The following is a 54,914-nucleotide window of genomic DNA, read 5'->3' as shown; positions in this document are numbered from 1 at the left end:
CACGTTCAGTACAATTCTCGCGGATCCGCCTTGGCGCTTTCAGAACAGGACCGGGAAGGTGGCTCCCGAACACAGGCGCCTTTCGCGCTACGGGACCATGACGCTTGATGACATCTGTGCTCTGCCGGTTTCAGATGTGGCCGAGCACACGGCCCACCTTTATCTCTGGGTGCCAAACGCATTGCTGCCCGAAGGACTGCAGGTCATGCAAGCTTGGGGTTTCCAGTACAAGTCCAACATCGTCTGGCATAAGGTGCGCAAGGATGGGGGCTCCGACGGTCGTGGAGTCGGCTTCTATTTCCGCAACGTGACCGAGATCATTCTGTTCGGTGTTCGCGGAAAGAATGCTCGCACGCTGCCGCCTGCCCGCAGTCAGGTCAACATGATCCAAACCCGCAAGCGGGAGCATTCCCGCAAGCCGGACGAGCAATATGACGTGATCGAGGACTGCTCACCCGGCCCCTATCTGGAACTGTTTGCACGCGGAACGCGTCCTGGATGGACTTACTGGGGTGATCAGGCCGACGACGATTACAAGCCGACCTGGAAAACCTATGCCTACAACTCGTCGGTCGAGGCGGCCGAATAGTCAAAACTGACCACCGAGTCCGGGATACCGATAAGAACCAGAGGACATGGGTTGCCGACACCGCGCAGCACACGGTCCTGCAGTTTTCGCCAATGGGTCGTCGCCTCGCCAAATTTGTCGGCGACGAACCAATCCACCCAGGCATTGCGAAAGCTGCCGGACCTCTCGGCGCGGGCCGTTATGTTCTCGCGCTGTCGCCGCGTTGGCGAATAGCCGAATGCATCCAAAGTGGCAAAATCTGTGATTTGGTTTTCGTCAGCGAAACGGCCAATGATACCCCGCATATTTGCATGGAGCGACGCCCCCCGCGTTATCAGGCCCGCTATTGAAATCGCGCCTTCAGCATGCAGCCGCTTGAAGTTTTCCAGATCGCGGTCGAAGAAGGGGTCCTTGTTGTTCCATTCTATCTCTAGAGCGAACGTGCGACCGTCTGAGCCGAACGACTTCACATGATCAATCTCATGAGAAAGCGAGGCGACCTCTCGGCCTTCGTCGCCCTCGTCCCAGCGGACGATCTTCTTGATCTCAATGTTGCGCTTTAGCCACCCTTTGCCAGCCAAGTCGCGTCGAAGACGTTGAGTCAGTTTTGTTTCACCACCGCCGCTGCCAACTATCTCAAGAACCGGAAGCGACAGCGCCAGCAATGCCTCTTCCAACTCGTCAACAGCCTCGGGGAAATCTCCCATCATGATGGCCTCAGCGTGGTGAAGCGTCAGCACGTCGAAGCCGGCATCTTTCAATCGCTCAAACACGGCCCAATCGCCTTTACCGCGTCAGGCGCTTATACGTCACCCGCTTCGGATTGACGCTTTCGGGGCCGAGCCGCCTGATCTTGTCCTGCTCATAATCCTCGAAATTGCCCTCGAACCATTCGACATGGCTGTCGCCTTCGAACGACAATATGTGCGTGGCGAGGCGGTCGAGGAACATGCGGTCGTGGCTGATGACGACGGCGCAGCCGGCGAAGTTTTCCAGCGCCTCTTCGAGCGCTGCCAGCGTTTCGGTATCGAGGTCGTTGGTCGGCTCGTCGAGCAGCAGCACATTGCCGCCCTCTTTCAGCATCTTGGCCAGATGGACACGGTTGCGCTGGCCGCCCGACAGCGTGCCGACCTTCTGCTGCTGGTCGCCGCCCTTGAAGTTGAAGGCGCCGCAATAGGCGCGCGAATTCATCTCGTGCGGACCAAGCTTGATGATGTCGTTGCCGCCGGAGATCTCCTCCCAGACTGTCTTGTCGGGATCGAGCGCATCTCGGCTCTGGTCGACATAGGACAGGTTCACCGTGTCACCGACGGTGATCCGGCCACTGTCGGGCTTTTCCTGCCCGGTGATCATGCGGAAGAGCGTCGACTTGCCGGCGCCGTTCGGCCCGATCACGCCGACAATGCCGCCCGGCGGCAGCTTGAAGTCCAGATCGTCGATCAGCAGGCGGTCGTCATAGCCCTTGGTCAGACCCTCGGCCTCGATCACCGTGTTGCCGAGACGCTCGCCGGCCGGGATGATGATCTGCGCGTCTCCGGGACGGCGGTCATTGGCCGATTTGACCAGTTCGTCATAGGCCTTGATGCGGGCCTTGGACTTGGCCTGCCGGGCCTTGGGCGAGGCGGAAATCCACTCGGCCTCGCGGGCCAGCGCCTTCTGGCGCGAGGCCTCCTCGCGGCCCTCCTGCGCCATGCGCTTGGCCTTGGCCTCCAGATAGGCGGTGTAGTTGCCCTCATAGGGAATGCCGCGGCCGCGATCGAGTTCGAGGATCCAGCCGGTCACATTGTCGAGGAAGTAGCGGTCGTGGGTGATCATCAGGACCGAGCCGGGATATTCGCGCAGATGCTTTTCGAGCCAGGCGATGGTCTCGGCATCCAGATGGTTGGTCGGCTCGTCCAGCAGCAGCAGATCGGGCTGGCGCAGCAGCAATTGGCACAGCGCGACGCGGCGCTTTTCGCCGCCGGACAAATGGACCACCTCGCTGTCGCCGGGCGGGCAGCGCAGCGCGTCCATCGCCATTTCGACCTGGCTGTCGAGATCCCAAAGGTTCTGGCTGTCGATGACGTCCTGGAGTTTGGCGCCTTCCTCGGCGGTCTCGTCGGAATAGTTCATCATCAGTTCGTTGTAGCGGTCGAGGATCGCCTTCTTGTCGGCGACGCCCTCCATGACGTTCTCCATCACGGTCTTGGTTTCGTCGAGCTGCGGCTCCTGCGGCAGGTAGCCGCGCGTTGCGCCCTCGGCCAGCCAGGCTTCGCCGGTGAACTCGGTGTCGAGCCCCGCCATGATGCGCAGAACCGTGGATTTACCGGCGCCGTTCGGACCCAGTATGCCGATCTTGGCGTCCGGGTAGAAGGACAGGTGGATGTTCTCGAGAACCTTCTTGGAGCCATAGGCCTTGTTGAGGCCGGACATGTGATAGATGAACTGGCGTGCCACGCGCGCGCTCCCGTCTGATGATGGGTGGAATTTGCGGTTCCTTAGGCGAAACGGCCATCAAGGGCAATCGGCGCGCGGGCCGGTCTTATTGCCCCTGGTTTCGGACAATGCGGAACGCCTGCCGCCCGGCATGGGCCACTTCCGGCAGATAGACGGTCATCGCGTCGTAGCGCGGATGTTCCGCCAGTTCTGCGGCAGACAAAGGCTCAAGCGACCAGCGCTCGGCAACGAAGGTGCCCGGCGCGGCGGCCTGCGCCAGCGCCTGCACGAAGCCCAGGTCGAAAACGATCGCGCCTTCCAGATCGACCGAGCGCAGTTCGGCACCGTCGAAGACGCTGTCCATGATGATGGCATCGCGGAACTCGGCCGCGTTCAGGCCGGCGCCGGTGAAATCGACCGCCGCCACAACGGAACCGGAAAAGGACGGCGCGATTGCCTGAATGCGCCGGAATGCCGTATCGATGATCACCGCATCGGTGAACATGGCGCCGGTCAGGAAGGTCGGCACCAGATCGACGCCCTCGCCCGAGAAGGGAAGCTCCACGTCGGAGGCGGCGATGCTGGAGAAGTCCGAGCCGCGCACCACCGCCTTTTCGAACACCGCATGTTCGAGCTTTGCGGCTCCGAACCGGCAGCCGACAAGGCGCACCAGGGTGAAGTCGGCAAATGAAAGCCGCGCATGGCGCATCGACACGCCGGGCAGCACTTCGCGTCTCACTTCGGCAAAACTGAAATCGGCGCCGACGAAGCTGAGCAGTTCGGTGTCGAGGATCGAATTGTCGACCAGCATCGAGAGGAGATCGCCGCGCTCGGGGCTGAGCGGGGAATCGATCAGTTCGGTGGTCTCATTGTCCGCATCGAAGTCGGCCAGCATGTCCGGCGCGATCAGCGCGTCCTGCCGCCGGCTGAGCGCCTTCATGGTGAGCGAATTGTCGTCGAGCGGATTGGCCTGGCGCGGCCGCAGGTAAAGATAGGGCCGGGCGACGAGCGTCGCGGCGACGATGCGGCTGCGCACGGACGTGGACAGATCGGCCAGGCCGAAATCGTCAATGTCGTTGCCGGCCTCCAGATAGGCCTGCCGCTCGCCGCCGATCAGCGCGCCGATCTCGATCACTTCGGGGCCGACCTGGGCGCTGCGCTCGGCCTCTGCGAGCTGGGTTTGCGTGTCGGACAGGCGCGCCTGCGCGCGCAACAATTCGGTCTGGTCGTCGATACGGGTGTTCTGCTCGGCCAGAAGCATCGACTGCGCGCGCAAGAGCCGGTTCTGCTCGAACAACAAGGCCGAGCCGGCAAGCGCCGCGATCGATGCAATCAGCCCGGTGATCGAACCGATCAGCCAGCGCCGCGTCGACACCCAGGCATAGCGCGCCAGCGCGATCTCGGCGAAGGTGCGCGCCGCGTCGGTGGCCGCATCGACCTTGCCTTCGGCAGCGCTCTTGGCGACATCGCTCAGTGGGCCGGCAAAGCGGCTCAGTTCGATCTCGCTGCGCCGGAACAGCCAGCGCCAGATGCGGTCGCGCAGCGCGAACACGACCGACAGGATCAGCGCCAGCGCGAACAGCACCGACAAAATCACCGTGATGACGAGCTGGCCGTAGTCGGCGACCATGGAAGGCGCGAACATGGCGATGGGAATGCCGCAGACAAAGCCGAGCACGAAGACGACGAGGCCGAAAGGGAAGCTCCGCCTTGGAAGATAGCGATACTCCGGTTCGCCGTCCGGCCGGCCTCCCGGCAATTCCTCGCTGATGTCCGGCTCGGTCACCGCTTCTCCCCCTTCCCGCCGGCGCAAATTGGCCGAACGGCCGGGAGCTTGCAACCGTCTTGCCGGCGCCAGCCCGGCTGCGGTGCGGCATCACATTCGCGTGTTCATTGCGCGAAGGGCTCGACGTTCCGACCCGAAGTCCGACATTGTCGGCAACCGAAGGGAGTCCGTCATGCACCGCAAGCTCTTTGCCGCCATCTTCCTGTCCGCGTTCGTGCTGACGGCGCCGGCCCTTGCCGTCGGCGGCGGCGACGACGACGCTTCGAACGACGCGGTGCGCCAATGCAACAACGGCGAAGTCTGGGATCGCGGCAAGAACGAGTGCGTGCCCGCGGACCAGCAAAGCCTCGACGATGACGCGCTCTTCGAAAACGGCCGTGCGCTGGCCTATCTGGGCCGGTTCAAGGAAGCGGTCACGGTTCTGGGCATGATCAAGGACCAGAACCGGCCTGACGTGCTCAACTATCTGGGCTATGCGACACGCAATGCCGGCGACCTACAGGCCGGCATAACTCACTATCGCCGCGCCATCGCGCTCGACCCGAACTACACGCTGGCCCGCTCCTATATGGGTCAGGCGCTGCTGCTTGATGGCGACCGCGCCGGCGCCATCGCCCAACTCGATGCCATCGAGACGCGCTGCGGGCGCGACTGCCGCGGCTACGCCGAACTGGCCGAGGCGATCGTGGCGGCGACCGAAGACCGGGCCTGGCGCTACTGAGGCGCATGGTTCCTTTCACTTGACGCAGCCGGCCGCGCCCGTCCATGTGCGCGCCATGACAACCGACTTCGCCGATCAGTTCGAGCTGGCTTCGCCAACAGGGTCCAGTCTGCACGTCTACCATCAGCCGGCGACGGACGATGTCCGCGCGGTCGTGCAGATCAACCACGGCCTTGCCGAACATGCCGCGCGCTACGCGCGTTTCGCACACGCGCTGTCAGCGAAAGGCATCGCTGTCTACGCCCACGACCATCGCGGCCATGGCGCGACGACGGCGCCAAACGCGCCGCCCGGCAGTTTTTCCACTCAAGGCGACGGAGTCGCCAAGGTGCTCGGCGATGTGGGCGCCGTGCACGCGCGCATTCGCGATCGTCATGGATCGATCCCGATCTTCATCTTCGGCCATTCGATGGGCGGACTGATCACGATGAACTACGCGTTGCGCCATCCGGAGGGGCTGTCCGGCGCAGCCGTCTGGAACGCCAATTTTTCGGGCGGTCTCGCCGGCCGTGCAGCGCAACTGATCCTCAAATGGGAGCGTCTGCGGCTGGGCAACGATGTGCCCTCGCGATTGCTGCCGAAGCTCACCTTCGCGCAATGGGCCAGGGCGGTGCCGAACCGGCGAACCGATTTCGACTGGCTGAGCGACATCGATGCCGAAGTGGACGCATATATCGCCGATCCCTTGTGCGGCTGGAACGCATCGGTCGGCATGTGGCAGGACGTGTTCTCGATGATCTTTGCCGGTGGCGAGGTTGGCGATGCATCGCCGTCGGCGCGCGCGCTTCCGTTTCATCTCGTCGGCGGCGACAGGGATCCCGCAACCGATCGCGGCAAGGCCGTGACCGCGCAGGCCGAACGCCTGCGCAAGGCCGGCTTCGCCGATGTCACCACGACGGTCCATCCCGACACGCCCCACGAGACACTGAACAGCAGCATCGCGGATGAAGCGATTTCCCAGCTCGTGATGTGGCTCGATGAGCGCATCGCCTGATCCGGACACGACCGGGGGGATGGCGGCGCGGATTCCCGCACTCGTCATCCTCTTGCTGTGCGCGACGCTCACCGTCATGGCCGGCGCGACGATCGCGCCCTCCCTGCCGGGCATCGCCGCCCATTTCGAAACGCAACCGGGCGGAGCGGCGCTGGTGCCTCTGATCCTGACCGTACCGGGGCTGGCGATCGCCATCGCCGCGCCGCTCGCCGGCCTTCTCGCCGACCGGACACACAAGCGCCGGGTGTTGCTGACCGGCATCGTTGTCTACGTGGTCGCCGGTTCGTCCGGTCTCTATCTCGACACGATCGGCCTGATCACATTCGGCCGCCTGTTCCTGGGCGTCGCCGTCGGCGCGATCATGACCTCGGCGATGGCCTTGATTGCCGACCTGTTCGACGATGCCGAACGCGGGCGCATTCTGGGCTATCAGGCCGCGGCGATGAGCTTTGGCGGCATGAGCTTCATCATGGCCGGCGGATTTCTGGCCGATCTGCACTGGCGTGGGCCGTTCGCCGTCTATCTTGCGCCGCTGCTCCTGATTCCGTTCATCCTCGCATGGGTGCCTTGTGGGCCGCCAGCGGACAAGATGCCCGAGACGCGGGCGCCAAAAGGGCGTTTCCCCTGGGCGTTCACGGCGATGATCTGCGTTGCCGCCTTCGCCAATTTCTTCACATATTTCACCATACCGCTGAAACTGCCATTCATGCTGCGCGACATGGGCCTCGACAGCGCCGCACTCGCCGGCAGCGCGATCGCGCTCCTGACCTTTTCAAGCGGCATCGTAGCGCTTGTCTTCGGACGTATCCGGGCGATGGCACCGCCACCGCTTCTGGCCTCGCTTGCATTTCTGTTGGCGTCGGCAGGTTTCGCCACGCTGTCGCTGCAGCCGCCCTTGCCGGTGGTGTTCGGGCTGATGGTGCTGGTCGGCTGCGCGTCGGGCATCGTGCTGCCGAACGCGACCACTTGGCTTTATTCCCGCGTGCCGCCGGCCATGCGCGGTCAGGCAGCAGGCCTGATGACGATGTCGGTATTCATGGCGCAGTTTCTGGCCGCGCCGTTCGTGCTGCTGATCGATCCGCTGGGCGGCATTGGCGGCGTCTATATGAGCGCGGCCTTCATTGCGCTGCTGACCGCGCTGTTCTACATCATCGTGGACCGGCGACTGCGGGCAGGGTGACGCACCCCGAAAGCTCTGGTAGGGCAGACCCACTTCCATCGGAAAGGGGTGCGCCATGGAACTGCTGCAAGGGCTTTTCACGATCGAGAACCTGACGACCCTCCTTGTGCTGACGGCGCTGGAGACAGTTCTGGGTTTCGACAATCTTCTCTACATCTCGCTGGAGGCGAAAAAGGCGGGAGAGGAGCATGAGGAGCGCATTCGCAGGCTGGGCATCATCCTTGCCATCGTGCTGCGCATCGTCCTGCTGTTCGTGGTCCTGCAACTGATCCAGGCGTTCCAGGAACCGTTCGCGACCATCTCCATCCCGCCCTTCATCGAGGGTGAGATTTCCGGCCATGCGCTGATCGTCCTGGCCGGTGGCGTGTTCCTCATCTACACGGCGATGCGCGAGATCTTCCACCTTCTGGCGATCGACGATATCGGGCACGCGGCCGAACGGGCGGCAAACGCCTCGCCGATGCGCGCGCTGTTCTGGATCACCGCGATGAACGTCGTCTTCTCCTTCGACACGGTTTTGTCCGCCGTCGCGCTGACCGACAATTTCGCCGTCATGACAACTGCCATCATCGTGTCAGGCGCGCTGATGGTGCTGATGGCCGAAACCGTCGCCGACTTCCTCAACCGCAACCGGATGTACGAAGTGGTCGGCCTTTTCGTTCTGCTGCTGGTGGGCATTCTTCTGACCACGGAAGGCGGCCATCTGGCGCATCTGTCCTTCTTCGGCTTCACCGTCGAGGCGATGAGCAAGACGACCTTCTACTTCGTTCTCGTCACCATGGTGCTTGTCGAAATCGTGCAGGGCCGTTACCAGCGCAAGCTGTTGGCGGAAAAGCGTCTTCAATCGCGCAAGCTCCGTCAGAGGGTCTGAAATCAACGGCAGGACATGACAAAATCAATTGCCGCCGAACGGCCGCTCGCGGGCATCCGCGTGATCGAACTGGCCCGCGTGCTGGCCGGCCCGTGGGCAGGCCAGATGCTGTCCGATCTGGGTGCCGATGTCATCAAGATCGAACACCCGGACGGCGGCGACGAGACGCGCGGATGGGGACCGCCCTTCATCACCGGCGCGGACGGCAAGCCGTTGTCGGCCGCCTATTTTCATGCCACCAACCGCGGCAAGCGCTCGGTCGCCGTCGACTTCAAGACCGATGACGGGCAAGCCGTCATTCGCCGCCTTGCGGCGACGGCCGATGTCGTGATCGAGAATTTCAAGGTTGGCGGTCTGGCCAAGTACGGGCTCGATCATGCCAGCCTTGCGGCGATCAACCCAAAACTTGTGACCTGCTCGATCACCGGTTTCGGACAGACCGGCCCCTACAAGGACCGGCCCGGCTACGATTTCATCATCCAGGGAATGGCCGGCTTCATGTCGGTCACCGGAGAGCCGGCCGGCCAGCCGATGAAGGCGGGCGTTGCCATCGCCGACGTGTTCACCGGCATCTATGCGGTTGCGGCGATCGAGGCGGCGCTGATCCGGGCGCTGAAGACCGGCAGGGGCTGCCATATCGACATGGCGCTGATGGATGTGATGCTGGCCGCCATGGCCAACCAGAACATGAACTTCCTGGCCACCGGAAAAGCGCCGCGCCGGCTCGGCAATGCGCATCCCAACATCGCTCCCTACCAGGTGATCGAAACCGCCGACGGGCACATCATCATCGCGGTGGGCAATGACGGCCAGTTCGCCCGCATCTGCGCTCTGCTGGAGCTTGAGGCGTTGCCGGCCGATCCGCGCTTTGCGACCAATGCGGCCCGGGTGGAGAACCGCGCGGCGCTGACAGGGCTGCTTTCGGAGAAGACCCGCCGATGGCAGCGTGACGATCTGGTTGCCGCCTGCGAAACCGCCAACGTGCCGACCGGACCGATCAATTCGATTGCCGACGCATTCGCCGACCCGCAGATCGTCGCCCGCGCGATGCGAGTCGATCTGCCCGATGCGTCAGGCAATGCGATCCCGTCGGTGCGCATGCCTGTGATGCTTGATGGTATCGCGGCCTGCGCCGACCGCCCATCGCCGGGGCTGGGCGAGCATACCGAGGAGGTTCTGGCGGAGTTGGAGGCCGGCTGACGCCTTGCGCCCCTACGCCACGGCGCGTGCCAGCGCGCACTGGCTCCACAGGTCGCACAGGGCGCTCGACAGGTGTGCGATGTCGGCATCGGTGTGGAACGGCGTCGGCGTGATGCGCAGCCGCTCGGTGCCCACCGGCACCGTCGGATAGTTGATCGGCTGCACATAGATGCCGTAATCGTCCAGAAGGATGTCCGAGATCCATTTGCACTTGGCCGCATCGCCCACCATCACCGGCACGATGTGGCTCGGATTGGCCATGTGCGGAATGCCCTGACGGTCGAGCGCGGCGCGCACCTTCCTCACAGCCTCCTGATGCGCAAGGCGCTTGTCGTCATGGGCCTTCAGATGCCGGATCGAGGCGACCGCGCCCGCCGCCAGCGCCGGCGGCAAGGCCGTCGTGAAGATGAAGCCCGAGGCAAAACTGCGCACGAAATCGACAAGGTTCTTCGAGCCGGTGATGTAGCCGCCCATCACGCCGAACGCCTTGCCCAGCGTCCCCTCGATGACGTCGATCCGGTCCATCAGCCCTTCGCGTTCGGCAACGCCGCCGCCGCGCGGGCCGTACATGCCCACCGCATGCACTTCGTCGATATATTTCAGCGCGCCATGCCTGTCGGCCACATCGCAGATCTTCTCGATCGGCGCGATGTCGCCATCCATCGAATAGACGCTCTCGAAGGCGACCAGCTTGGGCGCGGCCGGATCGTCCTGGGACATCAGACGATCAAGATCCTTCCAGTCATTGTGCCTGAAGATGCGCTTCTCGCAGCGCGAGTGCCGTATCCCCTCGATCATCGAGGCATGGTTGAGCGCGTCGGTGTAGCAGATGATGCCGGGGATCTTCGCCAGAAGCGTGCCGAGCGCGGCCCAGTTGGAGACATAGCCCGAGGTGAAGATCAGCGCGGCCTGTTTGCCGTGCAGGTCCGCCAGTTCCTCTTCGAGCTTCACATGGCCATGATTGGTGCCCGAAATGTTGCGCGTGCCGCCGGCGCCCGTGCCGCATTTGTCGATCGCCTCGTGCATTGCCGAAACCACGTCCGGATGCTGGCCCATGCCCAGATAGTCGTTCGAGCACCATACCGTCACATCGTGGGTCGAGCCGTCCCCGCGGTGCCGCGTCGCACGCGGAAAACACCCGCGCTGGCGCTCAAGCTCCGCAAAAACACGGTAGTTGCCTCCATCGTGCAAACCGGAGAGCTTGTCGGCAAAAAACCGGTCAAAATCCAGCTGGCCCTGAATTGGTTCCTGGCTTGGCGCGGTGATCGGCGTGATGGTCATCTTCGTCCTCGCATGGCACCTTCGCATTCGCGTTCGTGCCCGTGTTTCCTGCCCATATAAACCAGCGCGCCACTGATTGGAACGCTTCCAAAGTGGTGTGATTGTCGCAACCGGAACCGCGCCGGTCCTTGACACGGATCAATCCGGCCGGACCCGGGACGCGGCCCACCGGCCAGAACAAATTTTTCTCCGTAAGGGTTGGAGTTGGGAATGGCGTTCTTCTGACGGGATTCAATCGCACCTAAAATGGCATCTCGTTCCAAGAGGTGGGTACATGCGCCATTTTCCGGTTTTTGTGAATGTCGACGGCCGCCGCGTGGTCGTGTCCGGCGCGGGTGAAACCGCCATTGCCAAGCTGCGTCTTCTGTTGAAGACCCGGGCACGAATTTCGGTTTTCGGTGCCGATCCCGAACCGCTCGTCCGGCAATGGGCCGAAGAAGGCCGTATCACGCTGACAGAGCGCCCCGTCGAGACCGGCGACGCGCTCTGCGCCCGCCTCTTCTATGCGGCCAACGACGATGCCGCCGAGGACGCGCGCGCGGCAGCCATCGGCCACGCCGCCGGAGCGCTGGTCAACATCGTCGACAATCTCGACGATTCGCAGTTCATCACCCCGGCCATCGTCGACCGCGATCCGGTAACCGTGGCAATCGGCACCGAGGGCGCGGCGCCGGTGCTGGCGCGCAAGATCAAGGCCGATCTCGAAGAACGCCTGCCCGCTTCGCTCGGCGTCCTGGCCCGGATCGGCCAGGCCTTTCGAGCGCGCGCCGACATGCTGGGAGACGCCAGGAAACGCCGCGCTTTCTGGACGAAGTTCTATTCCGGCGCCGGCGACCGCGCCCTCAAGGCGGGCGGCGAACAGGCCGTGCGCAAGACGCTGGAAACGCTTCTGACCGACGGGATCGAAACGCGGCACCGGCCGGGCTTTGTCACTTTCGTCGGCGCCGGTCCCGGCGATCCCGAGCTCTTGACGCTGAAGGCCCGCAACGCGCTGCACGAGGCCGATGTCGTCCTGCACGACAAGCTTGTGCCGCAGCCGGTCATCGAACTGGCGCGGCGTGAGGCGATCGTCGTCGAGACCGGCAAGAAGGGCTTCGGAGACGCCTGGAAGCAGGACGACATCAACGCGCTGATGATCGATCATGCAAACAGGGGCGCCCATGTCGTGCGGCTCAAGTCCGGCGATCCGGCCGTGTTCGGACGCCTCGAGGAGGAACTGGACGCGCTCGATCGAGCGGGCGTCGGCTTCCAGATCGTGCCGGGCATTACTTCCGCATCGGCGGCGGCGGCATCGATCGGCCGGTCGCTGACGCGGCGCGGTCGCAACGCGTCGCTGCGCATCATCACCGGCCATGACGCGGAAGGCTTTGCCGATCACGACTGGCGCGCGCTGGCCCGGCCCGGCGAGGCGGCGGCGATCTATATGGGCATCAAGGCTGCATCGTTCTTGCGCGGGCGGCTGCTGATGCATGGTGCGGATGCGGAAACGCCGGTGACAGTGGTCGAGAACGCCTCGCGCGCCGACCAACGCGTCGTCGCCGCAACCCTTGGCACGCTGCCCGAGCGTCTCAGGCAGGCCGGTATCACCGGCCCGGCCATTCTGCTCTACGGAATCGCGCCACGCGGCGCGGCCTCCGCAGTCGCTGACATTGCCGACATGCACCATGAAGCGGAGGCCGTCTGATGGGGCGCCGGAAACACAAGCAGATCGTCACCGCGAACGATTTGTTCGAGGGCGACGTGATCTATCTGACCGGCGAAGGCGGCTGGACGCGTCTGCATGGCGACGCCGCCGTGGCGCACGATCCGGACGAGGCGCAGCGGCTGCTCGCCGTAGCCCAGGCGCAATCCGGCCAGATCGTCGGCGCTTATCTTGCCGATGCGGTAATCGGGCCCGACGGACGGCCGCAGCCCGTACATTTCCGCGAGGCGTTCCGCACGCGCGGCCCCTCCAACCATTTCCACGGCAAACAGGCGGAGGTCTGACATGTACCGCTATGACGATTTCGACGCCGATTTCGTGCGGGCACGCGTGGCCGATTTTCGCGAACAGGTCGAGCGCCGCATCGACGGTTCGCTCACCGAGGACGAGTTCAAGCCGCTGCGGCTAATGAACGGTCTGTATCTGCAACTGCACGCCTACATGCTGCGCGTCGCAATCCCCTACGGCACGCTCAATTCCCGGCAGATGCGTCAGCTGGCCATGATCGCCGAGCGCTGGGACAAGGGCTATGGTCACTTCACCACGCGCCAGAACATCCAGTTCAACTGGCCCAAGCTGAAAGATGTACCCGATATTCTGGACGCGCTCGCCGATGTCGAAATGCACGCCATCCAGACCTCGGGCAATTGCATAAGGAACGTCACCGCCGACCATTTCGCCGGCGCCGCGGCGGACGAGATCGAAGACCCGCGCCCGACGGCGGAACTGCTGCGGCAATGGTCGACCGACCATCCCGAATTCCAGTTCCTGCCGCGCAAGTTCAAGATCGCCATCACCGGCAGCCCCAACGACCGGGCGGTGACGAAGGCGCACGACATCGGCCTGCGCATGGTGCGCAACGACGCGGGCGAGCCCGGCTATGAGGTGATCGTCGGTGGCGGGCTTGGCCGGACGCCGATGATCGGCAAGACCGTCCGCGATTTCGTGCCGAAGGCGGACCTGCTGCCCTATCTGGAAGCGATCCTCAGGGTCTACAATCTCGCCGGCCGGCGGGACAACAAGTACAAGGCGCGCATCAAGATCCTCGTCCACGAAACCGGAACCGAGGAGATCAAGGCGCTGATCGAGGAAGCGTTCGCCGAGCAAAAGGCGCTGTTCCAGGCCCCGCCGGCGGACCTTGTCGCACGCATCGAGGCGGCGTTCGCGCCGCCGGACTTCGACAACACCCAGTCGCTCGTCTTCGACAGCGCACAGGCGGACGATCCGGTGTTCCGCTCCTTCGTCGAGACCAATGTGAGCGAGCACAGGAACCCGGCCTACGGCATCGTTTCGGTGTCGCTGAAGCCGGTCGGCGGCACGCCGGGCGATGCCTCAGCCGAACAGATGCGCGTTCTGGCCGACATCGCCGAGCGCTACGGCCACGACGAACTGCGCGTTTCCCACGAGCAGAACATCATCCTGCCGCACGTGCGAAAGGCCGACATTCCGGCCGTCCACGCCGAACTGAACAAGGCTGGGCTGGCGACCGCCAATATCGGGCTCTTGTCGGACATCATCGCCTGCCCCGGCATGGACTATTGCGCGCTGGCGACGGCCCGGTCGATCCCGGTCGCCCAGGAGATCGCGACCCATTTCGACGCGCTCAAGCTCGAACGCGACATCGGCCCGCTGAAGATCAAGATTTCCGGCTGCATCAATGCCTGTGGCCATCACCATGTCGGCCATATCGGCATTCTGGGCCTCGACAAGGCAGGCGTGGAAAACTACCAGATCACGCTTGGCGGCGACGGCACCGAGACGGCGACGATCGGCGAGCGGACGGGCCCCGGCTTTGCCGCCGAAGACCTGATCCCGGCGATCGAAGCGATCATCGACACCTATCTGGACTTGCGCCACACCGGTGAAGAAACGTTCCTGGACGCCTATCGGCGTCTTGGCGCACAACCCTTCAAGGACGCCATCTATGACCACCGACGCGACAGCGCCCGCGCCGCCTGACACGCAGGGCGCAACGCTCGACCTGTTGCGCGAAGCGCTCATCGACCGAAGGTTCGGCGACGTTGCCGCCGTTTCCTCGTTCGGCGCCGAGTCGGCCGTGCTCTTGCACCTGATCGCGAGCGTCGACCGGACGGCGCCGGTGCTGTTCATCGACACGGGCATGCTGTTCGCCGAAACGCTGGCCTACCGCGACGAGCTGGCGTCTCGGCTCGGCCTGACCGATGTGCGGACGATCCGCCCGGCGCGGGAGGCTGTGCGCGTTACCGACATTTGGGGCCGGCTTCACCTGACCGATCCGGACGCCTGCTGCGATCTGCGCAAGACGCAGGTGCTCGATGCGGCGCTCGAAGGGTTCGATGGCTGGATCACCGGCCGAAAGCGGCATCAGGCGCTGACCCGGTCGGACATCGAACCGGTCGAACAAGCGGCCAACGGCAAGACCAAGCTCAACCCGCTGGCCCTGTGGTCGCCGGACGATCTGGCCGCCTATGCTGAAGCCTTCGACCTGCCGCCGCATCCGCTTGTCGGTCAAGGGTATCCGTCGATCGGCTGCGCGGTGTGCACCTCGCCCGTCAAGCCGGGCGAGGATGCGCGTGCCGGCCGCTGGCGCGGCCGCGACAAGACCGAATGCGGCATTCACATCGTCGACGGCGCGATCGTGCGCGGACCATCGCCCAATGCCTGAAGAGAGGAACGCCATGATCATCGTCACCGACGCCGGGTTTGCGCCCGACGACCGCGCCGAACGGCTGATGGCCGGCACCTATGGCGAGGTGTCGCTGGCTGACCTTCAAGCGGGCCTTCCCGCCAACCGCCCGGCATCGATCGGTCTTGTCGCCGACAATGACATCGATGCGCATGCGGTCGCGCCGCACTTCAAGGTGCTCGATGCGATCATCATCGGCTTTCCGTCGTTCGCCGACGGGCGCGGATTTTCGCTGGCCATGCAATTGCGCCGGCTGGGCTTTACCGGACGGCTGGTCGCGCAGGGTCATGTCATCGCCGACCAGTATGTCCACGCACGCCGATGCGGCTTCGATGCGGTGGCGATCGGCGAGGGTCTGGCCGCACGGCAGCCCGAAGCGCAGTGGCTCGCCCGGTTGACGCGGATCAATGCGACCTATCAACGACGGTTGCATCAAGCGGCCCAGGTCGCCTAACTGGAGCCCATGACAATGAACGAGATGACGCCCATCGCCGGCGGTGCGCAGCCGGTCGCCCTCAAGGACGGGCAGACCGTGACGTGGGTGCGCCATTACACCGACCGGCTGTTCGCCTTCCGGCTCACGCGGCCGCAATCGCTGCGCTTCCGATCGGGCGAGTTCGTGATGATCGGATTGCCCGGCGACAATGGCAAACCGATCCTGCGCGCCTATTCGATCGCCTCGCCCTCCTGGGACGAGGAACTCGAATTCTATTCGATCAAGGTGCCGGACGGCCCGCTGACATCGCGCCTTCAGAAGATCCAAGTGGGCGATCAGGTCATATTGAAGACCAAGCCGGTGGGCACGCTCGTCATCGATGCGCTACTGCCGGGCAAACGTCTCTACATGCTGGCGACCGGCACGGGCATCGCCCCGTTTGCCTCGCTGATCCGCGATCCGGAAGTCTATGAAAAATTCGACCAGGTGATCCTGACCCATACCTGCCGTACCCGCGACGAACTGGTCTACGGCGCCGAACTGGTCGACAACCTCGTCAACGATCCGCTGATCGGCGAGATGGTCGACGGCAAGCTCGTCTACTATCCGACGACGACACGCGAGGAGAGCCCCAAGACCGGCCGCGTGACCGACAAGATCCGTTCGGGCGAACTGTTTGACGATCTCGGCGTGCCGGCATGGAGCATCGAAGACGACCGCGTGATGATTTGCGGCTCGATGGGCCTCAACCTCGAGATCAAGGAATTGTGCGAAGCCGCCGGCATGGAAGAAGGCGCCAACAACAAGCCCGGCCACTATGTGCTGGAAAAGGCGTTCGTCGGCGAGGCCGAGGCGGGTTGACGCAGCGCGTCTGAAAAACCCATCGCCATTCGACCATCATTGCGGTTAGACAGGCGGCATCATTGGTGCCGCTTTTCGTTTCGGGGGACAGTCTTTGGTCGAGCGTGTTGTCATCGTGGGCGGCAGCCATGCCGCGGTCGCGGTTGCCGACGATCTGCGCAAGCACGGGTTCGGCGGCTCGATCACGCTTTTGAGCGAAGAGACGACCCTTCCCTATCAGCGGCCGCCCCTTTCCAAGGCCTACATGTCCGGCGAGATGAGCCTTGAGCGGCTGAAGCTTCGCCCCGAAGACTGGTACCGCGATCAGAAGATCGACGCGCATCTTTCGACGCGCGTCATCGGCATCGACCGCCAGGCAAAAGAGGTGGTCACCGAAGACGATGCGCGGTTCGGCTATGATGCGCTGGTTCTTGCGACGGGGGCGCGCGCGCGGCGACTGCCCGCCGAGATCGGCGGTCGACTCGGCAATGTGCACACGATGCGCGATCTGCCCGACGCCGACGCGCTGATGGCCAAGATGGCCGACGGCAAGCGGCTCATCGTCATCGGCGGCGGCTATATCGGGCTGGAGGCGGCCGCAGAAGCATCGAAGAAGGGCATGGCGGTGACGGTGGTCGAGGCCGCACCGCGCATCCTGCAGCGCGTGGCCTGCCGCGAAACCGCCGACGCGTTCCGAGCGCTTCACGAAGGCCATGGCGTGAGCGTCCTGGAGAACACGCAGATCGCGCGCATCGCCGGGAACGCCGACGGCGCGGCGGCAGCAGTCGAACTGGATGACGGCACGTCCCTGCCCTGCGATCTGGTGGTGGTCGGCATCGGCATCGTTCCCAATGCCGAGCTTGCCCAGAGCGCCGGCCTCGACGTGGCGGTCGGGGTCACGGTCGACGACCGGGCCCGCACGTCCGATCCGGCCATCTATGCCTGCGGAGACTGCACCGTTTTTCCATTCGGACACATGCCGACGCGGCTCGAATCGGTGCAGAACGCGCACGATCAGGCCGGCATCGTCGCGGCCAACATCATGGGTCAGGATCTCGCCTATGAGCCGCACCCCTGGTTCTGGTCGGACCAGTACGACATGAAGCTGCAGATCGCCGGCTTCAACCGGGGCTATGACCGTGTGGTCGTCCGGCCCGGCAAGCGCGAAGGCAGCGTCTCGCACTTCTATTTCGCCGGCGAGACGTTCCTCGCCGTCGATTGCCTGAACGATGCAGCGACCTATGCGATGAGCCGCAAGATCCTCGCTGACGGCAAGGCGCTGACGCCGGACATGGTCGCCGACGAGACGTTCGATCTGCGGGCGTTCGCGAAGTAACCCCCGCGAACTATCCGGCAAACGGAGAAGTATGATGAGCCAACCCGAATTCGCCGTCATCGGCCTCGGCACGATGGGCGCCGCCCTGGCGCTCAACATCGCCGAAAACGGGTTTGGTGTCGCGGTCCACAACCGTTCGCCGGAACGTATCGACACGCTTGTCGCCAATGGGGGCGATCTTTCCGGGCGGCTGACGCCGGCCAAGACGCTGGACGATCTGGTTGCCGCGATGAAGGCGCCGCGCGCGATCCTGCTGATGGTGCCTGCAGGCCAGCCGGTCGATGACCAGATCGCCGCGCTGCTGCCCTTGCTGGACGAGGGCGACCTGATCATCGATGGCGGCAATTCGAGCTTTCACGACAGCGAACGGCGCGCCGCTGCGGTCGAAGCGCTCGGCAGGCGTTTCATCGGGCTTGGCGTGTCGGGCGGCGAGGATGGTGCGCGGCATGGCCCGTCGCTGATGGCCGGCGGCTCAGAGGAGGCGTGGGAACGCGCAGCGCCGGTGCTGACGGCGATCGCGGCGACCTACGAGGACGAGCCCTGTGCGGCGCTGCTCGGCGCGGCCGGCGCCGGGCACTTCGTCAAGATGGTCCATAACGGCATCGAATATGCCGACATGCAGATGATCGCCGAAGCCCATGGCATCATGCGCGACGGCATGGGCCGGACGCCGGCCGCGATGTCCGAGACCTTCGCCCGGTGGAACGACGGACCGCTGCGCTCCTATCTCATCGAGATCAGCGCCGCCGTTCTCAAGGCCACCGACCCCAAGACCGGAAATCCGATGATCGACATGATCGTCGACCGGGCCGGACAGAAGGGAACGGGCCGCTGGACGGCGATCGAAGCGCAGGAACTGGGCACGCCGGTGCCGGTGATCGATGCGGCGGTGACCGCGCGCAACGTCTCGGCGCGGCTCGAGGAACGGCAGCGCGGCGCAGACCGTTTCGGCGAGCCGGCGCGGCCCCTGCCGGACGGTGCGGTGACCGACACCGACCTTGAAAGCGCGCTGATCGCCGGCAAGATCGTCTGCTATGCGCAGGGCTTTGCGATGCTGGCCGATGGCGCCCGGGACAATGGCTGGGACCTGCGCCTCGCTGACGTCGCGCGTGTCTGGCGGGCGGGTTGCATCATCCGCTCGGCGATGCTGGACGACATGGCGACCGCGCTCGAACAGGCGCCCGATACGAGCCTTTTGATGGCACCGTTCTTCGCCGATCTGATGGAGCGCCACGTGCCGGGCTTGCGCAAGACCGTCACGGCCGCAAATGGTCACGGGCTGCCGGTGCCGTCGCTTTCGGCGGCGCTCAACTGGTTCGACATGATGGCGACATCGCGCTCGACGGCCAACATGATCCAGGGCCAGCGGGACTATTTCGGCGCGCACGGCTTTGAGCGCACCGACGAGGACGGCACCCATCACGGGCCGTGGTAAGACCGGGCGCCCCCTCTGGAAATCTTCGGAGGAATGGTGGAGGGTGAGAGACATTCTTCGAACCCGGAACCAAACCGGCCTGATCGTTCGAGGCGCAGCCGAGAGCGTGAATCAGTCCGGCAGATAGTGGTGGGCCTGGAGGGACTCGAACCCCCAACCAAGCGGTTATGAGCCGCCGGCTCTAACCAATTGAGCTACAGGCCCCACCCGGACCGTGCGTATCCGAAAGGTCCCAGCCGGGCAAGCGGTGTCGGAGAAACGGGCGCACACCATATTGTCTGCCCATTTGTCGGCCATTGCCCGGGATGACGGGACCTCTGCTCAAGGATGATCGCTTTGAAACCCATTCGCACCTCACCCATTGCCGCCGCGTTCGCGGCAACCGCGCTGACCGCCGCCGCCGGGCACGCAATCGCGGCCGACACCGACATCACGCCGCAAATCACCGTATCGGCCACCGGAACAGCGGATATTGCGCCGGACATGGCGGTGATCGGGCTGACGCTTCTGCGCGAAGCGGACACGGCGCGCGAAGCGCTCGATGCCAACACCGAAGCGATGGCCGAGGTGCTGGCGGCCATGCAGGCCGAAGGCATCGCCGAGCGTGACCTGCAGACATCGAACTTCAACATCCAGCCGCGCTACGTCTATCCCGAGCCGAAGGACGGCATCCGCCCGGCGCCGCGGATCGTCGGCTATCAGGTCTCGAACTCGCTCACCGTGCGCGTGCGCGATCTCGACAGGCTCGGCGCCATTCTGGACCAGTCGGTGACGCTGGGCGTTAATCAGGGCGGCGGCATCAGCTTCACCAATGACGACCCGTCCGCAGCCATCACCGAGGCGCGGACCAAGGCGATGAAAGCGGCGATGGGCAAGGCCGAGACGCTGACCGAAGCGGCCGGCATCGGGCTCGGCCGCATCCTGTCGATCTCCGAGCAGTCGTCCGAGCCAAGGCCGATGCCGGTTGCCCGCGCCGCGATGATGGAGATGGCGGCCGACGCAGCGCCCGTGCCGGTCGCGGCAGGCGAAAACACCTACCGCGTCAGCGTCAATGTGACGTTCGAACTGGCCCAATAGGCCGCGTCGAGAACGTCAGCCGGCCGAAAGGCCCGGCCAGTTGTCGTCGCCCTTGGTGATGTTGCCGGGGATATCGCGTTCCCAGCGGCTGCGCACGCCCTTGGAGAAGTTCAGATAGAGCTTGTCGTCGACCACGGTGAAGGCTTCGGGGTCGATCTTGGCGGTGTAGCCGTTGGCGACCGCATAGGCGCAATAGCCGCCATATTGCGGTGCGTAGCGGTCGGGATCGGCGGCAAAGGCGTCGCGGTTTTCGGCTGAGGCAAACTGATAAGTCGCGCCCTCATGGGTCGCGGTGATGGAGGGATCGCCCATCACCGCCGCGCCTTGCGTGAAATAGGCGACCGGGTCATGCCCCAGGATCGCGGCGCCGCCGTCCAGATTGACCTTGCCTGCCCAGGCCTTGCGGGCAGACCCCGCGATCAGCGCGGCTGCCACCGCGCCGGCGCCGAGCGCCAGAAACGCGCGACGGTCCAGATTGGCGGTTGCGGTCTTGACCTTGCCGCGAACGATATGGCGGGTCATGGCGATCTCCATCGGTTGAGCCCTGCGTTGCCGCCAAACTGTCAAAACGATCGATCACGTTCAAATCGCATCTTCTGACGCGAACACACATCTGCGTGAATCAGGCGAGCGCCTTGACCCAATACTCCATCGGCTTTTCGGTTTCGGCGGTCTCGCCAATGTCCTTCCAGCCATATGCCGTGGACAGGCCGTCGAGCCGCACATACCCGCGGTTGCGCCAGAAGCCGTCGAGCGGGACGTAACCGGCCGGACGCAGCGGATGGTTCGCCGGACGCACGACCGCCGAAAACAGGCATTTCGTGAAGCCCTGCCGCCGTGCCTCGCTCTCGCGCAGTTCGAAAAATCCGACGCCGACGCCCTGGCCGCGATAATCGGCCAGAAGGACCGATTCGCCGAAATAGAAGAAATCGTCCGGATCGAGCCCGCGCGCGGCAAACGGTTCGGCGAATTCGGCCTTGTGCTCGCCGAGCGGCGCCGCCGTTGCGGCGCCGACCAGTTCGTCGCCGTCGAATGCGCCGGCAACGAAGGCGCCATCTGCCTCGAGATAGGTGGCGAGGTAGCGGCGCTCATAATCCATGTCGCCATCATAAAGGTAAGGAAAGGCGCGGAAGACGGTGATCCGCAACCGCGCCAGATCGTCCAGACGCGATACGATCTCGTTCCGCGCCAGCGGACGGACCTTCGCCCGATCCGTCATGAAACCTGCGCGATCCAGTCCTTGTGATTGTAGTAGGTCGTCACGCGGCTGATGCGGCCATCGTCGACCTCGAAGAAAATGCCGGCCGGCAACGAATAGCCTTGGCCGCTGGCCGGCGGAAGACCGTCGGCAGTGGCAACATAGGTGCCGTCGACGGTGAATTCGGCGGCGGCGCGCACGCCGCTTTCGGAGACCATGATTTCGATGTCGCGCAGCGTCTCGCGGTAATGCCGCGACATCATCGCGTTGAACCGGCGAAACGCATCGCGGCCGATCTCGCGGCCGCCCTGATTGATGTCGTGGGCGACATCCTCGTGCAGCAGATCGGCCATGGACTCATAGTCGCTGGCGTTGAAAGCGTCGAAGTAGCGCTCGATCAGCGCCCGTGTCTCGTTCTGGCTCAAAGCTGCCCCCGCAAATGTCTATGCCGGCCGAACCTATCGGCCCACAGCCGAAACGCAACGGCCGACCTCACAGTTCCCCGCCGACCAGATGGTCAAGATATTCGCCGTCATGGGCCATGTCCTGCTCTCGGGCCGTCACCCGGCCGAAAACGGAAATGCCCGCCTCGTGCACGCTCATCGGATCGCCCGAGACAAGCGGGTGCCAGTCGTAGAGAGGCCGGCCCTCCGCCACCAGCCGATAGGCGCAGGTGCCCGGAAGCCAGACGATCTCGCCGACATTGTCGGGCGTCAGGCGCACGCAGTCCGCCACCTTTGCCTGCCGGTTCTCATAGTCCGTGCAGCGGCACGAGGCGGCGTCGAACAGCCTGCAGGCAACCGTCGTGTAGAGGATCTCGTCGGTGTCCTCGTCGATCAGCTTGGACATGCAGCATTTGCCGCAGCCATCGCACAGGCTTTCCCATTCCCGCGCCGTCATCTCCGTGAGCGTCTTGGTCTCCCAGAAGGGTCGGGGGGCGTCTTTGGCCACGGTCTCTCCTCAACCGGCGCGGCGGGCCCGATGCCAACGCTGCCAGCGCAGGAAACCGCGATAGCCGATTTCGGCCAGTTGGCGAAGCCCGGGAACCGAAAACACGAACGCAAAGCGCCGCCAGACCGGCAAAACGCGCCAGATGCGCGCAAAGGCATCGACGCCCACATGCCAGCCGCCATCGGCCTGATCGCGGACGTGAAACCGTCCGAGCAGCGCGTCGCGCGTCTTGCCTGCCGGCAATTCCGCATCGGTCAACGACTCGATGTCGATCCAGCGCACGGCCCCGGCCCGGTCGATCCTGCGGTAATAGCCGACTTCGATGCGGCAGACGGGACACCCGCCGTCATAGAAAACGTCGATGGCCGGCATGGGGGCCGACGCTTCAATACCCGATGTCTGATCGATGATAGCCATAATGCCGAGATAGTGCGCCGCGCCGCACTGTCATCGGTGCGAACTGTCGCGCCTAGGTGCCGGACTTTTCCGACAGGACGCTGCATCCCAGCCGGCGCACCGCATCGCGCAGCCCTTCATCGTCAAAGCCCTGCGCCATGCGTTCGATGCGTTCGGCCTCATCGGCGGTCAGCGGCCGCGCCTTGCGGCGGGGCTTGGGCGGTTCGGCCAGTTGCTTTTGCACGAGCCTCACCCGGCAAATCGCGTCGAACCCCATGAAGGCGTTGATGCGCCCCACGATCTCGCCGGTCTGGTGCTGGATGTGAAGCGCGGCCATGGCCTCGGCCGCCACCACGAGAACGCCGGGCTCGAACGCATCATCTTCATGGCGTCGGCGCGGCCAGTCGATTTTGAGCGGGCAGGACGTCTCGGCGATCTGCGCGCCGGCGATCTCCGGCCACGCATCGATCAGCGCAATCGACAGCCCGGCGCGCTTGGCAAGTACCGGGTCGAGGACGGCGTTGACGAAATTGGCTGCAGATTTGGCCATGGCGCGACGTTATCAGGTCTGCCCGCGCGCTTGAAGCATGCAGGATCGATCTTGCCCTTGTTGTGGACGGCAGCCTATGTGCGGCCATGCCGTCCCGCGATTCCGCTCCCGCCAAAAAGCTGCTTGCCTGGTACGACAATCACGCTCGTGACCTGCCCTGGCGGGTGAGCCCGCGCGACCGAACAAAAGGTATCCGTCCAGACCCATACCGGGTCTGGCTGTCGGAGATCATGCTGCAGCAGACGACCGTCGCGGCGGTACGAAGCTATTTTTACGCCTTCACCGCCCGGTGGCCGACGATCGCCGCGCTTGCGGCGGCGGACGAGGAAGACATTCTCAAGGCCTGGGCCGGGCTCGGCTATTATTCGCGGGCGCGCAACCTGAAGAAATGCGCCGACGCAATCATGGCCGACCATGGCGGCGCGTTCCCCGCCGATCTCGACGCATTGCGCGCCTTGCCCGGCATCGGCGACTATACGTCGGCGGCAATTGCGGCCATCGCCTTCGACCTTCCGGCCGCCGTGGTCGACGGCAATGTGGAACGCGTGGTCACGCGCCTCAAAGCGATTGACACGCCGCTGACCAAGGCCAAGCCGGCCATCAAGGCCGAGGTGGCGGCGATGCTCGATCCCGAACGACCGGGCGATTTCGCGCAGGCGACGATGGATCTGGGCGCCACGATCTGCACGCCCAAGCGGCCGGCTTGTCTGCCATGTCCGCTGCGGTCGGAATGCGCCGCTCTCGATCAGGGCGACCCGGAACGTTTCCCCGTCAAGGCGCCCAAAAAGGACAAGCCGCTGCGTGTCGGTGCGGCCTTCGTCCTGGTGCGCGACGACGGTGCGGTGCTGCTCGAAAAACGGGCCGGAACCGGGCTTCTGGCCGGCATGACGCAGGTGCCAACGACCGGATGGAACGCGCGCCACGACGGCGAAACCGGTTCTGACGCCGCGCCGGTCGCTGGCACCGAATGGCGCCGATGCGGGCAGGTGCGGCATGTCTTCACCCATTTCGCGCTCGATCTAACAGTCTGGCACGCCCTGTCGAACCACAGGGCCGGCGACGGGCAATGGTGGTCGCCAGCTTCCGAACTTGCCGGCGAAGCGCTGCCCACCGTCATGAAAAAAGCGATCGCGTGTGCTTTACCGGACGCGTTTTGAGGGGACCCGCCGCCATGCATACCATTCGACACATCGTCTTCGACATCGGCAAGGTGCTGATCCATTACGATCCGGGACTGCCGTTCAAGTGCATCATCCCGGACGACGAAAAGCGCCGCTGGTTTCTGGCCAATGTCTGCACGCCGGCCTGGAACATCGAACAGGATCGCGGCCGGTCATGGGCCGATGCCGAGGCCGAACTGATCGCCGCACACCCGGACTGGGCGCGCGAAATCCGCGCCTTCCGGCAGAATTGGCGCGAGATGGTGCCGCATGCCTACGATGGCAGCGTTGCCATCCTGGTCGAACTGATCGAGGTCGGAACCGATATCACCTTCCTGACCAACTTCGCAGCCGACACGTTCGCCGAGGCGCAGACCCTGTACCCGTTCCTGAAATCGGGGCGCGGCGTGACGGTCTCCGGGCGAGTTCAGCTCATCAAGCCCGACCCGGCGATCTATGCGCTGCACACCGACACGTTCGATCTCGATCCTGCGGCAACGCTGTTCATCGACGACAGCGAACAGAACGTCGAGGCGGCGCGCGCATTCGGATGGCACGCCGTGCACTTCACAAGCGCCGAAGCGCTGCGGGAAGACCTGCAGCGCTTCGGGTTTCGGCCTGATTGAACTGGAGGTCAGTTGCCGAAAGTCAGCCGCCGGCGGCAGCCATGCGGTCGCGAACGATCTGGCGCAGCGCGTCGATGGGCTTGAGGGTACCGGCATCGTCGAAGTGCCAGAAGGTCCAGCCATTGCAGGCGTCGAGCCCCTGGACCCGTGCGCCGGTGCGGTGGATCGAGGCCTGCTCGCCGCCTTCGCACAGCGAACCGTCGGCCTGAACCGTGGCCGTCCAGCGGCGTTTCGGGTCGGTCAGCTCGGTGCCCGGTTCCAAAAGGCCCGCTTCGATCAGCGAAAGGAAGGCGACGCGGGGCTGCGCCCGCTTGCCGGCAACAAGCGTCAGGCTCTTGCCGTCATGGGGTTCGACCGCATCGATACGCGCAGTCGCCGCATCGATATAGGCCTGCTCGCGCTCGATGCCGATGAAATGGCGGCCCAACCGCCTGGCAACTGCGCCAGTCGTGCCCGTGCCAAAAAAGGGATCGAGCACGACATCGCCGGGCTTTGATGCCGACATCAGCACGCGGGCCAGCAGCGCCTCGGGCTTTTGCGTCGGATGGACCTTGGCGCCGTCGTCGTCCTTCAGCCGTTCGCCGCCATTGCAGATGGGAAACAGCCAGTCCGACCGCATCTGGACGTCGTCATTGGCCGCCTTCATGGACTCATAGTTGAAGGTGTAGCCCTTGGCCTTCTGGTCGCGGCTCGCCCAGATCATCGTCTCATGCGCGTTCTGGAAGCGGCGGCCGCGAAAGTTCGGCATCGGGTTGGTCTTGCGCCAGACGACATCGTTGAGGATCCAGTAGCCCAGATCCTGCAGGCTGGCGCCGACGCGGAAGATGTTGTGGTAGGAGCCGATCACCCAGATCGTGCCGTTCGGCTTGAGCACACGGCGCGCGGCCAGAAGCCAGGCGCGGGTGAAGGCGTCGTAATGGGCGAACGAGCCGAACTGGTCCCAATGATCGTCGCAAGCATCGACCTTGGACTGGTCGGGCCGGTGCAGCGCGCCCTCGAGCTGCAGATTGTAGGGCGGATCGGCGAAGATCATGTCGACCGATTTTTCGGGCAGTTGTTCCATCGCGGCGACGCAATCGCCCTTGAGGATGACGTCCAGGGGAAGGGCCGGCTTGGCGGAACGGACGCCCTTGCGGGCGGCCGAAGGGGCCAGGTGTACGCGAGACATGAAGCACCCGATCTCAAGAAACAGCAACGGGCGCCATGGTTACCGCTCAGGGTAAACATCGCGTCAAGGACCATGGTTAACCGAAGGTTGGCAGCCAAAGCCGCCCTGCGGCTCACGGTGTGTCGTAGGGACCCTCGTCAAAGCCGACAATGACCTGAAGATTGCGGGTTTCCGGCTCGGGCAAGACGATCTGGTCGTCCCGGAAGATGAACTGCGTCGCTCCGCCGCCCATCGCCACGTCGATGCGGCCAAGCTGCGAATAGGGCAGGTTCTCGCCGGCGCGGATGGCAACACGCACGGGCAGGTTCAGCGAACCCGGCGCGCCCTTGGGCCCGTTGACCACGCGGCCGGCGGCGGCGACGGTCATGAAGAGCTGCCCGTTGCGATAGCGGCAGGTGCGCGTCACGTCCGAGATCACAGCCTGATGGACGACTTCGTCGGGATTGCCCTCATTGCCGTCTGTGTAGGTGCGCAGATAGGCGGTGCCCTCAAGCAGCGTCACGCGCGGACAATAGGCGCGCAGGTCCGCCTCGGTGAAGGCCTCGTCATTGCTGGAAACGTCGAGCACTTCGCTCGGGCCGCCCGACTGGCAGGCGGCCAGCGCGGCCAGCATACCAATGGCGGCCAGCGACCGGATCGTCCGGACAGCGCTTTTGCCATCGAGCCCTGCCCTGCATGTTCCGATACCCATCACCATTATCTTCGCTCTCCAATTCCTGCGGTCGGCGCTCGCGGCGCGCACCATTCGGCTAGTGGGACATCGTGTCAACCATGCGGCGGATGCGCGTCGCCGCGGGGGTTCCGATCCCGTCGGATTTCCGATAAGGCTCGCGCGCATTTTGTGCAATGGCTGACGGGCGGACACAAACCGCCGCCAAAGCGCATCGATGAGGGCAACAGCACCGTGAAATTCATCTCGACACGCGGCGAGGCGCCGCATCTGGGTTTTCGCGACGCGGTTCTGACGGGGCTTGCCGCCGATGGCGGGCTCTACCTGCCCGAAAGCTGGCCGCACTGGTCTCCCGATGCGATCAGGGAGCTGCGCGGCAAATCGTTCGCGCAAACCGCGGTCACGGTGATGTGGCCGTTTGTCGAGGGCGAGATCGAGCGGGAAACCTTCGAGGCCATCGTCGCCGAAGCCTATGGGACCTTCCGGCACGAAGCGGTCTGCCCCCTTGTCCAGACCGGCGCCAACGAATTCGTGCTGGAGCTGTTTCACGGTCCGACGCTGGCGTTCAAGGACGTGGCCATGCAGCTTCTCAGCCGGCTGATGGACCATGTGCTGGCCGAACGGGACCAGCGGGCGACGATCGTCGGCGCTACATCGGGCGATACGGGCGGGGCGGCGATCGACGCCTTTGCCGGCCGCGACCGGACAGACATCTTCATCCTCTTCCCCGAGGGGCGGGTGTCGCCGGTCCAGCAGCGCCAGATGACGGGCTCGGATGCCGCCAACGTGCATGCATTGGCGATCGACGGCAATTTCGACGACTGCCAGAATCTCGTCAAGGCGATGTTCAACCACGGTGCCTTCCGCGACGCGGTTCGGCTGTCGGGCGTCAACTCGATCAACTGGGCGCGGATCATGGCCCAGATCGTCTATTATTTCACGTCGGCGGTTTCGCTGGGCGCGCCCGACAGGCCGGTCTCGTTCACCGTGCCGACGGGCAATTTCGGCGACATCTTCGCCGGTTACGCCGCCAAGCGCATGGGCCTGCCGATCGACAGGCTGGTCATCGCGACCAACGACAACGACATTCTCGCCCGCGCGCTCGACACCGGCACATACGAGATGCGCGATGTGGTCCAGACCACATCGCCTTCGATGGACATCCAGATATCGTCGAACTTCGAGCGGCTGCTGTTCGAAGCCTCGGGACGCGATGCGGCCTATGTGCGCCGCGCGATGGAAACGCTCAAACAGTCGCGGCAGTTCGCGCTCGGCGATGCGGTGCATGGGGCGATCGCAACGGACTTTGCCGCCGGCCGGGCCGACACCACCGAGGCCGGGCGGACCATTTCCCATGTTCTGGATGCCTCGGGCTATCTGCTCGACCCGCACACGGCAGTGGCCACCCATGTTGCGCGGGCCCGCGCCAGGGCCGAAACGCCGATGATCGTGCTGGCGACGGCCCATCCGGCCAAGTTCCCCGACGCAGTGGAAGATGCCGCCGGAATCCGGCCGGAACTGCCCGCATGGCTGGGCGATCTGATGGGGCGGCGCGAGCGGTTCGCGCCACTTCCATCTGATCTCAAAATGGTGGAAGATTACATTTCGGCCCGCACCCGGGCCGCCGGAGGAAGTGTCGGGGCCGGATAAGACAACAAGGCCCCCGGGAGTGCGCGCGTATATGACAGTCCAGACAACCGTCCTGAAGAACGGGATCACCGTTGCCACGCAACGGTTCGACAATGTCGAGAGCGTCTCGGTGGGCGCATGGTTCAAGGCCGGCACCCGCAACGAACAGGACCATGAGCACGGCATCGCCCACATGCTCGAGCACATGGCCTTCAAGGGCACGGCGACGCGCAGCGCGCGCGACCTGGCCGAAGCCATCGAAAATGTCGGCGGCGACATCAATGCGGCGACCAGCGTCGAGACAACCTCCTTCTTCGTGCGCGTCTTGCGTCAGGACACGGCGCTGGCGATCGACGTACTGGCCGACATCCTGCAGAACTCCCGCTTTGACGCGGACGAACTGGAACGCGAAAAGCATGTCGTCCTGCAGGAACTGGGCGCGGCGACCGACACGCCCGATGATGTCGTCTTCGACAGGTTCACCGAAACCGCCTTCCGTCACCAGCCGGTCGGTCGCTCGATCCTTGGTACGCGGGACACCATCGCATCTTTCACCTCGGACATGATCCGTGCCTATGTCGATCGCGAATATAGCGGCGAACGCATGGTGATTGCGGCGACCGGTGCCGTCGACCATGACGAGATCATCCGGATGGCCGAACAGCGCTTTTCGACCATGAAGCCCTCGGCCGAGGGCCGCGAGCTTGGCCTGGCGCATTATGTGGGCGGCGACTATCGCGAGCAGCGCCCCCTTCAGGACACGCAGCTTGTGCTCGGCTTCGAGGGGCGCGCCTATCATGTGCGCGACTATTATTGCAGCCAGGTGCTGGCAATGCTGCTGGGCGGGGCCATGTCCTCGCGCCTGTTTCAGGAAGTGCGCGAAAAGCACGGGCTTTGCTATTCGATCTATGCATTTCATTGGGGCTTTTCCGACACCGGCATCTTCGGCGTCCATGCGGCCACCGAGCCGGGCGACCTGCCCAAGCTCCTCGAACTGATCATCGGCGAATTGTCGCGGGCGGCCTTCGACATCGAACAGAGCGAACTGGACCGGGCGCGGGCGCAGTTCCGCGCCAGCCTGCTGATGTCGGGCGAGAGCGCGCCGAGCCGCGCCGGACAGATCGCGCGGCAGATCCTGCTGTTCGGCCGTCCGATCCCCAATGAGGAACTTCTGCTGCGGCTCGACAACCTCACCGTGGCGCGCCTGCGCGATCTGGCCGGCCGCATCTTCGTTGAATCGGCGCCCACCGTTTCGGCCGTGGGGCCGGTCGATACGCTGATGGACATGGACGACATTCGCGCAAGGCTGGCCGCGGGCGCGCCGCAACAGGGCACGGCGCAACATCGGCGCGCGGCGGTCGGCTGACTGCACAGACGGGGCAACGGAGGAGGCCGATGTTCGCATTTTCGAGCCGGGGCACATCCGGCGCGGTGATGGAAGGCCGGACCGTGCATCTGCGCCATCCCGAACTTGCCGATCATGAGCAATGGGCAGCCCTGCGGGCCGAAAGCGCGCAGTTCCTGCAGCCCTGGGAGCCGGTCTGGCCGCGCGGCGACCTGACGCGGCCCGCCTTCCGCGCGCGGCTGCGCCGCTATGCCGGCGAGATACGCGCCGGCACGGGCTTTCCCTTCTTCGTCGTGCGCAACAGCGACGAGGCGCTGCTGGGCGGCATTACTTTGGGAAACATCCGCCGCGGTGTCGCGCAGAACGGCCAGATCGGATACTGGATCGGCGAAAAGTTCGCCGGCCGTGGCTTCATGAGCGAAGCGGTGGCGCTGGTGTGCGAATATGCGTTTGCGCGAACCGGGCTGCATCGCCTTGAAGCTGCCTGCATTCCGGGCAACAGCAAGTCGATCCGGCTTCTGGAGAAGAACGGATTTCAACGCGAAGGCGTGCTGCGCGCCTATCTTAAAATCAACGGCCGCTGGCGCGACCATGTCCTTTACGCGCGCATCAACCCGATGCATCTGGACGCGGCGCGCCTCGACCGGACGGATATCTGAGGTGCATTTGCACTTGCCCATCGACTTTTCTTCCCGCCGACCGGCCCGGTCGTTTGGCGTGCTGGCAACGCTTCTGCTGATGGCCGTCCTGGCCGTGCTGCTGGCCGCCATGCCGGCGCATGCCCAGTCCAACGAGCCGATCTCGATCGGCCGCGACGACACCGCGCTCGACCTGACCGGCGCGGTGACGATCTATCGCGACCGCGGCAACGCGTTCCGCGTGTCAACGGCACCGGACGCGGAGGGCATCGTGCGGACCATCGAGGTCCAGGCCTCCAACGCGGACACGGCGGGCGACTGGGCCGTGCTGGTGCTCACCAACACCAGCGACGTGCAACTCGACCGGCTTCTGGTGGCGCCGCGGTTCCGACTGGTCAGTTCCGGCCTTTTCTGGCCCGATCTGGGGGCGCAGCGCATCGTTGCCTTGACGCCCAGTTCGGGTTTTTCGCTCGACCGGATCGACGATCCGCATGCGGACATCTTCGCGATCACGCTCGATCCGGGCGCGGTGATCACGCTGGTTGCCGAACTGGCCTCGCCCACCCTGCCGCAGCTCTATCTTTGGGAAGAAGACGCCTACAAGGACATCGTCAATTCCTACACGCTCTACCATGGCATCGTTCTGGGCATCGCGGGCCTTTTGGCGCTGTTCCTGTCGATCCTGTTCGTCGTGCGCGGCACCGCAACATTCCCGGCAGCAGCGGCCCTCGCCTGGTCGGTGCTCGCCTATGTATCCATCGATTTCGGCTTCATCAGCCAGTTCGGCGTCCTCGACACGGCGGCGATACGCACCTGGCGCGCGACGTCGGAGATCGCCGTCGTGGCGACGCTGGGGCTGTTTCTGTTCACCCATCTGAGCCTTGACCGGTGGAGCGACCGGATGCGCTGGGGCGCGCTTTTCTGGCTGCTCGGCATCGTCGTTCTGGGCGCGCTGGTCACCTACGATCCCTCTGTTGCCGCAGGCGTCGCGCGGATCGCGCTTGCGGCGACTGCGGCGTTCGGCCTGGCGCTGATCATCATCTTGAGCCTGCGCGGCTTCGACAAGGCGATCATGCTGATTCCGGCCTGGGCGCTGCTGCTTGCATGGGTGGCCGCAGGATGGATGACGATCACCGGTCAGGTCGACAATGACATCATCCAGCCAGCGCTCGCAGGCGGTCTGGTGCTGGTCGTCCTGCTGATCGGCTTCACCATTCTGCAAAGCGCCTTTTCGGGCGGCGCGTTCCACGAGAACCTGTTCTCCAATGTCGAATTGCAGGCGCTGGCCGTCACCGGCTCGGGCGGCATCGTCTGGGATTGGGATGTGGGCCGCGACCGGCTGACGACGACGCCCAATCTGGGCGTGCTGCTCGGTCTCGGCCCGACCGCCTTGCAGGGGCCGGCCAAGAACTGGCTCAAACACGTCCACCCCGACGACCGGGAGACCTTCCGGGCGGCTCTGGATGCCGTTGTCGAACGCCGGCGCGGCAAGATCGATCTGGTCCTGCGCATGCGCACCGGTGAAACCCAGCACGCCTGGTATGCGGTCTCCGCGCGCCCGGTGATCGGCGCGGACGGATCGGTCATTCGCTGCATCGGCACCGCTACCGATGTCAGCGCGCAAAAGCGCGCCGAGGAACGCCTTCTGCACGACGCAGTCCACGACAATCTAACCGGGCTTCCGAACCGCGAACTGTTCTTCGACCGGATCCGCACGGCGGTGGCACTTGCTGCACCCGACGGACCCGTCCGACCGACGGTCTTCATCGTGGACATCGACCGGTTCAAGGAGGTCAACGAAAGCGTCGGCATCAATGCCGGCGACACGCTGCTGATCACCGTGGCCCGGCGGCTGAAGCGGCAGTTGCGCCCGCAGGACACGCTGGCGCGGATCGGCGGCGACCAGTTCGGGATCGTTCTGGTCTCCGAATCCGAGCCCGGCGGCATCGCCGCCTTCGCCGAAGCGGTCAAGAAGACCATCAAGACGCCGATCAGCTTCGCCGAGCGCGAGATCGTGCTGACGCCGTCGGTCGGGCTCGCGACATGGTCGCCCGAATGCAAACGCGGCGAGGAACTGTTCAAGGACACCGAACTGGCGCTGCACCAGGCCAAGCGCTTCGGCGGCGACCGGGTCGAACCGTTCCGCCCCGCCTTCCGTGACGGCGGTTCCAACATCGTCCAGATCGAGGCCGATCTGCACCGGGCCATCGAGCGCGACCAGATTTCGCTTGTCTATCAGCCGATCATCGCCGCCAAGACCGGCGACATTGCCGGCTTCGAGGCACTGATGCGCTGGCATCATCCCAGGCGCGGCGATGTTCCGCCGACCGAGTTCATTGCGATCGCCGAGCGGTCCGAGCTGATCGGCGAGCTGGGTGCCCATGCGCTGGAGATGGCCGCCGCGCAGTTGATGGAATGGGAGACCGCGCTGCCCGAGATGCCCGTCTTCGTGTCGGTCAACGTGTCGGCGCAGCAACTGGTGCGGCGCGACTTCACCAATCTCGTCTCAGGCATTCTGGCGCGCCATCCCCAGCGCACGCACACGCTGCGCATCGAGATCACCGAGACCTCGCTGATGCAGAACCCCGAGCAGAATGTCCGGGTTCTGGAGCGGGTCAAGGCGCTGGGCGTCAAGCTGGCGCTCGACGATTTCGGAACCGGCTATTCGTCGCTGTCCTACCTGTCGCGCTTTCCGTTCGATGTCCTGAAGATCGACCGATCGTTCATGCGGCCCATTTCATCGGGACGCGATGCGCTGCTGCGATCGATCATCGACATGGCCCATGCGCTCGGACTTTCGGTCGTCGCCGAGGGGGTCGAGGACGAGGATGACCGGTCGGTCCTGGCGGAGATGGGTGCGGACTATCTGCAGGGCTTCATCACCGGCCAGCCGCTCACGCCGGAAGATGCCGCCACCCTGATCGCGCAGCGCAACCCGATCGTGGCCCGCGAGGAACAGGCGGCGGAGTAGTGTTCAGGCCCGGCCGCCCTCGGGGATGAAGTTTGCGGCGCCGATGCCCATGCGACTGATCATGGCGGGATATTTGTCGTCATGGTCGTGCGCGAACACGATGTCGGGATCGGCGTCTGCAGTCAGCCAGGCATTGTCGCGGATTTCCTGCTCGAGTTGCCCGGCGCCCCAGCCCGCATAGCCCAGCGCGATCGCCGCCTGCGCGGGACCGGCGCCGGCGACGATCGATTTGAGGATGTCGACCGTCGACGTCAGGCAGATGGCGTCGGACAGCGGGATCGTCGTATCGATCGCATAATCGTGTGAATGCAGGACGAACCCGCGATGCTCATCGACCGGACCGCCGATCCGTACCGGGCCTGCGGCATCGTTGATCTGCGCTTTGTCGAGCACGGTCGTCTTGCCGAATTCGGTGTGGCCGATCAGTTCGGCGAGCGTCATGTCGGCGGGCTTGTTGAGCACAAAGCCCATGGCGCCCTCATCGCTGTGGGCGCACAGATACACCACCGATTCGGCGAAGATCGAGGCATTCATGCCGGGCATCGCCACAAGGAAACGGCCCTCGAATTGGCCATTTCCGCTGCCGATGCCGCGCTTTCTGAGCGTCTCCATGGCATCAGCGTAACAGGCACCGGCCAAATGAGAAGCCCTACCGGGTGCAATTGTCCGCCACTTCCCGCCACCACGGCAGCGCCGGTGCGATCACGAACTTATGACGGGCGACGTGGCAGCGCTGCTTGATCGGCCGGCGCGGCACGGCCATACCGGCGCCATGCTTGCGATCGAACGACCCATTCCGGCGATAGTGGCGGCCACCATCACCCTGATCGCGATGGCGGGCCGGGACGGCGCCGCACAATCGACCGAGTGGTATGAAACGGTCGGTGGCGCGGTACGGGTCGTCGTCGCGCCGCCGGACTCGACCGATACGGAAATCCGCGGAATGCTGGAAGTCCGCCTTGAAGAAGGCTGGAAGACCTATTGGCGCGATCCGGGCGCATCGGGCATTCCCCCGCAGATCGACCTCGCCGGCAGCAAGGGCGTGGCGGACGCCGAACTGCACTATCCGGTACCGGTCTGGATCAACAATCCCTACGGGGACTTTGCCGGCTATGACCGGCCGGTCTCCCTGCCCTTCACCATGGCGCGCACGGCCAATGGCGAGGCGGAACTTGTCGCAAACGTCTTTCTGGGAATTTGTGAGGACATCTGCATCCCCGTCCAGACACGGTTCTCGATGCCGATCGGCCACGCCACCGGCAGCACCCTGGCGGCGATGCGGGTTGAACAGGCCCATGCGGCGCTGCCGCCGCCGGAAGCCGCGGGCCTGACCGTCGCGCCAAACGGACATATGGAGGATGGACGGGCGCGCGTGACCGTCGTCAACATGGCCGACCCCGACACGATCCCGCAACTTTTCGTTCACGCGCCCGATGGCACGCAGTTCAAGCCGCCCGAAATCCTGTCGTCCGAAAATGGCAAGACGGTCTTCGCGATTGAGCCGGTCAATGCGCCGGAAGCACCGCGAACCGTCGATGCGATCGTCACGGTCGATGGCGGCAGCGTCCGCATCGAAACGCGCGTTTCACTGGAACTTGGCTGACGGGTGATGGCGGACACCGCCGAGCCGGAATTTCTTTGGGATGCGGTCTTTTCCTCCGCGCCAAGGCGCTTATGTCGCTGATGATACAACCTGTTGGGAAGGGATGACCCGATGACGATCGAAACCGGCGCGAAACTGCCCGCGATGACGCTCAAGACAATCACCGAGGACGGACCGGCCGATATCGACAGCGCCTCGATCTTCGATGGCAAGACGGTCGTCCTGTTCGCAGTGCCCGGCGCGTTCACGGGGACGTGCACGCTGACCCACCTGCCGGGCTATCTCGACAATCGCGACGAAATCCTCGCAAAGGGTGTCGATGAAATCGCGGTTCTGGCGATCAACGATCCGTTTGTCATGGCCGCCTGGGCCGAGCAGACCGGCGGAATGGGCAAGATCCGGTTCCTGGCCGATTGGGACGGCGCCTTCACCAAGGCGATCGGCATGGACATCGACCTTTCGGTCGCCGGTCTCGGCGTTCGCTCGAAGCGCTACTCGATGCTGGTCAAGGACGGAACGGTGACCAGCCTGAACGTCGAAGACAGTCCCGGCGAAGCGGAGAAGTCCGGTGCGGCGGCGATGCTGGGTCAGCTCGGCTAGGCTGACAACCAGCCAACGCTCATTGGTCGAGCCCCGCGCGGGACCGGACAAAGCCGGCGACAGTGCCGGCCACCGCGCCCCCGATCAGGCCCGAGCCGAGCGTGGCGAACGAGACCGCATCGGCGACAAACCACACCACGACCGCACCGATCACCGCGCCGATGACGGCGTAGGCCGCATAGCGCTGCGCCGGCGTCCCATGCCCGTCATTGCCGTTCGTCAATGTCGCCTCCCTGCCCTTTTTCGCCAACGCTCTTCTTGAAAGGCGCCATGGCGCCGCGGGCCAACTCGTCCGCGCGTTCGTTCTCTTCGTGGCCGGCATGGCCCTTGAGCCAATGCCAGGTTACATCATGGCGCTGGGTTGCCGCATCGAGCGCCTGCCACAGTTCGGCGTTCTTGACCGGCTTCTTGGCGGCCGTCTTCCAGCCATTTCTCTTCCAGCCATGGATCCATCCCGAGATGCCATCCTTGACGTAGGAGGAATCGGTATAGAGATCGACGGCATGCGGGCCGCCCTTGAGCGCGCCGAGCGCCTCGATCGCAGCCATCAGTTCCATGCGGTTGTTGGTGGTCCGCGCCTCACCGCCCGACAGCTCCTTGCGGCTGCCGTTCCATTCGAGGATTGCGCCCCAGCCGCCCGGCCCCGGATTGCCCGAGCAGGCGCCATCGGTGTGGATGGTGATACGCTTTGCGTCAGTCATTGCTTACGCACTTTTGCGGGCGTGCAGATCAAGACCATATTCGCGTGCCGAGCCGATGGTCCGATGGAACCGCATCTTGCGTATGTATTCCTGCGGGTCCTTCTTGACCACAAGCGAGCCTTCCGGCGTCGTGACCCAATCATAAAGGCGGGTGAGCATGAAGCGCAGGGAGGCGCCGGCGGCGAGCACGGGCAGCGCTTCGATCTCCGGATCGGTCAGCGGCCTGACGCCGTCATAGGCGTCAAGCAGCGCCTTGCCCTTGGTGATGTTGAAGGAATGGTCGCGCTCGAAGCACCAGGCATTGAGCGCGACCGCGACATCATAGGCGAGCGCGTCGGTGCAGGCGAAATAGAAGTCGATGAAGCCGGACAGTTCGTCGCCCAGAAAGAACACATTGTCGGGAAACAGATCCGCATGGATCGTGCCCTGCGGCAGGTCGCGCGGCCATTGCTCCTCCAGCGTGACCAGCAGGGCTTCGGTCTCCTGGGCGAGATCGCGATCCATGCCCGGATGGGCCTTGAGGCACTGCTGCCAGAGCGGGCGCCAGTCCTCGACGGTCAGGCCGTTGCGCCGCTGCATGGCGAAATCCGCGCCGGCCAGATGCATTCGCGCCATACCCGTGCCGACGCCGGCGCAATGGGTCGCGGACGGACGTCGCATCCAGACACCTTCCAGAAACGTCACCATGGCGGCTGGCCGGCCGGCCAGTTCGCCCAGAACGGTGCCGTCGCCGCGCTTGACCGGCAGCGGGCAGGAAATGTCGTGCGTTGCCAGATGCTCCATAAGGCCGAGAAAGAACGGCAAGTCGGCCGGGTCGACGCGCTTCTCGTAGAGCGTGAGGATGAAAGTATCGTCGCCGGCGTGGACGAGGAAGTTGGAGTTCTCGACGCCTTCGGCGATGCCCTTGTAGGATTTGAGTTCGCCGACCCCGTAAGGGGCGATGAAATCGCGCAGTTCGTCCTCTGAGATATCGGTATAGACCGCCAAAGCGCTGTTCCGTCAGCTGGATGAGCCGTTGAGGAACGCCATATCTTGCCCGGTCAGCGGCGTGTCGCGCAACGACCGCATCACCGGGAACAGCTCGTTCTCCTCGGCGGTCAGGGCGATGTCGACGGTGACATTGCGGCGTTCGCGCAGAGCGTCGATGATCTCCTCGACGACGATCTCCGGAGCGGAGGCGCCGGCGGACATGCCGATCGTCGCGGCATCGCCGATGCGCCGCCAGTCGATATCGGCGGCGCGCTGAACCAGCATCGAATCACGCGCGCCGTGGCGTTTGGCGACTTCGACCAGCCGCATCGAGTTGGACGAGTTCGGCGCGCCCACGATCAGAAAGACCTCCGTGCCCGGCGCCGCCTTCTTGACCGCTTCCTGGCGGTTGGTGGTCGCGTAACAGATGCTCTCGGACGACGGGGCGGTCAGTGCCGGGAACCGGGCCTGCAGGGCAGCGATGACATCGGCGGTGTCGTCGACCGACAGGGTCGTCTGGGTGACGAAGCCGAGTTTGTCTTCGTCAGGTACCGTCAGGTCAGCCACCTGCTCGACGGTCTCGACCAGGGTCACGGCACCCTCGGGCAATTGCCCCATCGTGCCGATCACCTCGGGATGACCGGCATGGCCGACCAGAAGAACGTGTCGGCCCAGACGCTGATGGCGCATCGCCTGTTTGTGCACCTTGGAGACGAGCGGGCATGTGGCGTCGAGATAGAGAAGGTTTCGCGCCTCGGCATCGGCGGGCACCGATTTGGGGACGCCATGGGCGGAGAAGACCACCGGCCGATCGACATGTTCGGCCGGAATGTCGCCAAGCTCCTTGACGAACACCGCGCCGCGCTCGCGCAGCGCCTCGACGACGAACTTGTTGTGCACGATCTCGTGGCGCACATAGACCGGCGCGCCATACTTTTTCAGCGCCAGCACGACGATCTGGATCGCCCGATCGACGCCGGCGCAGAAGCCGCGCGGCTCGCACAGGCGGATCGTCAGCGGCGGCTTGGTGGCGTGGACGTTCATGATCGTTCCCGTTGTCCCTCCTGATTAGGGACCGGCCAAGCCGCGTGTCAAGCGTACATGACGACCCGCATTTCAGTGGGGCGGACGAGCCCGCCCCCACATGAACAGGCCGGTCACCACGACGAGCACGACGGCCAGCCCGTACCAAGTCAGGGCATATTGCAGGTGATTGTTGGGCAGGTCGATCCGCGTGACGCCGCCGACGGGCCAGCCGCCCGGGTTGGCGGCCTCGTCCGCGTCGAGGAAGAACGGCAGAACGCTGCCCGCATCATAGCCGGCGTTCGCGACCATCGCCGACCAGTCCTTCCAGTAATAGATGTTGGCCGGCAGATCGTTGTCGGGCACGATGAAGGAGGGCTTGCCATCGAGCCGCTCGCGCGCAAGCCCGGTGACCGTTACCGGCCCATCGACCTGCCCCTCGGCACGCGTTGCCGGTTCCTTGAGATCGAACGGCACAAAGCCCCGATTGACCAGCAGCATGCGCCCATCGTCCATGAGGAGCGGCGTATAGACGTAATAGCCCGAAGCGCCCTTGTGGGTGGCGAAGAAATGCCGCTCGTTGGCGTGGTCGAAGGTGCCTGTCGCGGTCGCCGGCCGGTAGCGTATGTCGGCGCCGTCGGCGACAAGCCGCGCGATCTCGCCGGCGGGAACGGCAGCCGCAGACAGGCGGGCGTCGATGGTCGCGAGCAGGTCCTCCTTCCACGCCAGCCGCTGCACCTGCCAATTGCCGAGCAATACAAGGACAATCAGCGCCGGCACCGCACATGCAATCATCAACCAAGGAAATCGGCGACGGTCCTGTGCAGCCGCGTCTGCCATTGTCTGTCCCAAATGGTCGGTCCTCAAATGCGAAACCGGGCGATCATGGTTTGCCACGACCGCCCGGTTCGAAGTTCGTTCGCGCCGATCAGTGGTGGTAGATCGGTGCGCCCCAAGTGCCCCAGATATAGACCACGAAGAACAGGAACAGCCAGACCACGTCGACGAAGTGCCAGTACCATGCCGCCGCCTCGAACCCGAAGTGCTTCTCGGGCGTCAATTGGCCGGCGTAGACACGCACCAGACAGACGATCAGGAAGATCGTGCCGACGAAGACGTGGAAGCCATGGAAGCCGGTGGCCATGAAGAAGGTGGCGCCATAGAGCGATTCGGAGAAGGAATAGGGCGCGATGACGAATTCGTAGACCTGCACGCAGGTGAAGAGGATGGCCAGCAGAATGGTCAGCCAAAGGCCCATCTTGAGGCCCTGCCGATCATTGTGCAGCAGGGCATGGTGCGCCCAGGTGACCGTCGTGCCCGACAGCAGCAGGATCACCGTGTTGTAGAGGGGCAGGTGCAGCGGATCGAGCACTTCCATGCCGGCCGGCGGCCACTGGCCACCGGTGTATTCCATGCGGCCGACCTGCTGCGCCTCGTTGAAGAACAGGCTTGCGTCGAACACCGCCCAGAACCAGGCAACGAAGAACATCACCTCCGAGGCGATGAACATGATCATGCCGTAGCGCAGATGCAGCGAGACGACCTTGGTGTGGTGGCCCTGCAGCGATTCGCGCACCGTGTCCGACCACCAGCCGAACATGGTGTAGAGCACGATCAGCGTGCCGATCAGGAAGGTCCAGGGATTGGCCATCGGGATGCCCAGCAGCGAAAACTCGTTGCCTTGGCCCGCCTGCATCCAGCCGATGGCGCCGATTGCCATGATCAGCGCGCCGATCGAACCGATCAGCGGCCACGGGCTCGGGTCGAGAATGTGGTAGTCGTGGTTCTTGGCGTGCGTGTCAGCCATGATGTCTATCCCCGATTGTCGCTTTTTGCGGGCCGCTCAGTGTCGAGACCCGATGAGGTCGGTTCGGTGTCGGCCGGCGATATCCCCGCGGTCTCTTCGGCCTCGTCGATCTTGAAAAATGTATAGGACAGGGTGATCGTCGAAACGCCTTGGAGTTCCTTGGCATCGACGATGGCCGGGTCGATGAAGAACACCACCGGCATTTCCATCTCTTCGCCGGGCTCAAGGGTCGTCTCGGTGAAGCAGAAGCATTCCATCTTGTTGAAATAGGCGCCAGCGGCCTGCGGCGTGACGTTGAACGTCGCCGAGCCGGTCGTCGCCATGTCGCGCCAGTTGCGCGCCGAATAAGCGACCTGGGTCGTCTCGCCGATCTTCAGCGTGACCGACCTGTCGACAGGCTTGAAGTCCCATCCCAGACCCGAACCCGTGTTGGCATCGAAGCGCACATTGATGGTCCGGTCGAGCACCCGAACCGGCGCCGTGTCGGAAACCTGCGTCGTGCCGCCATAGCCGGTCACGCGGCAGAACAGTTCGTAGAGCGGCACGGACGCATAGGCGAGCCCGATCATGCTCGCGAAGAACGCCAGACATGCAAGCGCGATCCGCACATTGGCGCGGTGCTTGACTGGGTCTGTGGCGGTATCGAGGCTGCTCATCGGTGTTCCGTCAAAGCGGTCGGTTGAGGACGTCTGGGCCGAGTTTGATCACGGTCACAGCGTAGAAGATCACGACGAAGGCGGCCAGGCAAATGGCCAAGGCGATCGAACGCTTGCGCCGGGCCTTCTGCTGCGCCTCGGTCAATTCGATGGTCGGACGGTTCTCGGACATCGCGCTCACGCCAGCACCCGCATCAGGACGGTCTCGACGAACAGGACGGCGAAGATGGCGAACAGATAGGTCAGCGAGAAGCCGAACATCTTCTTGGCCGGCACCATCGTCGCATCGCCGTCCGCCATCTTCCAGACAGCCAGCGCATGGCGGATGAAGTTGGCACCCAGAAGGATCGCCGCAACGCCATAGACGGGGCCTGCAAAGCCAAGCGGCCATGGCAGCACGGCGAAGGCTGCCAGAAGCACCGAATAGACGAGCATCTGAAGCTTGGTGTGCCGCTCACCCGCAACGTTCGGCATCATCGGCATGCCGGCGATCTCATAGTCGCGCAGCTTGAACAGGGCGAGCGCCCAGAAATGCGGCGGTGTCCAAAGGAAGATGATCATGAACAGGACGGTCGATTCCATCGTGATCGTGCCGGTCACGGCAGCCCAACCGATCATCGGCGGGAACGCGCCTGCCGCGCCGCCGATGACGATGTTCTGCGGCGTCGAACGCTTCAGCCACATCGTGTAGATGACGGCGTAGAAAAAGATGGTGAAGGCGAGAAGACCGCCCGCCACCCAGTTGGTGACGAGCCCCAGCGTCATCACGGACAGCACCGACAGGATCAGACCGAACACAAGCGTCTCGTCCCGGCTGACGCGGCCCGAGGGGATCGGCCGCTTTGCCGTCCGGCTCATCACCGCATCGATGTCTGAATCGTACCACATGTTGAGCGCGCCCGACGCGCCGGCGCCGACGGCGATCGCCAGAATGGCGACCGCGCCGATGAACGGGTTGATCGCGCCGGGCGCGACGAGAAGCCCGACCAGCGCGGTAAAGACGACGAGCGACATGACGCGCGGCTTGAGCAGGTCGAAATAGTCGCGCGGCGTCGCCTCGGAGATGCGCGGTGCGGATGTCTTGATGTCTTCAACGAGTGCCATGCGGCGAACCCTGTCCCAACGATGCGTGCCGGACTTGTTCCTGATCCGGCGGGCCGGTTGTCCGGCTCCTGTTCTGCGCGACCCGGCACATGGGCGCCGGGTCGTTGCGCGTGATCGCGCCTATTTGATGCGCGGGAGCTGCTCCCACTGGTGATAGGGCGGCGGCGAGGAAAGCTGCCACTCCAGCGTCGTCGCGCCTTCGCCCCACGGGTTGGCGCCTGCCTCGCGCTTGCGGGCAAAGGCCTCGAACACGCCGTAAAGGAAGATCAGCACGCCGATCGCCGACAGGTACGATCCCCAGGACGAGACCATGTTCCAGCCCGCATAGGCATCGGGATAGTCGATGTAGCGGCGCGGCATGCCGGCCAGACCCAGGAAGTGCTGCGGGAAGAAGATGAGGTTGACGCCCACGAAGGTCACCCAGAAATGCAGGCGCGCAATGGTCGAATTGTACATGTAGCCGAACATCTTCGGGAACCAGTAGTACCAGGCGGCGAAGATGCCGAAGACCGCGCCGAGCGACAGCACGTAGTGGAAGTGGGCGACCACGTAATAGGTGTCGTGCAGCGAGCGGTCGAGGCCGGCATTGGCGAGCTGGACCCCGGTGACACCGCCCACGGTGAACAGGAAGATGAAGCCGATGGCCCAGAGCATCGGTGTGCGCAGCTCGATCGAACCGCCCCACATGGTCGCGATCCACGAGAAGATCTTGATGCCGGTCGGCACCGCGATGACCATGGTGGCGAAGACGAAGTAGCGCTGCGTGTCGAGCGACAGGCCGACCGTGTACATGTGGTGGGCCCAGACGATGAAGCCGACCACGCCGATCGCCACCATCGCGTAAGCCATGCCCAGATAGCCGAAGATGGGCTTGCGCGAGAAGGTCGACACGATGTGGCTGACGATGCCGAAGGCCGGCAGGATCAGGATGTAGACCTCGGGGTGGCCGAAGAACCAGAACAGGTGCTGGAACAGGATCGGGTCGCCGCCGCCGGCCGGATCGAAGAAGGCCGTGTCGAAATTGCGGTCCGTCAGAAGCATGGTGATCGCGCCGGCCAGAACCGGCAGCGACAGCAGCAGAAGGAATGCGGTGATCAGCACCGACCAGGCAAACAGAGGCATCTTGTGAAGCGTCATGCCAGGAGCGCGCATGTTGAAGATGGTGGTGATGAAGTTGATGGCGCCCAGGATCGAAGACGCGCCGGCGATGTGGATCGACAGGATGGCGAAATCCATCGCCGGTCCGGGCTGGCCGGTCGTCGAATAGGGCGGATAGATGGTCCAGCCGCCGCCGACGCCATAGGCGCCGGGCGCGGACGGCATGAACATGGAAATGACCAGCAGGATCGCAGCCGGCGGCAGAAGCCAGAACGAGATGTTGTTCATGCGCGGGAAGGCCATGTCCGGCGCGCCGATCATGATCGGCACCATCCAGTTGGCAAAGCCGCCGATCAGCGCGGGCATGACCATGAAGAAGATCATGATCAGGCCGTGGCCGGTCGTGAACACGTTGTACATCTGCTTGCCGGCATCGATTGCCGCGTCGCCCTCGACGCCGTAGACCATCGAGGCCAGCCCGTGGAAGATCTGGATGCCCGGCTCGGCCAGTTCCCAGCGCATCATCACCGACAGGAACCCGCCGAACACGCCCATGATGATCGCGAAGATCAGATAGAGCGTGCCGATATCCTTGTGGTTGGTCGAGAAAAGCCAGCGATTGACGAAGCCCTTGGGGGCACCGTGGTCGTGGGCGTCGTGGGCCACTGCGTCCGACATGAAATTGGCTCCTGAAAAATCCTAAACGGTCAAGCTTACTCGGCGAGGTTCGCCAGGGTACGGCGCGCCTCGATCGTCGCGATCAGCGTGCGGTTGGCTTCATCGAGATCGTCGCGAGCGGCGGTCAGCCACGCGTCGTAGTCGGCCTCGCTGACGACGCGCACCGCGATCGGCATGTAGGCATGGTCCTTGCCGCACAGTTCCGAGCACTGGCCATAATAGAGCCCCTCGCGGTCGGCGTGGAACCAGGTCTCGTTCAGACGGCCCGGCACGGCGTCCATCTTCACGCCGAAGGCCGGAATGGTCCATGAATGCAGGACGTCGGCGGCGGTCACCAGCAGGCGCACCGTCGTGTCCACCGGCACGACGAGTTCGTTGTCGACGGCCAGAAGGCGCGGATAAGCGGCCTCGTCTTCCTTGCCCAGCCCGGCGCGGTCTTCGTCACGCAGCAGAATCTGATCGAAGGCAACCTCTTCGCCGTCCTCGGTCTGGTATTCGTAGCCCCAGTACCACTGATACCCGATGGCCTTGACGGTCAGGGCCGGTTCGCCGGGCGGCGAGTACTGCTTGGTCAGAAGCTGGAAGGACGGCACGGCCAGAAGGATCAGTATGACGATCGGCCCGACGGTCCAGATCACCTCGATTGTCGTGTTGTGGCTGACGCGCGAGGGCACCGGATTGGCCGAGGCGCGATAGCGGATCATCACCCAGGCGAGAAGGCCCAGAACCAGGAAGACGATCGGCACGAGGAAAACGAGCGTGTAGCGCTCGAACCAGGCGATTTCTTCCATGATGCCGGTGGCGGCCGGCTGAAAGCCCAGTTGCCAGGGCTCGGGCTGCGCGGCAAAAGCCACGATCGGCGCCGCAAAAGTTGCAAAGGCTGTGGCGCACAGGCGGCGGGTCGTCTTCATCAACACGCTTCGTCTCCCAACATGTCACTGGAGGCCGTTGACTGCCCTTTCCAGTTCGGCGGCTTAGAACCATAATAAATGACGCGCCGCAACTGCGACAGTGGGTTAATTGTGCGTCATATCGGCGCTCACGGGCGCCGGGGCAGCGTTTGGCGGCTGCGGCATGCCGGACCTGCCTCATCGGATGGGATCTTCGCCGCCGCCCGGCCTTTCGCCTTTATTTCGCCCGGTTGGACCGATTTGTGAACGCGCGACGCCGTATCAATTGGCGTCCGCGCGTCGTAAAAACGGGCGCAATGTGATTCGCGACGACAGACAGGACCCTGCCGTGGTTGTTTTCCGCCGGATTTCCCGCTTTGCACGCAGCATCGCCGCGCTGGCCCTTGTGGCGCTGGCAATAGCCGCGCTGCCATCCACAGTTCATGCCCAGCAGGATACGGTGCGCGGCGAATATGGCTGGTGGCAGCTCAGATGCTCGACGCCGGCGGGCGCGCAGAACGAACAGTGCGTCCTGATCCAGAACGTCGTCGCCGACGACCGCCCCGAGCTCGGCCTGTCGGTGGTCGCCTTCAAGACTGCCGACCGCACCGCGCAGATCCTGCGCATCCAGGTGCCGCTCGGCGTGCTGCTGCCCAATGGCCTGGGCCTGCATATCGACGGCAACGATATGGGCCGGGCCTATTTCGTGCGCTGTTTCACCGATGGATGCTATGCCGAGGTCATCCTGGAAGACCAGTTGCTCAACAGCCTGAAAGCGGGCACCGAGGCGACGTTCACCGTCTTCGATACGCCCGAGGAAGGCATCGGCATACCGGTGGACCTCGGCGGCTTCACCGAGGGGTTCGAGGCGCTGCCCTGACCTGCCGGTGAGCTGGCGGCGGGGCTCGAAACCGGGGCGCCGGCGCCTTATGTCTGCTCCAGCATCGTTCCCGTTACCGAAAGGCGCCGCCATGCAGACCGGCCTGATTTCCCGTTTCGACATGTCCGAGGACCGCCTGAGGGCTCTTGTCGCCGACGCCTTGCGGCAGTCCGACGATGGCGAACTGTTCGTCGAGTACCGCGAATCCGAAACCCTGATGTTCGACAATGGGCGGCTGAAGACCGGCTCGTTCAACACAGCCTCCGGGTTCGGTCTGCGCGCGGTGGCGGGCGAAGCGGTCGGCTATGCCGAATCGGACGATCTTTCCGAAGCCGCGCTGAAAAGGGCCGCCGGTGCGGTCGGTGCGGTCACGCGCGGCCATTCCGGCACCTATTCGGACGCACCGCCGCGCACCAACAAGAAGCTTTACGGCGACATGAACCCGATCGGCGAGCCGTCGTTCGAGGCCAAAGTCAAACTGCTGCAGCAGATCGACGCCTATCTGCGCGGCAAGGACGATCGCGTCCGCCAGGTCTCGGTATCGCTGGCGGCCACATGGCAGATGGTCGAGATCCTGCGCGCCGACGGCCATTTCGCCCAAGACATCCGTCCGCTCGTGCGGGTCAATGTCTCGGTGATCGTCGGCGAGGGCGACCGGCAGGAAACCGGCAGTCACGGCATGGGCGGACGCCAGTCGTTCGGCGATTTCATCGCCACCGAGAGCTGGCAAACAGCCGCCGACGACGCGCTGCGCCAGGCGCTGGTGAACCTCGATGCTCGCCCGGCGCCGGCCGGCACGTTTGACATCGTGCTCGGCAATGGCTGGCCCGGCGTGATGTTGCATGAAGCCGTCGGGCACGGGCTGGAAGGCGATTTCAACCGCAAGAAGCAATCGGCGTTTGCCGGGCTGATGGGCGAACAGGTGGCGGCCAAGGGCGTTACCGTGGTCGATGACGGCACGATCGAGTCCCGCCGCGGCTCGCTGACGATCGACGATGAGGGCACGCCGTCCGGCTATAATGTGCTGATCGAGGACGGCAAGCTGGTCGGCTACATGCAGGACCGCCAGAACGCGCGGCTGATGGGCATGAAGCCGACGGGCAACGGAAGGCGGGAATCCTATGCGCATGTGCCGATGCCGCGCATGACCAACACCTACATGCTCGGCGGCGACAAGAGGCCCGAGGAGATCATCGCCTCGGTCGATGACGGCATCTATGCGGTCTCGTTCGGCGGCGGCCAGGTGGACATCACATCGGGCAAGTTCGTCTTCGCCTGTACCGAGGCCTACAAGATCGAAGGCGGCAAGATCACCTATCCGGTCAAGGGCGCGATGCTGATCGGCAACGGGCCGGACGCAATGCACCGCGTGTCGATGATCGGCAACGATCTGGCGCTCGACAATGGCATCGGCACCTGCGGCAAGGGCGGCCAAGGCGTGCCGGTCGGCATCGGCCAGCCGCATCTTAGAATGGACCAGATGACGGTGGGCGGCACCGAGGCAGCCTGAGCGCCCGCTGCGGCACGAAGCCCCGCGGCCTCGTTCAACCGGTCTCGAACAGCGCCACAACCTGCTCGCGATACTTGCGGCCGACAGGAATGGATGATCCGTCGCTGGTTTCGACGAGCAGCTTGCCGTCGGTGCGCACCAGGCGCCGCACATGGCATTTGCGCACCCACCAGGAGCGGTGCACGCGCACACCATTGAGGCCGGTCAGGTCGCGCTCTGCGTGGCTGAGCTTCATCAGGACGAGCGCCGATCCGAGCGGCGTCGTCACCTTCACATAATGGTCCTGGGCCTGCACCGAGATCACGTCCATGCCGATCCGCTGGGGCAGTTTTTCAAGAACGGCCGAGGGTACGGGCGCGCCTGTTCCGGCGGTCGCAACGGCTTGCGGTTCGGGCTCGTCGCCACGCGCATAGCGGTAGGTGAAGGCGACGATCACCGATATCGCCAGCGCATAGGGCAAAACCTCGACAAACTCGGCCGGAAAGCCGCTGCCGAAAAACGCCGCTTGAACAAGACCGTTATAAGCGGCGATCGGCAGGGCGGCTGTGAGTGAACCGAGCAGCAGCGCCAGCGGCGGCGAAAGGCCGGCCCCCTCGGCTGTGACCGTCGTCAGCATCGAGACGAACAGGCCAAGCGCGAAACTGCCGACAACCACCAGCGCCCAATAGAGCGTCCTTTCGGCGAGCGACATCGTGCCGAAACTGTCGAACGGGCCGGCAAGACCGAGAATGGCGATGATGCCGGCCAGCACGGCCCAGAACCGGGCGGAGCGGCCGAGACCATGCATTTCGCGCAGCGTGAACGCCAACGGCCCGTCGTTCGCGAACTTGTCCATGCGGTTCACGTAATCGGTCTTGCGGGCCTGCGCAACGCGATGGTTTTCGCTCCGCATCGACCATTTGCATGGAGATGAACAATGGATGCGATGACGGGCCGGACCGCGACGGTTCCGGCGATCAGCGCGCGCGGCCTGGGCAAGCGCTTCGGCCGCATCGAAGCGCTGGCCGACCTTTCCCTGGAGCTGCGCCGGGGCGAGGCTCTGGGACTGATCGGCACCAACGGCGCAGGCAAGACGACCGCCCTGACATTGCTGCAGGGGCTGCGACGGGCCGACACCGGAAGGGCCGAAATCTTCGGCCATCCGGCCGGCTCGGTTGCGGCGCGCCGCCATGTCGGCATCACGCCCCAGAACGCCGACTTTCCCGAGCAGATGTCGGCGCGCGACGTTCTGGCCTACGCAGCCGCACATTTCGAACGGCCCCAGCCGGTCGGCGAACTTGTCGCCGCGTTCGGCCTGGAACGGCTGGTCGACCGCCGCATGGACGGGTTCTCCGGCGGCGAGTTGCGGCGCGTCGCATTGGCCCTCGCCTTTGTCGGCAATCCCGACCTGGTGTTCGCCGACGAACCCACCGCCGGTCTCGACACCGGTGGGCAGGACATGTTCAAGGCCTATGCGCGCGCCTATGTGGAAGGCGGCGGCAGCCTCTTGCTGACATCGCATCATTGGGACGAAATCGAGCATATCTGCGACCGGATCGTGATGATCGACCGCGGCCGGCTTTTGCTCGAGGGGACGCTCGACGACATCCGCCGGAAGGCCGGGCGCAACCGGATCAGCTTCAGAATTGCCGAAAGCGCGCCCGTGCCGTCTTGGCTGGACGAACACTTCCAACGCGAGGGCCAGCGCTGGAGCGGTGTCTCAGCCGACAGCGATGGCCTGGCCCGGCGCCTCATCGCCGACCTGCCGGCCCTGCAGGACATTCACATCGAACCGCTCGACCTGAAAGAAACCATTGCCCAGATGCAAATGGAAAGGACGATCTGATGGCCATCCTTCGCGCCAACCTGGCGCTGACATTCAAGCGCCTTCTCCGCCAGCCCGGCTTCTGGGTCCCGACCATCCTGTTCCCGGCCATGCTCTATGCATTCTTTGGCGCACAAAACGCCGGCGGCGGCATCGCCGCAGTCTATGCGGCGGCATCTTTTGCGGTCTATGCGGTTCTCGGCGTTGCGTTCTTCCAGTTCGGCGTCAGCATCGCCGAGGACCGCCAGAGCGCGTTTGCCGTCTGGCAGCGCAGCCTGCCGGCGCGGCCGTTCGCGTCATGGACGGCGCGGCTTTGCGCCGCGCTGGTCTTCTCGATCGCCGCCGTCGCGCTCGTACTGGCGACGGCACGTCTGGTCGGTGACCTGCATATCGACGCGGCCACCCAGGCACGGCTTCTTGCCGTCTGCCTGATCCTTGCCGTGCCGGCGACCTTCATGGGTACGGCGCTCGGCTATCTCGCATCGCGGCATTCGGTCGTCGCGGTGGCCAACCTGATCTTCCTTCCCATGGCCTATCTTGGCGGGCTGTGGGTGCCGCCGCCCGCCCTGCCCCCGCAGATCGACGCCATCTCGCGATGGACGCCGACGCGGCACATGGGCGAAGCGGCATGGGCTGCGGTCGATGGCCGTTCCATTCCGCACACGAGCGTCGCGGCGCTGCTGGTTTTCACGTTGGGCTTTTTCGCGCTGACCTGGCTTGCCTACAGTCGCGACAGGCACGCACGGTTCGGATGATCGGGCCGCTCAGGCCGGCCGGTCCACGCCGCGTCTGGTGAACTCGGCCTCAAGCCGCTTCTCCAGATCGACCAGATCCTGGGGCAGCGGCAGGCCCTCGGCCTTCATCTGCTCGAGTTCGAGATGGACCTGCATCAGCAGTTCGGTCGCATCCGCCGGCTGGTTCTCCATCTCCTGAAAGAGCATGTTCAGCCGTGTGATCAATCCCTCGAATGCCATGACCGCCGGTTCTCTCGTTGCGTCCTGCAAGATGGACCAGAGCACGAGTGCCGGTCGTTGACCAGTGTCAAAGCAAAGGGGTGTCAGCGCACCAGGTTGCGGCCGGCGCTCTTGGCTTCGTAGAGCTGTTGGTCGGCGCGCTCGAACAGCGTGTCGATATCGTCGCCATCGGCCCAGTTCGACACGCCGAACGACACGGTTACCGTGCCGATCGGCTTGTTTGTCTTTGAGGTGACTAGGCGCGCGCCTGCAATCCCTTCCTTGACATCTTCGAGCAGCGCCCGCGCCGTCTCGATGGTGATGTTGGGCAGAATGATCGCGAATTCCTCGCCGCCATAGCGGCTCACCGTGCCGTGCTCTTTCAGCTTGCTGTTGATGAACGTGCCGACGAACTTCAGGATCTCGTCGCCGATCTGGTGGCCGAAGCGGTCATTGACCGACTTGAAGTGGTCGATGTCGGCAATCGCGAAGCTCATCGGCTGCCTGAACGTTTCGGCATGCGCCAATGCCGAGGCAATGGCGTGCTGGAAAAAGCGGCGATTGTTGAGACCCGTCATCGGGTCCTGCATCTCCGCCCTGCGGGACTGGCTGAGCTTGTCCTGCAGGCGAATGATTTCTTCCTGCGTCTCGCGCAGGCTTGCCGAGAGTTGCTGGGTCTGGGCGCGAACGCGCTGGTTTTCGCGAATCATCAGCGCGATCACGGTTTCGACCTCGGCGGCGGTCGATGCCTCGCTCAGCGATTTGGTGGCGTTGTCGATCGCGCCCTCGTAGCGCTCGGTCGTCTGCAGATAGGAGCGGATGAAGGTCTGTACCTCCTCCATTTCCTTGCGCAGGCCCTCGTCGGCCTGCATCCGCGCGATGTCGCCATTCGTGTCGGCCTCGATGATTTCGCCGTTGAGCGCCGACAGATCGTAGACGCTGGGCTTTGCGCCGCCGGCCATCAGGCTTTCGATGCGCTCGTTGAGCACCAGGCTCGAACCGGCGGCGTAGGTGTACCAGACCTTGAACGTGTCGGGCTCGGGCGGCGTGCCGTGCGCTTCGGCCAGGCTCAGCGCTTCGGCGGCGAAGCGGAACGGATCGTCGTTCGTCCCCGAAGCAGGCCGGGCGGCTGCGGATTTTGCGGTCGAACGTGCTGACATCGCTTTGGCGCTTTCAATCATGACTGGACGTCGTGATCCTCACTTGGAACGGGATCACGCGACCTTTATGCCTTCGGTTCCGGGTTCGGAGACAAGCTGATCGACCGAGCCGATCGCCCATTTCTTGATCTGCTCTTCGAGTTCGCCGTTCAGAGCCCGCAGCTTGTCCATTTCCTCGACCATCTTGTTCTTTTCGGCCTGCTGGAACTGTTCGAGCTTTTCCTGAAGCAGCTTGTTGTTCTCGCGCACGGCCTGATAGTCGTCGCCGATATGGGTATCGACCTTGGCCACGGCCTCGGCGACGCGGCCGTCAAGCCGGGCCTCCATCTCGGCAAGCTGTTCTTCCAGACGACGCAGTTCGCCGGCTCGAACGCCCGACGCGGTGAATATGACGGCGAAACCGCAGATGACGAGAAGCGCGATCGGGACGAGAGCGATCGCATGCAACGTGTCGGCCAGTGCAGCCGATCCGACATTGAACGCGCCCAGTGCGAGGACTGCGGCCGATAGAACCGCCAGAACGGCGCAGACCATCTGGACGAGCGCAAGAAGCTTGCCCGAACCGGCCTTTTTCGGCGCGTCCGACGCGTCTTTCTTCTTGCCACCTTTACCGGCCATGTAAGCCCACCTTGCAGACCGAACGAACGACAGGCGGCCACTTTGCAGATGCGCCGCCCCGGCTGGAAAACCACCGGCATCGATTCCGCGAGCGCGCTGCCCGAAGGCATCGCGTCCATCCTGCGGAATGCAGGCCGTTGTCCCCACTGACCAAACGCTATGCGGGTCGTCTTAAGGAAGCGTAAAATGCCGTCAAATTTCAGTCATCTGGCGGCCGTCGTGCGGGTTTCACATGCCGTCGAGGCGGGCCAGAACCTGATCGATGCTGCCAGTCAGCTTTTCCACCTGGCCGCGCAATTCGATCAACTGTTCGCGCGCGAGCATGACGTCGGACCTTGCCGGCAGCGCCTCGCCGGGCGACTCGCCCAGCCCGTTGATCAGCCATGTCGGCGACACGTTCAACAGTCCGGCCAGCATGAACAGCTTGTTGGATCGAGGTTCGGAACGGTCGCTTTCCCAGTTCTGCAGCGTGGCGGACTTGACCCCCAGCCGCCGTGCCAATTGCGCCGTTGTCAATCCAGCCGTCTCACGCGCCGAAACGATGCGGCCACCGAGCGTGTCATCCATGCCGGCACCGTCTGCATCGGCATTCATGCTGGGTTCAAACGGCGACATCATGGGTTGGTGCTCCATTGCGGGCTGGCGGGGATCATTGGACGGACGGTGCGGTCGGGCATGTCCGATTGCGACACGCACATGACCGTTAGCAACCAAAGACAAGCGGCAGGCATGCCGAGACCGGGTGCTAACATCGCCTCGGGCATTATGTCCAATCGCGGACCGGGCACCGTCCGCGGTTCCGGTCTCAACGGGCCATGGGTTGCAATGGGCGGCAAACGGTCTATGTCCGCTGCGCATCCTCCCAACGGCCGCGATCATGCCTAGCCAAGACCAAATCCTGATATCGGCAAAGTCGGTCACCAAGACCTATGAGGACGGCTTCCAGGCGCTCAAGGGCGTCGATCTCGACATTGTCGATGGCGAGATCATCGCGCTGCTCGGCCCCAACGGCGCCGGAAAGACGACGCTGATCTCGATCATCTGCGGGATCGTGAACGCCTCGTCGGGCACGGTGACGGTGGCCGGCCACGACATCGTCGATGATTACCGCAAGACGCGCAGCCTGATCGGACTGGTTCCGCAGGAACTGACGACGGACGCGTTCGAGAGCGTGTGGTCGACCGTCTCCTTCTCGCGCGGCCTGTTCGGCAAACCGGCAAATCCGGCCCATATCGAAAAGGTCCTCAAGGACCTGTCGCTGTGGGACAAGAAAGACAACAGGATCATGCAGCTTTCGGGCGGCATGAAACGCCGGGTGCTGATCGCCAAGGCGCTCGCACACGAACCGCGTATCCTGTTCCTGGACGAGCCGACCGCCGGCGTCGATGTCGAACTGCGCAAGGACATGTGGGCGGTGGTCGAGCAATTGCGCGCCGATGGCGTGACCATCATTCTGACGACGCACTATATCGAGGAAGCCGAAGCGATTGCCGACCGGATCGGCGTCATCAACAAGGGCGAGATCATCGTCGTCGAGGAAAAGGCGGCACTGATGACCAAGTTGGGACAGAAGTCGCTGCGTCTTGACTTGCACGCCCCGCTGACCCGTATTCCCGACAATCTGTCGGCTTTCACGGGCGCGCTCGATCTGTCCGAGGACGGCTCGGTTTTGACCTACAGCTACGACACCAGCGCCGAGCGCACCGGCATCACGCGCCTTCTCGCAGGCCTTGCTGAAGCAGACGTCCGCGTCGCCGATCTTTCGACACACCAGAGTTCGCTGGAAGACATTTTCGTCGATCTCGTCAGGGAGCAGGCATGAACGGCCGCGCGATACTGGCGATCTACCGCTATGAGATGGCGCGCATGTGGCGCACGATCGGCCAGAGCGTCGTCTCGCCCGTGCTGTCGACATCGCTCTATTTCATCGTTTTCGGTGCGGCGATCGGCTCGCAGATGCAGGAAATCGATGGCGTGTCCTACGGCGCGTTTCTCGTGCCCGGTCTCGTCATGCTGTCGCTTTTGACCCAAAGCGTTTCCAACGCCGCTTTCGGCATCTATTTCCCCAAATTCACCGGCACGATCTACGAGGTCCTGTCGGCGCCGGTTTCGGCATTCGAGATCCTGTGCGGCTATGTGGGCGCGGCGGCAACCAAGTCGCTGATCCTTGGCGCGATCATCCTCGCAACGGCGACGCTCTTCGTCGACCTGCAGATCGCCCATCCCTTCTGGATGCTGTTCTTCCTCGTGCTGACGGCGGTCACCTTCTCGCTGCTGGGCTTCATCATCGGCATCTGGGCGGACGGGTTCGACCAGCTGCAGATCGTGCCGCTTCTGGTGATCACGCCGCTGGTGTTTCTGGGCGGCAGCTTCTACTCGATATCCATGCTGCCGGACTTCTGGCAGACGGTGACGCTGTTCAATCCGGTGCTCTATCTTGTCAGCGGCTTCCGCTGGAGCTTTTACGAGATTTCCGATGTCAGCCCGATGATCTCGATCCTCGCGATCCTGGTGTTCCTGACCGTGTGCTGCACGATCATCTGGTGGATCTTCAAGACGGGCTACCGGCTGAAGAGCTGAGCGGCTTCACAGCGAATGGGCTGGATAAAGCCGCTTCATGGCCGCAAGGTCCGATGCGACGATCTGTTCGAGCACGCCCAGATCGATGTTCTTCAGCCGGCCGATATAGAGGCACGAGACCGAGTGCCGGTGCGGGCCGAGCCGTTCGAGCAGATCGGAATGGTTCTTCAGGCCGGTCATCGCGTAGACGACCATGTTGGCCTTGCGCGGCGAGAACCCGGTCAGGAAGAAGCGGTGGCGGCTGCCGTCGGCGCGCGCATATTCGTAGTTGCCATAGCCGATCAGGCTGTCGCCCCACATTATCGGTGCCGCACCGGTGACGCGGTTCATCATGTCCAGAACCGTTGCCGCATCCTCGCGCCGGCCAGCATTTTCGACCGATGCCAAAAACGCATCGACCGAAGCGCCGGTCGGCCGCGTCTTCATCTCGCTCACGGATAGAAGCGCGCGGTCCGCCAGTCGGCGCCCTCG

Annotated in this window: 60 protein-coding genes and 1 tRNA gene (2 of these 61 running past the window's edge); 29 read left to right on the top strand and 32 right to left on the bottom strand. The window is 64.3% G+C overall.

The genetic code is table 11. The annotated features are described in order from the left end of the window. Positions 1–589: the 3' portion of an MT-A70 family methyltransferase gene (locus ACOQOU_RS14335; RefSeq protein ID WP_306024497.1), read on the top strand. The gene continues 56 nt to the left of window position 1, outside the view; only the last 589 of its 645 coding nucleotides appear in the window; the start codon falls outside the window, past its left edge; its stop codon occupies positions 587–589. Here the strand turns inward: ACOQOU_RS14335 and ACOQOU_RS14330 are convergent. The 3 genes from ACOQOU_RS14330 to ACOQOU_RS14320 all read right to left on the bottom strand — a co-directional run bounded on the left by ACOQOU_RS14330 (position 559) and on the right by ACOQOU_RS14320 (position 4,769). Further along, a complete protein-coding gene (locus ACOQOU_RS14330) occupies positions 559–1,341 on the bottom strand; it encodes a BglII/BstYI family type II restriction endonuclease (RefSeq protein WP_306024496.1) in 783 nt (260 codons plus the stop codon). The two genes, ACOQOU_RS14335 and ACOQOU_RS14330, sit on opposite strands and share 31 nt — an antisense overlap. Before the next feature lie 13 nt (positions 1,342–1,354). Then, complete coding sequence (gene ettA / locus ACOQOU_RS14325; RefSeq protein WP_306024495.1) at positions 1,355–3,004, bottom strand: energy-dependent translational throttle protein EttA; 1,650 nt, start codon at positions 3,002–3,004, stop codon at positions 1,355–1,357. A gap of 85 nt (positions 3,005–3,089) precedes the next feature. Next, positions 3,090–4,769 carry a pentapeptide repeat-containing protein gene (locus tag ACOQOU_RS14320; RefSeq protein WP_306024494.1) on the bottom strand — a complete coding sequence of 560 codons (1,680 nt, stop codon included), beginning with the start codon at positions 4,767–4,769 and terminating at the stop codon, positions 3,090–3,092. A 172-nt stretch (positions 4,770–4,941) separates the two neighbouring features. Here ACOQOU_RS14320 and ACOQOU_RS14315 point away from each other — a divergent pair, with 172 nt between their 5' ends. Genes ACOQOU_RS14315 through ACOQOU_RS14295 form a run of 5 tightly spaced genes read left to right on the top strand, consistent with a single transcriptional unit; the run spans position 4,942 to position 9,735 of the window. Further along, positions 4,942–5,490: a tetratricopeptide repeat protein gene (locus tag ACOQOU_RS14315; RefSeq protein ID WP_306024493.1), complete on the top strand. Its 549-nt coding sequence runs from the start codon at positions 4,942–4,944 to the stop codon at positions 5,488–5,490. Between the two features lie 55 nt (positions 5,491–5,545). Further along, complete coding sequence (locus tag ACOQOU_RS14310; RefSeq protein ID WP_306024492.1) at positions 5,546–6,484, top strand: alpha/beta fold hydrolase; 939 nt, start codon at positions 5,546–5,548, stop codon at positions 6,482–6,484. Continuing rightward, positions 6,468–7,664: an MFS transporter gene (locus tag ACOQOU_RS14305; protein ID WP_306024491.1), complete on the top strand. Its 1,197-nt coding sequence runs from the start codon at positions 6,468–6,470 to the stop codon at positions 7,662–7,664. The genes ACOQOU_RS14310 and ACOQOU_RS14305 overlap by 17 nt, the downstream gene beginning before the upstream one ends. Positions 7,665–7,719: 55 nt before the next feature. Then, entirely contained in the window at positions 7,720–8,535 is an 816-nt protein-coding gene (locus ACOQOU_RS14300) for a TerC family protein (protein ID WP_306024490.1), read from the top strand. Positions 8,536–8,550: 15 nt separating this feature from the next. After that, positions 8,551–9,735, top strand: a complete 1,185-nt coding sequence (locus tag ACOQOU_RS14295) for a CaiB/BaiF CoA transferase family protein (protein WP_306024489.1) — start codon at positions 8,551–8,553, stop codon at positions 9,733–9,735. A 12-nt stretch (positions 9,736–9,747) separates the two neighbouring features. Here ACOQOU_RS14295 and hemA read toward each other — a convergent pair whose 3' ends face one another. After that, a complete protein-coding gene (gene hemA / locus ACOQOU_RS14290; protein WP_420578888.1) occupies positions 9,748–10,965 on the bottom strand; it encodes a 5-aminolevulinate synthase in 1,218 nt (405 codons plus the stop codon). A gap of 325 nt (positions 10,966–11,290) precedes the next feature. On the opposite strand from hemA, the gene cysG reads away from it, so the two are divergent. From cysG to gndA, 8 genes are all read left to right on the top strand, one after another. Then, positions 11,291–12,700 carry a siroheme synthase CysG gene (gene cysG, locus ACOQOU_RS14285; RefSeq protein WP_306025371.1) on the top strand — a complete coding sequence of 470 codons (1,410 nt, stop codon included), beginning with the start codon at positions 11,291–11,293 and terminating at the stop codon, positions 12,698–12,700. Continuing rightward, positions 12,700–13,002: a DUF2849 domain-containing protein gene (locus ACOQOU_RS14280; RefSeq protein WP_306025370.1), complete on the top strand. Its 303-nt coding sequence runs from the start codon at positions 12,700–12,702 to the stop codon at positions 13,000–13,002. Before cysG ends, ACOQOU_RS14280 begins: the two co-directional genes overlap by 1 nt. A gap of 1 nt (position 13,003) precedes the next feature. Next, positions 13,004–14,677, top strand: coding sequence for a nitrite/sulfite reductase (locus ACOQOU_RS14275; protein ID WP_306025369.1), 1,674 nt, complete (start codon positions 13,004–13,006; stop codon positions 14,675–14,677). Continuing rightward, a complete protein-coding gene (locus ACOQOU_RS14270; protein WP_306025368.1) occupies positions 14,643–15,362 on the top strand; it encodes a phosphoadenylyl-sulfate reductase in 720 nt (239 codons plus the stop codon). The genes ACOQOU_RS14275 and ACOQOU_RS14270 overlap by 35 nt, the downstream gene beginning before the upstream one ends. Then, entirely contained in the window at positions 15,355–15,837 is a 483-nt protein-coding gene (locus tag ACOQOU_RS14265) for a DUF934 domain-containing protein (protein WP_306025367.1), read from the top strand. The genes ACOQOU_RS14270 and ACOQOU_RS14265 overlap by 8 nt, the downstream gene beginning before the upstream one ends. 15 nt (positions 15,838–15,852) lie before the next feature. Then, a complete protein-coding gene (locus ACOQOU_RS14260; RefSeq protein WP_306025366.1) occupies positions 15,853–16,680 on the top strand; it encodes a ferredoxin--NADP reductase in 828 nt (275 codons plus the stop codon). Positions 16,681–16,774: 94 nt separating this feature from the next. After that, the gene (locus tag ACOQOU_RS14255; RefSeq protein WP_306025365.1) at positions 16,775–17,995 is read left to right on the top strand and encodes an NAD(P)/FAD-dependent oxidoreductase; all 1,221 of its coding nucleotides are present in this window, start codon (positions 16,775–16,777) and stop codon (positions 17,993–17,995) included. 31 nt (positions 17,996–18,026) lie between these two features. Further along, the gene (gndA, locus tag ACOQOU_RS14250) at positions 18,027–19,430 is read left to right on the top strand and encodes an NADP-dependent phosphogluconate dehydrogenase (RefSeq protein ID WP_420578737.1); all 1,404 of its coding nucleotides are present in this window, start codon (positions 18,027–18,029) and stop codon (positions 19,428–19,430) included. 127 nt (positions 19,431–19,557) lie between these two features. On the opposite strand, the gene ACOQOU_RS14245 is transcribed toward gndA, so the two are convergent. Then, positions 19,558–19,634 (bottom strand) — tRNA-Ile (locus tag ACOQOU_RS14245). A 123-nt stretch (positions 19,635–19,757) separates the two neighbouring features. Here ACOQOU_RS14245 and ACOQOU_RS14240 point away from each other — a divergent pair. After that, the gene (locus ACOQOU_RS14240; protein ID WP_420578736.1) at positions 19,758–20,507 is read left to right on the top strand and encodes an SIMPL domain-containing protein; all 750 of its coding nucleotides are present in this window, start codon (positions 19,758–19,760) and stop codon (positions 20,505–20,507) included. 15 nt (positions 20,508–20,522) lie between these two features. Here the strand turns inward: ACOQOU_RS14240 and ACOQOU_RS14235 are convergent, their stop codons facing one another. From ACOQOU_RS14235 to ACOQOU_RS14210, 6 genes are all read right to left on the bottom strand, one after another. Continuing rightward, on the bottom strand, positions 20,523–21,029 hold the full coding sequence (locus ACOQOU_RS14235; RefSeq protein ID WP_306025362.1) for a YHS domain-containing (seleno)protein: 507 nt from the start codon (positions 21,027–21,029) through the stop codon (positions 20,523–20,525). Positions 21,030–21,129: 100 nt separating this feature from the next. Beyond that, positions 21,130–21,726: a GNAT family N-acetyltransferase gene (locus ACOQOU_RS14230; protein WP_306025361.1), complete on the bottom strand. Its 597-nt coding sequence runs from the start codon at positions 21,724–21,726 to the stop codon at positions 21,130–21,132. Then, entirely contained in the window at positions 21,723–22,130 is a 408-nt protein-coding gene (locus ACOQOU_RS14225) for a ketosteroid isomerase-related protein (RefSeq protein ID WP_306025360.1), read from the bottom strand. The genes ACOQOU_RS14230 and ACOQOU_RS14225 overlap by 4 nt, the downstream gene beginning before the upstream one ends. Positions 22,131–22,197: 67 nt before the next feature. Beyond that, complete coding sequence (locus ACOQOU_RS14220; RefSeq protein WP_306025359.1) at positions 22,198–22,656, bottom strand: YcgN family cysteine cluster protein; 459 nt, start codon at positions 22,654–22,656, stop codon at positions 22,198–22,200. A 9-nt stretch (positions 22,657–22,665) separates the two neighbouring features. Beyond that, entirely contained in the window at positions 22,666–23,028 is a 363-nt protein-coding gene (locus ACOQOU_RS14215) for a thiol-disulfide oxidoreductase DCC family protein (RefSeq protein ID WP_306025358.1), read from the bottom strand. A 97-nt stretch (positions 23,029–23,125) separates the two neighbouring features. Then, complete coding sequence (locus ACOQOU_RS14210; protein ID WP_306025357.1) at positions 23,126–23,602, bottom strand: DUF721 domain-containing protein; 477 nt, start codon at positions 23,600–23,602, stop codon at positions 23,126–23,128. An 86-nt stretch (positions 23,603–23,688) separates the two neighbouring features. On the opposite strand from ACOQOU_RS14210, the gene mutY reads away from it, so the two are divergent. Both mutY and ACOQOU_RS14200 read left to right on the top strand, forming a co-directional pair. After that, the gene (gene mutY / locus ACOQOU_RS14205; protein ID WP_306025356.1) at positions 23,689–24,759 is read left to right on the top strand and encodes an A/G-specific adenine glycosylase; all 1,071 of its coding nucleotides are present in this window, start codon (positions 23,689–23,691) and stop codon (positions 24,757–24,759) included. Positions 24,760–24,773: 14 nt separating this feature from the next. Further along, positions 24,774–25,388, top strand: a complete 615-nt coding sequence (locus tag ACOQOU_RS14200; RefSeq protein WP_306025355.1) for an HAD family hydrolase — start codon at positions 24,774–24,776, stop codon at positions 25,386–25,388. Between the two features lie 22 nt (positions 25,389–25,410). Here the strand turns inward: ACOQOU_RS14200 and ACOQOU_RS14195 are convergent, their stop codons facing one another. After that, positions 25,411–26,556, bottom strand: a complete 1,146-nt coding sequence (locus ACOQOU_RS14195; RefSeq protein WP_306025354.1) for a site-specific DNA-methyltransferase — start codon at positions 26,554–26,556, stop codon at positions 25,411–25,413. Positions 26,557–26,668: 112 nt separating this feature from the next. Further along, positions 26,669–27,247: a hypothetical protein gene (locus ACOQOU_RS14190; protein ID WP_109766697.1), complete on the bottom strand. Its 579-nt coding sequence runs from the start codon at positions 27,245–27,247 to the stop codon at positions 26,669–26,671. 213 nt (positions 27,248–27,460) lie between these two features. Between ACOQOU_RS14190 and thrC the strand changes: the two genes are divergently transcribed. The 4 genes from thrC to ACOQOU_RS14170 all read left to right on the top strand — a co-directional run bounded on the left by thrC (position 27,461) and on the right by ACOQOU_RS14170 (position 33,809). Next, positions 27,461–28,876, top strand: a complete 1,416-nt coding sequence (thrC, locus tag ACOQOU_RS14185) for a threonine synthase (protein ID WP_306025353.1) — start codon at positions 27,461–27,463, stop codon at positions 28,874–28,876. Positions 28,877–28,907: 31 nt separating this feature from the next. Beyond that, the gene (locus ACOQOU_RS14180; RefSeq protein WP_306025352.1) at positions 28,908–30,221 is read left to right on the top strand and encodes a M16 family metallopeptidase; all 1,314 of its coding nucleotides are present in this window, start codon (positions 28,908–28,910) and stop codon (positions 30,219–30,221) included. Positions 30,222–30,250: 29 nt separating this feature from the next. Further along, complete coding sequence (locus tag ACOQOU_RS14175; protein WP_109766656.1) at positions 30,251–30,859, top strand: GNAT family N-acetyltransferase; 609 nt, start codon at positions 30,251–30,253, stop codon at positions 30,857–30,859. Positions 30,860–30,938: 79 nt separating this feature from the next. Continuing rightward, complete coding sequence (locus ACOQOU_RS14170; protein WP_109766695.1) at positions 30,939–33,809, top strand: putative bifunctional diguanylate cyclase/phosphodiesterase; 2,871 nt, start codon at positions 30,939–30,941, stop codon at positions 33,807–33,809. A 3-nt stretch (positions 33,810–33,812) separates the two neighbouring features. Here ACOQOU_RS14170 and ACOQOU_RS14165 read toward each other — a convergent pair whose 3' ends face one another. Then, entirely contained in the window at positions 33,813–34,421 is a 609-nt protein-coding gene (locus ACOQOU_RS14165) for a YqgE/AlgH family protein (RefSeq protein ID WP_109766694.1), read from the bottom strand. A gap of 112 nt (positions 34,422–34,533) precedes the next feature. Here ACOQOU_RS14165 and ACOQOU_RS14160 point away from each other — a divergent pair, with 112 nt between their 5' ends. Continuing rightward, on the top strand, positions 34,534–35,412 hold the full coding sequence (locus ACOQOU_RS14160) for a protein-disulfide reductase DsbD domain-containing protein (RefSeq protein WP_306025351.1): 879 nt from the start codon (positions 34,534–34,536) through the stop codon (positions 35,410–35,412). 111 nt (positions 35,413–35,523) lie between these two features. Next, entirely contained in the window at positions 35,524–36,012 is a 489-nt protein-coding gene (locus ACOQOU_RS14155; RefSeq protein WP_306025350.1) for a peroxiredoxin, read from the top strand. Between the two features lie 19 nt (positions 36,013–36,031). Here the strand turns inward: ACOQOU_RS14155 and ACOQOU_RS14150 are convergent, their stop codons facing one another. The 11 genes from ACOQOU_RS14150 to coxB all read right to left on the bottom strand — a co-directional run bounded on the left by ACOQOU_RS14150 (position 36,032) and on the right by coxB (position 44,959). Then, the gene (locus ACOQOU_RS14150) at positions 36,032–36,235 is read right to left on the bottom strand and encodes a hypothetical protein (RefSeq protein ID WP_109766653.1); all 204 of its coding nucleotides are present in this window, start codon (positions 36,233–36,235) and stop codon (positions 36,032–36,034) included. Continuing rightward, positions 36,219–36,713: a ribonuclease HI gene (gene rnhA, locus ACOQOU_RS14145; protein WP_109766652.1), complete on the bottom strand. Its 495-nt coding sequence runs from the start codon at positions 36,711–36,713 to the stop codon at positions 36,219–36,221. Before rnhA ends, ACOQOU_RS14150 begins: the two co-directional genes overlap by 17 nt. A 3-nt stretch (positions 36,714–36,716) precedes the next feature. Next, on the bottom strand, positions 36,717–37,700 hold the full coding sequence (locus tag ACOQOU_RS14140; protein ID WP_306025349.1) for a homoserine kinase: 984 nt from the start codon (positions 37,698–37,700) through the stop codon (positions 36,717–36,719). A 12-nt stretch (positions 37,701–37,712) separates the two neighbouring features. Beyond that, positions 37,713–38,726, bottom strand: a complete 1,014-nt coding sequence (gene ispH / locus ACOQOU_RS14135; protein ID WP_306025348.1) for a 4-hydroxy-3-methylbut-2-enyl diphosphate reductase — start codon at positions 38,724–38,726, stop codon at positions 37,713–37,715. A gap of 72 nt (positions 38,727–38,798) precedes the next feature. Continuing rightward, the gene (locus ACOQOU_RS14130; RefSeq protein WP_306025347.1) at positions 38,799–39,545 is read right to left on the bottom strand and encodes an SURF1 family protein; all 747 of its coding nucleotides are present in this window, start codon (positions 39,543–39,545) and stop codon (positions 38,799–38,801) included. A gap of 88 nt (positions 39,546–39,633) precedes the next feature. Further along, positions 39,634–40,512, bottom strand: coding sequence for a cytochrome c oxidase subunit 3 (locus tag ACOQOU_RS14125; RefSeq protein WP_306025346.1), 879 nt, complete (start codon positions 40,510–40,512; stop codon positions 39,634–39,636). 5 nt (positions 40,513–40,517) lie between these two features. Beyond that, on the bottom strand, positions 40,518–41,168 hold the full coding sequence (locus tag ACOQOU_RS14120; protein ID WP_109766647.1) for a cytochrome c oxidase assembly protein: 651 nt from the start codon (positions 41,166–41,168) through the stop codon (positions 40,518–40,520). 10 nt (positions 41,169–41,178) lie between these two features. Further along, on the bottom strand, positions 41,179–41,340 hold the full coding sequence (locus ACOQOU_RS14115; protein ID WP_196780338.1) for a hypothetical protein: 162 nt from the start codon (positions 41,338–41,340) through the stop codon (positions 41,179–41,181). A 5-nt stretch (positions 41,341–41,345) separates the two neighbouring features. Beyond that, on the bottom strand, positions 41,346–42,272 hold the full coding sequence (locus ACOQOU_RS14110) for a heme o synthase (protein WP_306025345.1): 927 nt from the start codon (positions 42,270–42,272) through the stop codon (positions 41,346–41,348). 120 nt (positions 42,273–42,392) lie between these two features. Then, a complete protein-coding gene (gene ctaD, locus ACOQOU_RS14105) occupies positions 42,393–44,048 on the bottom strand; it encodes a cytochrome c oxidase subunit I (RefSeq protein ID WP_109766645.1) in 1,656 nt (551 codons plus the stop codon). Between the two features lie 35 nt (positions 44,049–44,083). Further along, positions 44,084–44,959, bottom strand: a complete 876-nt coding sequence (coxB, locus tag ACOQOU_RS14100) for a cytochrome c oxidase subunit II (RefSeq protein ID WP_306025344.1) — start codon at positions 44,957–44,959, stop codon at positions 44,084–44,086. A 328-nt stretch (positions 44,960–45,287) separates the two neighbouring features. Between coxB and ACOQOU_RS14095 the strand changes: the two genes are divergently transcribed. Both ACOQOU_RS14095 and tldD read left to right on the top strand, forming a co-directional pair. Continuing rightward, positions 45,288–45,818 (top strand): invasion associated locus B family protein, encoded by a 531-nt coding sequence (locus ACOQOU_RS14095; protein ID WP_306025343.1) that lies wholly within the window; start codon positions 45,288–45,290, stop codon positions 45,816–45,818. Between the two features lie 91 nt (positions 45,819–45,909). After that, positions 45,910–47,328 (top strand): metalloprotease TldD, encoded by a 1,419-nt coding sequence (tldD, locus tag ACOQOU_RS14090; protein WP_306025342.1) that lies wholly within the window; start codon positions 45,910–45,912, stop codon positions 47,326–47,328. 34 nt (positions 47,329–47,362) lie between these two features. On the opposite strand, the gene ACOQOU_RS14085 is transcribed toward tldD, so the two are convergent. Then, positions 47,363–48,163: a LytTR family DNA-binding domain-containing protein gene (locus ACOQOU_RS14085; RefSeq protein WP_306025341.1), complete on the bottom strand. Its 801-nt coding sequence runs from the start codon at positions 48,161–48,163 to the stop codon at positions 47,363–47,365. Positions 48,164–48,244: 81 nt separating this feature from the next. Here ACOQOU_RS14085 and ACOQOU_RS14080 point away from each other — a divergent pair, with 81 nt between their 5' ends. Further along, on the top strand, positions 48,245–49,153 hold the full coding sequence (locus ACOQOU_RS14080) for an ABC transporter ATP-binding protein (protein ID WP_306025340.1): 909 nt from the start codon (positions 48,245–48,247) through the stop codon (positions 49,151–49,153). Beyond that, positions 49,153–49,887 (top strand): ABC transporter permease, encoded by a 735-nt coding sequence (locus ACOQOU_RS14075; protein WP_306025339.1) that lies wholly within the window; start codon positions 49,153–49,155, stop codon positions 49,885–49,887. Before ACOQOU_RS14080 ends, ACOQOU_RS14075 begins: the two co-directional genes overlap by 1 nt. 9 nt (positions 49,888–49,896) lie before the next feature. Here ACOQOU_RS14075 and ACOQOU_RS14070 read toward each other — a convergent pair whose 3' ends face one another. The 4 genes from ACOQOU_RS14070 to ACOQOU_RS14055 all read right to left on the bottom strand — a co-directional run bounded on the left by ACOQOU_RS14070 (position 49,897) and on the right by ACOQOU_RS14055 (position 52,457). Next, positions 49,897–50,151 (bottom strand): hypothetical protein, encoded by a 255-nt coding sequence (locus tag ACOQOU_RS14070; RefSeq protein WP_306025338.1) that lies wholly within the window; start codon positions 50,149–50,151, stop codon positions 49,897–49,899. Positions 50,152–50,189: 38 nt separating this feature from the next. After that, the gene (locus ACOQOU_RS14065; RefSeq protein ID WP_420578735.1) at positions 50,190–51,245 is read right to left on the bottom strand and encodes a GGDEF domain-containing protein; all 1,056 of its coding nucleotides are present in this window, start codon (positions 51,243–51,245) and stop codon (positions 50,190–50,192) included. A 54-nt stretch (positions 51,246–51,299) separates the two neighbouring features. Continuing rightward, on the bottom strand, positions 51,300–51,863 hold the full coding sequence (locus ACOQOU_RS14060) for a hypothetical protein (protein ID WP_109766638.1): 564 nt from the start codon (positions 51,861–51,863) through the stop codon (positions 51,300–51,302). A 228-nt stretch (positions 51,864–52,091) separates the two neighbouring features. Then, a complete protein-coding gene (locus ACOQOU_RS14055; RefSeq protein ID WP_306025337.1) occupies positions 52,092–52,457 on the bottom strand; it encodes a helix-turn-helix domain-containing protein in 366 nt (121 codons plus the stop codon). A gap of 283 nt (positions 52,458–52,740) precedes the next feature. Here ACOQOU_RS14055 and ACOQOU_RS14050 point away from each other — a divergent pair, with 283 nt between their 5' ends. Both ACOQOU_RS14050 and ACOQOU_RS14045 read left to right on the top strand, forming a co-directional pair. Beyond that, positions 52,741–53,685, top strand: coding sequence for an ABC transporter ATP-binding protein (locus tag ACOQOU_RS14050; RefSeq protein WP_306025336.1), 945 nt, complete (start codon positions 52,741–52,743; stop codon positions 53,683–53,685). Then, positions 53,682–54,443, top strand: a complete 762-nt coding sequence (locus tag ACOQOU_RS14045) for an ABC transporter permease (RefSeq protein WP_109766635.1) — start codon at positions 53,682–53,684, stop codon at positions 54,441–54,443. The genes ACOQOU_RS14050 and ACOQOU_RS14045 overlap by 4 nt, the downstream gene beginning before the upstream one ends. Positions 54,444–54,449: 6 nt before the next feature. Here ACOQOU_RS14045 and ACOQOU_RS14040 read toward each other — a convergent pair whose 3' ends face one another. Together ACOQOU_RS14040 and pdxH are read right to left on the bottom strand one after the other, a co-directional pair. Further along, positions 54,450–54,869, bottom strand: coding sequence for a DUF1801 domain-containing protein (locus tag ACOQOU_RS14040; RefSeq protein ID WP_196780339.1), 420 nt, complete (start codon positions 54,867–54,869; stop codon positions 54,450–54,452). A gap of 5 nt (positions 54,870–54,874) precedes the next feature. After that, positions 54,875–54,914 carry the 3' end of a pyridoxamine 5'-phosphate oxidase gene (pdxH, locus tag ACOQOU_RS14035; RefSeq protein ID WP_109766633.1) on the bottom strand. 581 nt of this gene lie beyond the right edge of the window, so the window shows 40 of its 621 coding nt (coding positions 582–621); its start codon lies off the right edge, out of view — the gene reads right to left on this strand; the stop codon is at positions 54,875–54,877.

The organism is Oceaniradius stylonematis (assembly GCF_965223445.1).
Lineage (GTDB): Bacteria > Pseudomonadota > Alphaproteobacteria > Rhizobiales > Rhizobiaceae > Roseitalea > Roseitalea stylonematis.
The sequence above is the reverse complement of the archived record's forward strand: the minus strand, read 5'-3'. Positions and strand labels throughout refer to the sequence as shown.

What these genes read in the sequence shown, in the direction of transcription:
- ACOQOU_RS14260 (WP_306025366.1), top strand. Translation starts at nt 15,853, where the DNA reads ATGAACGAGATGACGCCCATCGCCGGCGGTGCGCAGCCGGTCGCCCTC.
- ACOQOU_RS14120 (WP_109766647.1), bottom strand. Translation starts at nt 41,168, where the DNA reads ATGAGCAGCCTCGATACCGCCACAGACCCAGTCAAGCACCGCGCCAAT.
- ACOQOU_RS14115 (WP_196780338.1), bottom strand. Translation starts at nt 41,340, where the DNA reads ATGTCCGAGAACCGTCCGACCATCGAATTGACCGAGGCGCAGCAGAAG.
- ACOQOU_RS14085 (WP_306025341.1), bottom strand. Translation starts at nt 48,163, where the DNA reads ATGGACAAGTTCGCGAACGACGGGCCGTTGGCGTTCACGCTGCGCGAA.
- ACOQOU_RS14315 (WP_306024493.1), top strand. Translation starts at nt 4,942, where the DNA reads ATGCACCGCAAGCTCTTTGCCGCCATCTTCCTGTCCGCGTTCGTGCTG.
- ACOQOU_RS14110 (WP_306025345.1), bottom strand. Translation starts at nt 42,272, where the DNA reads ATGGCACTCGTTGAAGACATCAAGACATCCGCACCGCGCATCTCCGAG.
- ACOQOU_RS14240 (WP_420578736.1), top strand. Translation starts at nt 19,758, where the DNA reads ATGATCGCTTTGAAACCCATTCGCACCTCACCCATTGCCGCCGCGTTC.
- ACOQOU_RS14300 (WP_306024490.1), top strand. Translation starts at nt 7,720, where the DNA reads ATGGAACTGCTGCAAGGGCTTTTCACGATCGAGAACCTGACGACCCTC.
- ACOQOU_RS14195 (WP_306025354.1), bottom strand. Translation starts at nt 26,556, where the DNA reads ATGTCTCGCGTACACCTGGCCCCTTCGGCCGCCCGCAAGGGCGTCCGT.
- ACOQOU_RS14060 (WP_109766638.1), bottom strand. Translation starts at nt 51,863, where the DNA reads ATGGCCGGTAAAGGTGGCAAGAAGAAAGACGCGTCGGACGCGCCGAAA.
- ACOQOU_RS14190 (WP_109766697.1), bottom strand. Translation starts at nt 27,247, where the DNA reads ATGGGTATCGGAACATGCAGGGCAGGGCTCGATGGCAAAAGCGCTGTC.
- ctaD (WP_109766645.1), bottom strand. Translation starts at nt 44,048, where the DNA reads ATGTCGGACGCAGTGGCCCACGACGCCCACGACCACGGTGCCCCCAAG.
- mutY (WP_306025356.1), top strand. Translation starts at nt 23,689, where the DNA reads ATGCCGTCCCGCGATTCCGCTCCCGCCAAAAAGCTGCTTGCCTGGTAC.
- coxB (WP_306025344.1), bottom strand. Translation starts at nt 44,959, where the DNA reads ATGAAGACGACCCGCCGCCTGTGCGCCACAGCCTTTGCAACTTTTGCG.
- ACOQOU_RS14270 (WP_306025368.1), top strand. Translation starts at nt 14,643, where the DNA reads ATGACCACCGACGCGACAGCGCCCGCGCCGCCTGACACGCAGGGCGCA.
- gndA (WP_420578737.1), top strand. Translation starts at nt 18,027, where the DNA reads ATGATGAGCCAACCCGAATTCGCCGTCATCGGCCTCGGCACGATGGGC.
- ACOQOU_RS14155 (WP_306025350.1), top strand. Translation starts at nt 35,524, where the DNA reads ATGACGATCGAAACCGGCGCGAAACTGCCCGCGATGACGCTCAAGACA.
- ACOQOU_RS14170 (WP_109766695.1), top strand. Translation starts at nt 30,939, where the DNA reads ATGGCCGTCCTGGCCGTGCTGCTGGCCGCCATGCCGGCGCATGCCCAG.
- ACOQOU_RS14230 (WP_306025361.1), bottom strand. Translation starts at nt 21,726, where the DNA reads ATGACGGATCGGGCGAAGGTCCGTCCGCTGGCGCGGAACGAGATCGTA.
- ACOQOU_RS14075 (WP_306025339.1), top strand. Translation starts at nt 49,153, where the DNA reads ATGGCCATCCTTCGCGCCAACCTGGCGCTGACATTCAAGCGCCTTCTC.
- ACOQOU_RS14200 (WP_306025355.1), top strand. Translation starts at nt 24,774, where the DNA reads ATGCATACCATTCGACACATCGTCTTCGACATCGGCAAGGTGCTGATC.
- ACOQOU_RS14130 (WP_306025347.1), bottom strand. Translation starts at nt 39,545, where the DNA reads ATGGCAGACGCGGCTGCACAGGACCGTCGCCGATTTCCTTGGTTGATG.
- ACOQOU_RS14040 (WP_196780339.1), bottom strand. Translation starts at nt 54,869, where the DNA reads ATGAAGACGCGGCCGACCGGCGCTTCGGTCGATGCGTTTTTGGCATCG.
- rnhA (WP_109766652.1), bottom strand. Translation starts at nt 36,713, where the DNA reads ATGACTGACGCAAAGCGTATCACCATCCACACCGATGGCGCCTGCTCG.
- ACOQOU_RS14055 (WP_306025337.1), bottom strand. Translation starts at nt 52,457, where the DNA reads ATGAATGCCGATGCAGACGGTGCCGGCATGGATGACACGCTCGGTGGC.
- ispH (WP_306025348.1), bottom strand. Translation starts at nt 38,726, where the DNA reads ATGAACGTCCACGCCACCAAGCCGCCGCTGACGATCCGCCTGTGCGAG.
- tldD (WP_306025342.1), top strand. Translation starts at nt 45,910, where the DNA reads ATGCAGACCGGCCTGATTTCCCGTTTCGACATGTCCGAGGACCGCCTG.
- ACOQOU_RS14305 (WP_306024491.1), top strand. Translation starts at nt 6,468, where the DNA reads ATGAGCGCATCGCCTGATCCGGACACGACCGGGGGGATGGCGGCGCGG.
- ACOQOU_RS14265 (WP_306025367.1), top strand. Translation starts at nt 15,355, where the DNA reads ATGCCTGAAGAGAGGAACGCCATGATCATCGTCACCGACGCCGGGTTT.
- ACOQOU_RS14045 (WP_109766635.1), top strand. Translation starts at nt 53,682, where the DNA reads ATGAACGGCCGCGCGATACTGGCGATCTACCGCTATGAGATGGCGCGC.
- ACOQOU_RS14280 (WP_306025370.1), top strand. Translation starts at nt 12,700, where the DNA reads ATGGGGCGCCGGAAACACAAGCAGATCGTCACCGCGAACGATTTGTTC.
- ACOQOU_RS14180 (WP_306025352.1), top strand. Translation starts at nt 28,908, where the DNA reads ATGACAGTCCAGACAACCGTCCTGAAGAACGGGATCACCGTTGCCACG.
- ACOQOU_RS14235 (WP_306025362.1), bottom strand. Translation starts at nt 21,029, where the DNA reads ATGACCCGCCATATCGTTCGCGGCAAGGTCAAGACCGCAACCGCCAAT.
- ACOQOU_RS14175 (WP_109766656.1), top strand. Translation starts at nt 30,251, where the DNA reads ATGTTCGCATTTTCGAGCCGGGGCACATCCGGCGCGGTGATGGAAGGC.
- ACOQOU_RS14275 (WP_306025369.1), top strand. Translation starts at nt 13,004, where the DNA reads ATGTACCGCTATGACGATTTCGACGCCGATTTCGTGCGGGCACGCGTG.
- ACOQOU_RS14050 (WP_306025336.1), top strand. Translation starts at nt 52,741, where the DNA reads ATGCCTAGCCAAGACCAAATCCTGATATCGGCAAAGTCGGTCACCAAG.
- ACOQOU_RS14295 (WP_306024489.1), top strand. Translation starts at nt 8,551, where the DNA reads ATGACAAAATCAATTGCCGCCGAACGGCCGCTCGCGGGCATCCGCGTG.
- ACOQOU_RS14125 (WP_306025346.1), bottom strand. Translation starts at nt 40,512, where the DNA reads ATGGCTGACACGCACGCCAAGAACCACGACTACCACATTCTCGACCCG.
- cysG (WP_306025371.1), top strand. Translation starts at nt 11,291, where the DNA reads ATGCGCCATTTTCCGGTTTTTGTGAATGTCGACGGCCGCCGCGTGGTC.
- ACOQOU_RS14080 (WP_306025340.1), top strand. Translation starts at nt 48,245, where the DNA reads ATGGATGCGATGACGGGCCGGACCGCGACGGTTCCGGCGATCAGCGCG.
- ACOQOU_RS14215 (WP_306025358.1), bottom strand. Translation starts at nt 23,028, where the DNA reads ATGCCGGCCATCGACGTTTTCTATGACGGCGGGTGTCCCGTCTGCCGC.
- ACOQOU_RS14065 (WP_420578735.1), bottom strand. Translation starts at nt 51,245, where the DNA reads ATGTCAGCACGTTCGACCGCAAAATCCGCAGCCGCCCGGCCTGCTTCG.
- ACOQOU_RS14210 (WP_306025357.1), bottom strand. Translation starts at nt 23,602, where the DNA reads ATGGCCAAATCTGCAGCCAATTTCGTCAACGCCGTCCTCGACCCGGTA.
- ACOQOU_RS14310 (WP_306024492.1), top strand. Translation starts at nt 5,546, where the DNA reads ATGACAACCGACTTCGCCGATCAGTTCGAGCTGGCTTCGCCAACAGGG.
- ACOQOU_RS14165 (WP_109766694.1), bottom strand. Translation starts at nt 34,421, where the DNA reads ATGGAGACGCTCAGAAAGCGCGGCATCGGCAGCGGAAATGGCCAATTC.